Genomic DNA, 54,707 nt, shown 5'->3' with positions numbered 1-54,707 from the left:
GCGATGGAACAGCGATGAACACCTCTTTCACCACCCCCGTCACCGAGGCCCTGCTGCACGGCCACCTCGACGTCGAGCACACCGGACGCGGCCTGCTGCCGCACCGCCTGCCCGCCCGGGCCCGCCGGCAGATCCCCGACGAACAGCTCGCGATCGCCGAGTCCCAGCCCTCCGGCGTCCGGCTGGCCTTCCGCACCCGCGCCACCGCGATCGACCTGCACACCGTCCCGACCAAGCGGGCCTACGTGGGCGTGCCCACCCCGCCCGACGGGGTGTACGACCTCCTCGTCGACGGGCGGCTGACGGCGCAGACCACGGTGTCCGGCGGCAACCTGCGCACCGTCGATATGGTCACCGGCCGCGTCGAGCTGACCCAGGGCCCGCCCGGCACCGCCCGGTTCACCGGTCTGCCCGCCCGGGACAAGACCGTCGAGATCTGGCTCCCGCACACCGAGACCACCGAACTCCTCGCCCTCGACACCGACGCCCCCGTCACCCCGGTCCCGGACGGCACCCGCCGTCGCTGGCTGCACCACGGCAGCTCGATCAGCCACGGCTCCAACGCCACCCACCCGACCGGCACCTGGCCCGCCCTGGCGGCGGCCGCGGGCGGCGTCGACCTGGTCAACCTCGGCTTCGGCGGCAGCGCGCTGCTCGACCCGTTCACCGCACGCGCGATCCGCGACACCCCCGCCGACCTGATCAGCCTGAAGATCGGCATCAACCTCGTCAACGCCGACGTGATGCGCCTGCGTGCCTTCGTCCCGGCGGTGCACGGCTTCCTCGACACCGTCCGCGAAGGACACCCGGCCACGCCGCTGCTCGTCGTCTCCCCGATCCTCTGCCCGATCCAGGAGGACACCCCGGGGCCCCTCGCCGTCGACTTCAGCACCGGGGCACTGCGCTTCCGGGCCACCGGCGACCCGGCCGAGACCGCGGCGGGCCGCCTCACCCTCACCGTCATCCGGACCGAACTCGCCCGCATCGTCGCCGCCCGCGCCGCCGACGGCGACCTCAACCTGCACTACCTGGACGGCCGTTCGCTCTACGGCCGGACCGACCATGACGACCACCCGCTCCCCGACGACCTGCACCCGGACCAGGCCGGCCACCACCGCATCGCCGAGCACTTCACCCGCCTCGCCTTCGGAGACACCGGCCCGTTCGCGGACTGACCCGCCGGCCGTCGCCCCCGTACGCGACAATGATGCGATCAAGGGTCGATGTCCAAGGGGGAGAAGGTCGATGAAGCGCGCGAGGACCGCGATGGCCGCAGGCCTGGCCGTGGCCGTGACGGCCGTGGCACTGGCCGGTTGCGGATCGGTGAGCGTACCGGGCGGCGCGACCGGCGGCACGCCGGTCGGCGGCGCCCCCACCACCGCGACCACCCCGGCCCGAGAGCCCGGCCAGGCCGGAGCCGAGGCCCTGGCCCGCCACGACCGGCTCTTCCCCCAGGTCGCGGCGAAATGCGCGGGCGTCGCCGCCACACCGCCGTCCGCCCCGGCCGCCGCCCCCACGGGCGACGGCGGTACCTGGGCCGACAAGTACGCGGAGAACCACGCCTACAAACAGACCGTCAGGCTCCTCGCCGACGCCCAATGCCGCGGCGAGGCCCACGCGGCACGGATCGCGGACGCCCTGCGGCCCGCCGGCACGCCGGCCGTCCTCGACGAAGCCGGCCTCCGCGCGGCCCTCCAACGCCTCGGCTACCCCGCCGAGCTGGTCAACGTCCGCACCTCCACCGGCGCCCCCGGATTCGACCTCCAGATCCCCGAAGCCGTCTTGTGCGTCAGCGGCCTGCTGACCTCCCCGCCCGACGTCCACCCGCACGGCATGTACCTGGACGGCGGCTGCACCGAACCCAAGGGCGGCCACTGACCCGGCAGCAGAAGCCGGGCGGGGAGGCCCGGACGGGGAGCAGCGCTCGCGGGGGACGTTCCCCGGGCGTTCACCGTGCGGAGGCCGGCCGTCCGGTCGGCGGTCCGCGTCGTGCCCCTAACGTCGCGATCACCGTGCACGGCCCGAGGAGCTGCCCCGATGAACCACCATCAGAACGACCTTCCCCACGACGACCACGGGTCGAGCTGCCCGCGGACCGTCGGGTTCGACTCCGACGCGCCGGCGGCGGCCGGACGCCGCGCCTTCCTGCGCGCGACGGGGCTGGTCGGCGCCGGGCTGGCGGTCTTCGGGGCGGGCTCCACGGCGACGGCGGCGGCGGACGAGCCCGCTGACGCGACGGCCGACGCCTTCGGCGCGCCCGCCGCCGCGGACGACGGCCGGGGCGCCTGGGATCCGGACCCGGACGGCCCCCGGTTCTCCCTGGCGGTGATGCCCGACACCCAGTACCTCTTCGACGACGACCGGATCCACCCCGCCCCGCTGGAGGCCTCACTGCGCCACGTGCTGGACGGCAGCGACGAGAACTTCGTCTTCCTCGCGCACCTGGGCGACGTCACCCAGAACGGCAAGGCCGAGGAGTTCGCCGCCGCGGGCAAGGCGTTCGCCCTCCTCGACCGCCACGGCGCGGCCTACAGCGTCCTGGCCGGCAACCACGACGTCGGCTCGGGCAGCGACGACCAGCGGGGCCGGACGGCGTACCTGGACACCTTCAACCCGGCCCGGTTCGCCCGCTCGGCGACCTTCAAGGGCGCGAGCCCGGACGGCTACAACACCTACCACCTGTTCCGGGGAGCCGGTCGGGACTGGATGGTGCTCTCGCTGGACTGGCGGCTGTCCGACCGCGGCTTCGCCTGGGCGAACTCGGTGATCGCCCAGCACCCGACCGTGCCGGTCATCCTCACCACCCACGACCTCGCCTACGCCGACGACGGCGGCGCCGCCCAGCTGTCCGACCACGGGCACGCGCTCTGGGACAGGCTGATCAGCGGCAACGACCAGATCTTCCTCACCCTGAACGGCCACTACTGGCCGCCCGGCAGCACCACGCTGACCAACAAGGCCGGCCACGACGTCCACGTCCACATCACCAACTACCAGAACCGGTACTACGGCGGCGCGGCGATGATCCGCGCCTACCGCTTCGACCTGGACCGCAACACCATCGACGTGCGGACGTACTCGCCCTGGATCCAGCAGTTGGCCGCCGAGAAGGTCAACCGCCTAGCCAGCCAGGAGATCGAGCTGACCGGCCCGGTGGACAGCTTCTCGGTGCAGGTGGACTTCGCGCGGCGGTTCGCCGGCTTCGCCCCGGTCCCGGCCCGCCCGGCCCGCCCCGCGCGTCAGGTGACGATCCCGGGCACGGTCGCCTACTGGCGCTTCGACGGCGGCCGGCCGGCCGGCAGCGCCGTCGCAGACTCCCAGGTCGTCAAGGACCTGAGCGGTCACGGCAACGACCTCGTCAAGCAGACCGCCCCGGGCAGCCCGGCCGGGACGCTCACCTGGTCCACCGAGTCGCACCCCGACCAGCCCGGCCGCGGCAGCCTCTACTTCGAGGGCCGGGGCAAGCCGGTCCAGGGCGCGTACCTGCAGACCGTCGCCAAGGCCCCGATGAACGCCGACACCTTCCAGCAGGGCTACACCTTCGAGGCGTTCTTCAAGCTGCCGGCCGACTGGGACGCCGGCCGCAACGCCTGGACGGCGCTGCTCAGCCGCTGGGGCACGAGCGGGGAGGCGGGGAAGACCGGCCCCGACACCGACCCGCAGGAGCCGGTCGCCACGCTCAGCCTGTCCGGCGGGCGGGAACTGCAGTGGTGCGTCTACCCGACCAACCTGAGCGGCCCCGTCACCAACTGGGGCCACGAACTCCCGCTCGGCGCGTGGTGGCACGTCGCGGTCGTCAACAACAAGCGGCTCACCCGGATGTACGTGAACGGCTGCGAGGTCGTCCGCAACCCCTCGACACCGTCCGAGGGCCTCAGCACCCTCGGCCACCCCTGGCTGCTCGGCGGCTACGAGTACGGCGGCGCGCTCAGCCAGGTCTTCCACGGTTGGATCGGCGACGTCCGCGTGGTCAACCGCCCCCTGCCGGTCCGGGACTTCATGATCTCCTGACACCCCCGCGCCCTGGGGCGCCCGCCCCGCGGGCGCCCCGCCCGTCAGCCTCCCAGGGCCCGCAGCGACACCCACAGCGCCAGGACGGACAGCACCAGCGCCGACGGGACGGTGAGCAGGCCGAGGCGGGTGAACTCGCCCAGCCGGACGGTGCTCCCGTGCTGCTGGACGATCTTGCGCCACAGCAGGGTGGCCAGGGAGCCGGCGTAGGTGAGGTTGGGGCCGATGTTCACGCCGAGCAGCATCGCCAGCACCGCACCCGGGCCGGAGGCCGCCGTCAGCGGCAGGAGGACCAGAACGGCGGGCAGGTTGTTGATCACGTTCGCGAGGACGGCGGCCAGCACGGCGACCGCGAGCAGGGACGGCAGTCCGGTGCCGGCGGGGACCACGTGGCCGAGCGCGGCGGCGAGGCCGTTGTCGACGACGGCGCGGACGACGATCGCGAGGGCGACGACGAAGGCGAGGAACGGAACGTTCGCGGCCCGGACGACCGCCGTCGGCGTGATGCGGCGCCGGGCGAGCGCCCGGCCGGCCAGCACGAGGGCCCCCGCCGCGGCCGCCCACGCCGGATTGACGCCCAGTGCGGAGGTGAGGACGAACCCGCCGAGCGTGCAGGCCACCACGACGAGCGCGAACAGCGGCAGCTCGGGGGCCGCCTCGTCCGGTGGCGGCGGGGCCCCGCTGTCCAGGTCGGCGGCGAAGAACCGGCGGAAGACCGCGTACTCGGCGCCGATCGCCACCAGCCACGGCAGGGCCATCAGCGCGGCGAACCGGGTGAAGCTCAGGCCGCTGGCCGCGAACGCCAGCAGGTTGGTCAGGTTGGACACCGGAAGCAGCAGCGACGCGGTGTTCGACAGGTGTGCGCAGGCGTAGACGTGCGGCTTCGGCCGGGCGCCGAGCCGGGTGGCGGTCGCGAACACCACCGGGGTCAGCAGCACCACCGTCGCGTCCAGGCTCAGCACCGCGGTGATCACCGAGGACAGGGCGAACACCTGCACCAGCAGCCGTCCGGGCCGTGCGGCGGTCCGGGCCATCCACGCCCCGCAGGCGTGGAACAGCCCCTCCTCGTCGCACAGCTGTGCCAGTACCAGCACCGCCGCCAGGAACCCGACCACGGGCCCCAGCCGTTCGGCCTCCTCCAGCGCGTGCGCGGGCGATATCGCGCCGGTGGCGACCAGCAGGGCGGCGGCGGGCACCGCGACGGCGGCCTCGGGCCAGCCCCACGGCCGGACGACGGCGCAGGCCAGCACGGCCAGCAGCAGTACCAGGGCCAGGCCCTCCGCGAGCGGGGTGTTCAGTGCGGGCTCCCTTCGGGACCAGCCGAGTCCGGCTGACGGCCACCCGGACGGGTGCGCCGGCTTGCGTCCCTTCGAGCGACCTGCCCGGTTCTCTGGACCGGCGGCCGGGCTGAACTGCTGCTATGAATTTTTTGAGCTTATCTGTTCGGCTCCCGTTTTTTTGAGGAGGCATCCTCATGGGTGCGGTTGCAACAACTTCAGCCGACGCCGCCGTGGTGCACATTCTCTGGATCAATGCGGGTCTGAGCTGCGACGGGGACTCGGTCTCCCTGACCGCGGCGATGCAGCCCAGCATCGAGGAGATCGTCACCGGCGCACTCCCCGGCCTGCCGAAGGTCGCCGTCCACTGGCCGCTGATCGACTTCGAGTGCGGTCCGGTCCAGGGCGCGGACAACTTCGTGGAGTGGTTCTTCAAGGCGGACCGCGGCGAGCTCGACCCCTTCGTCCTGGTCGTCGAGGGTTCCATCCCGAACGAGACGATCAAGGAGGAGGGCTACTGGTGCGGTTTCGGCGACAACCCGGACACCGGCCAGCCGATCACCACCAGTGAGTGGCTGGACCGCCTCACCCCCAAGGCCACCGCGGTGGTCGCCATCGGGACCTGCGCCACCTACGGCGGCATCCACGCGATGGCCGGCAACCCGACCGGTGCCATGGGCGTGCCCGACTACCTGGGCTGGGACTGGAAGTCCAAGGCGGGCCTGCCGATCGTCTGCGTGCCGGGCTGCCCGATCCAGCCCGACAACTTCGCCGAGACGCTGACCTACCTGCTGTACCAGCTGGCCGGTTCCGCGCCGATGATCCCGTTGGACGACAAGCTGCGTCCGGCCTGGCTGTTCGGCGCGACCGTGCACGAGGGCTGCGACCGCGGCGGCTACTACGAACAGGGCCAGTTCGCCACCGACTACGGCACGCCCGAGTGCCTGGTGCGCCTCGGCTGCTGGGGCCCGGTCGTCAAGTGCAACGTCGCCAAACGCGGCTGGATCAACGGCATCGGCGGCTGCCCCAACGTCGGCGGCATCTGTATCGCCTGCACCATGCCGGGCTTCCCCGACAAGTTCATGCCGTTCATGGACCCGCCGCCCGGCTCCCGGGTCTCGACGGGCGCCAGCTCGGCGTACGGGGCGGTGATCCGCCGCCTGCGCACGATCACGGGCCGGACGGTCGACCAGGAGCCCAAGTGGCGGCACACCGGGCGCCGCCTGACCACCGGTTACCGCCCGCCGTGGTGACCCCTTTCCCCCTTCGGCCCGCCCGCCCCGCCCGGGGCGGGCGGGCCGTTGCAGAGCCTCCTCCCGCTGACAGAAGGGCATGACAGACGATGGCACCGACGACCAGGACGGCCGGCGACGGCAGCGGTCTGGTGGAGATGTCCTGGGACCCGATCACCCGGATCGTGGGCAGCCTGGGCATCCACACGAAGATCGACTTCAAGCAGAAGAAGGTCGCGGAGTGCTACAGCACCTCCTCGGTCTTCCGCGGCTACAGCGTCTTCATGCGCGGCAAGGACCCGCGCGACGCGCACTTCATCACCAGCCGGATCTGCGGCATCTGCGGCGACAACCACGCCACCTGTTCGGTCTACGCGCAGAACATGGCCTACGGGGTCAAGCCCCCGCACCTCGGCGAGTGGATCATCAACCTCGGCGAGGCCGCCGAGTACATGTTCGACCACAACATCTTCCAGGAGAACCTGGTCGGGGTCGACTACTGCGAGAAGATGGTCCGCGAGACCAACCCCGGCGTCCTGGAACTGGCCGAACGCACCGAGGCGCCGCACGCCGGCGACCACGGGTACCGCACCATCGCCGACATCATGCGCTCGCTGAACCCCATCGAGGGCGAGTTCTACCGCGAGGCGCTCCAGGTCAGCCGCTACACCCGGGAGATGTTCTGCCTGATGGAGGGCCGCCACGTGCACCCCTCCACCCTCTACCCCGGCGGCGTCGGCACGGTGGCCACCGTCCAGCTGTTCACCGACTACCTGACCCGGCTGATGCGCTACGTGGAGTTCATGAAGAAGGTCGTGCCGCTGCACGACGACCTCTTCGACTTCTTCTACGAGGCCCTGCCCGGCTACGAGGAGGTCGGCCGGCGCCGCGTCATGCTCGGCTGCTGGGGCAGCCTCAACGACCCGGACCACTGCGACTTCACCTACCGCAACATGACGGACTGGGGCCGGCGGATGTTCGTCACCCCGGGCATCGTGGTGGACGGCAAGCTCGTCACCAACGACCTCACCGAGATCAACCTCGGCATCCGCATCCTGCTCGGCAGCTCCTACTACCAGGACTGGGAGGGCAAGGAACTCTTCGTCACCCACGACCCGCTGGGCAACCCCGTCGACCCCCGCCACCCCTGGAACCAGCACACCATCCCGGCCCCGCAGAAACGCGACTTCGACGACAAGTACAGCTGGGTGATGTCCCCCCGCTGGTTCGACGGCAAGGACTACCTCGCCCTCGACACCGGCGGCGGTCCGATCGCCCGCCTGTGGTCTACCGCGCTGTCCGGACTGGTCGACATCGGCTACATCAAGGCCACCGGACACAGCGTGCAGATCAACCTGCCGCGCTCCATGACCAAGCCGGAGACCACCTTCGAGTGGAAGATCCCGCAGTGGAGCAACGCCATCGAACGCAACCGCGCCCGCACCTACTTCCAGGCCTACGCGGCCGCCGCGGCCCTGCACTTTGCCGAGAAGGCGCTCGACGAGGTCCGGGCCGGGCGCAGCCAGACCTGGGAGCGCTTCGAGGTGCCGGACGAGTCGATCGGCTGCGGCTTCACCGAGGCCGTACGCGGCGTGCTGTCCCACCACATGGTGATCCGGGACGGCAAGATCGCGAACTACCACCCCTACCCGCCGACCCCGTGGAACGCCAGCGTCCGCGACAGCTTCGGCACCCCCGGCCCCTACGAGGACGCCGTCCAGAACACCCCGATCTTCGAGGAGAACCCCCCGGAGACCTTCAAGGGCATCGACATCATGCGCGCCGTGCGCAGCTTCGACCCCTGCCTGCCCTGCGGCGTCCACATGTACCTGGGCGACGGGAAGACGGTGCAGACCATGCACGTGCCCACCGGGCTGAGCGGACTCACCGCATGACCCCGGAACAGGCGGGGGCCCGCATCCAGGAGGCCCTGGACCAACTGGCCGGCGCCGACGCGCAGGAGGCTGGCGAGCACCTCGTCCGCGAACTGATGGCCCTCTACGGCGACGCCCTGGCCCGCCTCGTCCAGGCCCTGCCGCCCGCCGCGCTCGCCCGGCTGCTGGACGAACCGTCGCTGGCCGGGCTGCTCGTCCTGCACGACCTGCACCCCGAGGACGTCACCGCCCGCATCACCCGCGCACTCGCCACCCTGCCCGAACCGGTCGACCTGGCCGCCTTCGACCCCGCCACCGGCACCGCCCGGCTGCGCCGCACCCGCAGCGGCTGCGGGTGCGGCGAACAGGACATCGAGAACGCCCTGGCCTGCCACGCCCCCGAGGTCACCGCGGTCGAGCTCGAACGCCCCGCGGAACTGCTGCAGATCGGCGCTCGGCCCCCGGCGGACGCGCGATGACCTTCCGCCAGCTCGACCGGCCCGGCACCGCGCTGCTGCGTCGGCTGCGGGAGCCCGCACCCCCGCAGCCGCAACGCTGCGAGTTCTGCGGCCGGCACCTGCCCGCCGAGCACCGCCACCTGGCGGACACCGACCAGCAGGCGCTCACCTGCGCCTGCACCGCCTGCGCCCTGCTGTTCCAGCAGCCCGGCGCGGCCGACGGCCGCTACCGCGCCGTCCCCGACCGCTACCTGACCGACCCGGCCCACCCCCTCGGCGAGGACGCCTGGGCCGCCCTCGGCATCCCGGTCGCCACCGCGTTCCTGCTGCGCACCACGCGTCTGCAGCGGTCCGTCCTGCTCTACCCCGGCCCGGGCGGCGCGACCGAGGCCGAACCCGACGAGGCCGCCTGGCAGGCCGCGCTCGGCGGCAGCCGCCTCCACGCCGCGCTGCGGCCGGACGTCGAGGCGCTACTGCTGCGGCGCGACACCGATGGCATCCAGTGCTACCTGGTGCCGGTCGACGTCTGCTACGAACTCGTCGGCCGACTGCGGCGCTGCTGGAAGGGCTTCGACGGCGGGGCCGAGGCACGCGCCGAACAGACCGCCTTCTTCGACCGCCTGGCCGCCCGGTCCCGCGCCCTCCCCGAAGGCGGCGCCCGGTGACCTCGATCTCCTTCGCCTGCACCGGAGTGCGGGCCGATCCCTACGCCGCCGGGCCCGCCCTGGTCTTCCGGCTGCGCATCACCGCCCCCGCCGACGTGCGGGTGCACGCGCTGGCGCTGCGCTGCCAACTGCGGATCGAACCGGCCCGCCGCCGCTACGGCGACGCCGAGGGCGGGCGGCTGACCGACCTGTTCGGCGAGCGCTCACGCTGGGCCGGCACCCTCCACCCGGTCCAGTTCGCCCAGGTCCCGCTGCTGGTCGGCGCGTTCACCGGCGAAACCGAGACCGACCTGGTGGTGCCCTGCACCTACGACATGGACGTCTCCGCCGCCCGCTACCTCGCCGCACTGGACGACGGGGACGTGCCGCTGCTGCTGCTCTTCTCGGGTACCGCCTTCGCCGGCCCCGGCGGCTTCCAGGTCACCCCGGTGGCCTGGGACCAGGAAGCCGCCGTGCGGATGCCGGTCAAGGTCTGGCGGGAGGCGATCGACGCGCACTTCCCGGGCTGCGGCTGGCTCCGGTTGCCCGCTGACCTGATGGCCGAACTGCTCGCCTACCGCTCCCGGCACGCCCTGCCGTCCTGGGAGGCCACCGTGCGCGAGCTGCTCGGCACGGCCCGGACCACAGCGCCGACCCGGACCACAGCGACGACCCAGACCACAGCGCCGACCCGGACCACAGCGACGACCCAGGCCGCGAAGCCACCCCAGGCCGTCAAGGCGGCCCAGACCGCGAAGGGGGAGCGGTGACCGCGCCCGCCCACGAGAGCGAGAACAGGTTCGCCCACGCCCGGCAGATCGCCGACGCCGTCCTGTTCGAGGGCTACGTGCTCTACCCCTACCGGGCGTCAGCGGCCAAGAACCGGCTGCGCTGGCAGTTCGGCGTCCTGACCCCGCCGCGCTACGGCGCCGACAGCGGCGAGCACTCCCACCAGCGCACCGAGTGCGTGATGGAAGCGCGCCGGGGCGACCAGCTGGCCGTCGAGCTGCGGTTCCTGCGCCTCCAACGGCGGACGGTCCAAGAGGCCGGCAGGCAGGGCGGATTCCGGACCGTCGATGAGCTGGAGCTCGCCGACCGGGTGCTCGCCCCCTGGGACGAAGGGGTCGAGGAGCGGATCGAACTCCTCATCCCGGTCGAGGAACTGGCGGCCGGTGAAGCCGTCCGCGGCTTCGAACTCGACGCGTCCGAGGACGAGGAGCCGCTCGTCGAGGACGGCGCGCTGGCCGGGCGGCTCCTGCGCCGCCGCGAACGGGTCCAGGGCCGACTGCGGATCACCGCCCAGGACGTACCCGGCCCCTACCGGGCGCAGCGGCTGACCGTCCTGGTGGAGAACACCTCCGACTGGGACCCGGTGCCCGGCACCCGACGCGAGGCCGCACTGGCGCACGCCCTCGTCTCGGCCCACCTGCTGCTCGGCCTCGACCGCGGCTCCTTCCTCTCGGTGACCGACCCGCCGGAGTGGGCGGGCGAGGCGGTGCGCGCCTGCCGCAACGAGCACACCTGGCCCGTGCTGGCAGGCCCGCCCGGCAGCGGCAAGGTGCTGCTCTCCTCGCCGATCATCCTGGAGGACCACCCGCACATCGCCCCCGAGAGCCCCGGCGCGCTCTACGACGCCACCGAGATCGACGAGATCCTCGCGCTGCGCACCGCGGCCCTGACCGAGCGGGAGAAGCGCGAGGCCCGGGGCACCGACGACCGGGCCGGCGCGGTGATCGACCTCGCCGACTCGATGCCCCCCGAGATCCTGGAACGGCTGCACGGCGCCGTCCGGGGGCTGCGCGAACTCACCCACCCCGAAGCCGGGGCGGACCGGCCCTGGTGGGACCCGGGCAACGACCCGCAGACCGACCCCGAACGGGACCAGGTGATGATCGACGGCCGCCCGGTCGCCGCCGGCAGCCGGGTGCGGCTCCGGCCCGGGCGCCGCCGCACCGACGCCCAGGACGTGTTCCTGCACGGGCGCACCGCGCTGGTGGAGGCGGTGCTGCACGACGTCGACGGTTCGGTGCACCTGGCCGTCACCGTGGACGACGACCCGGGTGCCGACCTGTGGCGGGCGCAGGGCCGCTTCCGGTACTTCCAGCCGGACGAGGTCACCCCGGTGGAAGGGCCGTGAGCGCCGACCGGACCGGGCGGGTCCTGGTCGCCGGGGTCGGCAACATCTTCCTCGGCGACGACGGCTTCGGGGTCGAGACCGTCCGGCGCCTCGCCGCCCGGGAGCTGCCCGCCGGCGTCGAGCTCCTCGACGTCGGCGTGCGCGGCGTGCACCTGGCCTACCAACTCCTCGACGGCTACCGGACGCTGGTGCTCGTCGACGCCACCGCGCGCGGCGGCGAGCCGGGGACGGTGTACCTGATCGAAGCGGACGCCGGACCGGTGGAATCGATGGTCCTGGACGGCCACCGGATGGGCCCGGACGCCGTGCTCGCCCTGCTCGCGACCCTGGCCGCCGGAACGGGCGGCACCGCGCCCGGGCGGGTCCTGGTGGTCGGCTGCGAACCCGCCTCACTGGAGGAGGGGATCGGACTGAGCACCCCAGTGGCCGCCGCCGTCGACGAGGCGGTCGCCGTGATCCTGCGCGTCCTCACCACGGACGCACACACCCACAGAGAGGCGGCACCATGCTGAAGAACCTCGCCGTCGCGGCCGCCGCGGCCGTCCTGGCCGCAGCCGCGGCGCTGATCTGGCAGAGCCTTCCCGACCTGAGGCGCTACCTGCGGATCCGGCGGATGTAGGAGCGGATGCGGTAGCGGAGCAGTACGCGCGGGGACCACCACCGGCGTGCTGCGAACAGGTAGTCACGGATACGGCGGCGGCGCGGCTTCGAGCCGTTCCCGCCGCCGCACCCTGTAATGGGGCCTGTTGCTCACGGGGCCCGGACACCGGGCCCGCGCCCCCACGGAGCCGGGCGCCTCCAACCGCGGGAAACGAGACAGATGCACGAGATGTCGATCGCGACGGCCGTCGTCGACCAGGTGGACCGGGCCGCCCGCGCACACGGGGAGAGCGCCGTGGCCAGAGTCCGGCTGCAGATCGGCGAACTGGCCGGAGTCGTCCCGTCGGCACTCGACTTCTGCTTCGAACTGGCCTGCGCTGGAACGCTGTTGGAAGGTGCGGTGCTGGAGACCGAGGCCGTCGCCGCACGGGCGAAGTGCACGCCCTGCGGGGTCGAGTGGAGCGTCGGCATGCCGCCCGACCTGGGCTGCCCGCGCTGCGCCGGCGCCAGGGTCGAACTGCTGGCCGGGCGTGAGCTGCAGATCCTCGGCGTCGAGTGGTCCGAGCCCCCGACGGGCGCCCGGACCGATCAAGGAGGCTGAAACCGATGTGTCGCACCGTCGATCTCCGGCAGGCGGTTCTCGCCCGCAACGACGACGACGCCCGGCGGCTGCGGGCGGAACTGGCCGCCCGGGGCACCGTCGTGGTGAACCTGCTGTCCAGCCCGGGCAGCGGCAAGACGGCGCTCCTGGAGGCCGAACTCGGCCTGGCCCGGGAGCGCGAGGTGCCCGTCGCGGCCCTCACCGCCGACCTCGCGACCGAGAACGACGCGCGCCGGCTGGCCCGTTCGGGCGCGCCGGTGAAGCAGGTCCTCACCGACGGCCTGTGCCACCTGGAGACGGCGATGCTGCGCGGGCACCTGGCCGGCTGGCTGCCGCCGGACACCCGGCTGCTGTTCGTCGAGAACGTCGGCAACCTGGTCTGCCCCGCCTCCTACGACCTCGGCGAATCGCTGCGGGTCGTCCTCGCCTCGGTCACCGAGGGAGAGGACAAGCCGCTCAAGTACCCGACCGCCTTCGGACTGGCCAACCTGGTGCTGGTCACCAAGGCGGACCTCGCGGTCGCGGCACAGTTCGACGAAGCGGCCTTCCTCGCGAGCGTCGCGCGGGTCAACCCGGGGGTGGAGGTGGTCTTCACCTCGGCCCGCACCGGGCAGGGCGCCGGTGCGCTGCTGGACCGGGCGCTCGCGGTGCTGGCCGGAGCGCAGGTCCACCGGCCGGTGATGGCCGGCGCGCACGACCACGACCACGACCACGACCACGGCAACCACAACCACCACGGCAACGACCACGACCACGCGGGGGTCCACGACCACCCGCACCCGGCCGTGGACCTGCCGTGACCACGGATCAGCAGCCGCCCCTGCTCCAGCGCCGCCGGGTCGCCGTGCGCGGACTCGTCCAGGGCGTCGGCTTCCGACCGTTCGTCTTCACCCTCGCCACCGAACTCGGGCTGTCCGGCAGCGTCACCAACACCGGCGAGGGCGTGCTCGCCGAGATCGAGGGCACCGGCGAGGCGGTGACCGCGTTCTGCCGGCGCATCGCCAGCGACGCGCCCCCGCTCGCCGACGTCGCCTCGGTGGACCACCAGCCGCTGGCCGTCACCGGCACACCGGGCTTCGTCATCACCCCCTCCCGCGCCGACGGACCGCACCGCACCCAGATCCCCCCGGACACCGCCACCTGCGCCGACTGCCTCGCCGAACTGGCCGACCCCGCCGACCGCCGCCACCGGCACCCGTTCATCAGCTGCACCAACTGCGGGCCCCGCCACACCATCGTCACCTCCCTGCCGTACGACCGGGCCAACACCACGATGGCGGCCTTCGCGATGTGCCCCGACTGCGCCCGCGAGTACGCCGACCCGGCCGACCGGCGTTTCCACGCCCAGCCCGTCGCCTGCCACACCTGCGGCCCGACCCTCACCCTGTCCGTCCCCGGGCTCCCCGTGCTCGACGGCGAGCAGGCGCTCACCGAGGCCCGGCGCCTGATCACCTGCGGAGCCGTCCTGGCCGTCAAGGGCATCGGCGGCTACCACCTGGCCTGCGACGCCACCGACGCGGACACCGTCGCCTTGCTGCGCCGGCGCAAGCGGCGCGGTGACAAGCCCTTCGCCCTGATGGCCCGCGACCTCGAACAGCTCAGGGCGCTGGCGGCATCCGGGGCGGTGGAACTGGGGCCCGTCGAGGAAGACCTGCTCACCGGCCCGGTGCGGCCGATCGTACTGCTGCGCCGGGGGCAACACCGGCTCGCGGAACTGGAAGCAGCCGCTCCGCGCAGCCCCGACCTCGGCGTGCTGCTGCCGTACACCCCGCTGCACCACCTCCTGCTCGCCCCTCCCGGCCCCGGACTGCTGGTCATGACCAGCGCCAACCTGTCCGGCGAGCCCATCGTGACGGACGACCGGGAGGCCCTCGCCCGCCTCGCCCCGCTGGTCGACGGCTGGCTCACCCACGACCGCCCCATCCACGTGCCCTGCGAGGACTCCGTGGTGCGGGTGGTGGACGGGCAGCCGCTGCCGGTACGGCGCTCGCGCGGCTACGTGCCGCTCCCGGTGCCCCTGCCGGTGCCGGTGCGGCCCGCGCTGGCCGCGGGCGGCGACCTCAAGAACACCTTCGCGCTGGCCCGGGACGGCTACGCCTGGCTGTCCGGCCACCTCGGCGACATGGACGACCTCGCCACCCTCCGGGCCTTCGACCGCGCGGTGGACCACCTCGGCGCCGTCACCGGCGTGCAGCCCGAAGTGCTCGTCGTCGACCGCCACCCCGGCTACCGCTCCGCCCGGCACGTGCGCAGGTCGGCCCGGGGCCGTGAGGTGCGGGACGTCCAGCACCATCACGCGCACATCGCCTCGGTGATGGCCGAGCACGGCCTCGACGGCAGCCGGCCCGTGATCGGGATCGCCTTCGACGGCACCGGCTACGGAGAGGACGGCGCGGTGTGGGGCGGAGAGGCGCTGCTGGCCGACTACCGGGGCTTTCGGCGTCTCGCCCGGCTCGACTACGTTCCGCTGCCGGGGGGCGACGCGGCCGTGGTGCGCCCGTACCGGATGGCGCTGGCCCATCTGCGGGCGGCAGGACTCCCGTGGGCGGCCGGCCTGCCGCCGGTGCGCTCCTGCCCTGCTGACGAACTCCGACTGCTGTCACAGCAGTTGGACCGATCGGTGAACTGCGTGCCGACCTCCAGTATGGGCCGGCTGTTCGATGCGGTGTCCTCGCTGGCCGGGGTCTGCCAGCAAGCCGGGTACGAGGCGCAGGCGGCGATCGAGCTGGAGGCGGCCGCCCTCGCGCACGGGCCGGTGGTCGGCCCGGGGGAGGCCTACGCATTCCAACTCGCCGACGAGGGCGGGGTGGTGACCGCCCGGCCGGGGCCGGTGCTGGCCGCGGTGGTGGCGGACCTGGCGGCAGGGGCGCCGCCCGGACTGATCGCCGCCCGGTTCCATGCGGCGGTGGCCGCGCTGGTACGGGCGGTCTGCGCCGAGATCGGGCGGCGGCACGGCACCCAGACGGTCGCGCTGAGCGGCGGCGTCTTCGCCAACGCGCTGCTGTCCTCGGCGTGCGCGCGGGGCCTGGCGGAGGACGGGTTCACCGTGCTGCGGCACCGCCGGGTGCCGCCCAACGACGCGGGGCTCGCGCTCGGCCAGTTGATGGTGGCGGCACGGGCCGACGGCTGAGTGGCCGCCCGCACGGAGTTCGGCAGGTTCGGAGGAACCGGAGAGAGGAGGGAGACCGCGATGTGCCTGGCGGTACCCGGAAGAGTGTTGGAGATCGCGGAACGCGACGGGACCAGGATGGCGGTCGTCGACTTCGGCGGGGTCGTCAAGGACGTGTGCCTGGAGTACCTGCCGGACCTGGAGGTGGGCGAGTACGCCATCGTCCACGTCGGGTTCGCCCTGCAGCGGCTGGATGAGGAATCGGCTCGCCGGACCTTGCAGCTGTTCGAGGAACTCGGCCTGCTCCAGGAGGAGTTCGGCGACCCCTGGGAGGCCGCGGAGACTGCGGAGACTGCCGCGGCCTCGGCGGCCTCGGCGAAGCGGGAGGAGGAACGGTGAGATACCTGGAGGAGTTCCAGAACCCCGAGCTGGCCGGCGGCCTGCTCGCCGACATCAGGGCGACGGTCACCCGGCCGTGGGCGCTGATGGAGGTGTGCGGCGGTCAGACGCACAGCATCATCCGACACGGGATCGACCAACTGCTTCCTCCCGAAGTCGAGTTGATCCACGGCCCGGGCTGCCCGGTGTGCGTCACCCCGCTGGAGGTGATCGACAAGGCGCTGGAGATCGCGGCCCGGCCCGAGGTGATCTTCTGCTCCTTCGGCGACATGCTGCGCGTGCCCGGCACCGGCCGTGACCTCTTCCGGGTACGCGGCGAGGGCGGCGACGTCCGGGTGGTGTACTCCCCGCTGGACGCGCTGCGGATCGCCGAGGAGAACCCGCACCGGGAGGTCGTCTTCTTCGGCATCGGCTTCGAGACCACCGCACCACCCAATGCCATGGCGGTGCACCAGGCCAGGAAGCGGGGCATCGGCAACTTCAGCATGCTGGTCTCGCACGTACGGGTGCCACCCGCCATCGAGGCCATCATGAACTCGCCGCAGTGCCGGGTCCAGGGCTTCCTCGCCGCCGGACACGTGTGCAGCGTGATGGGGACCGACGAATACCCCGCGCTCGCCGATCGCCACCGGGTGCCGATCGTCGTCACCGGCTTCGAACCGCTGGACATCCTGGAAGGAATCCGGCGCACCGTACGGCAGTTGGAGAACGGCGAGCACACCGTCGACAACGCCTACGCGCGGGCCGTACGCCCGGAGGGCAACCCGGCGGCCCGGGCCATGCTGGAGGACGTCTTCGAAGTGACGGACCGGGCCTGGCGCGGCATCGGCGTCATCCCGGACAGCGGGTGGCGGCTCTCCCCGGGCTACCGCGACCACGACGCCGAGCACCGCTTCGACGTCGCGCGGATCACCACCGTCGAACCCGCGCAGTGTCGCAGCGGGGAAGTCCTCCAGGGGCTGCTCAAGCCGCACCAGTGCGAGGCCTTCGGCACCGCCTGCACCCCGCGCACCCCGCTCGGCGCCACCATGGTCTCCAGCGAGGGCGCCTGCGCCGCCTACTACCTCTACCGGCGGCTCGACGCGCCGGGCATCGCCCGGGAGGCGAGCCCCGTTGGCTGAGACCCAGACCCAGACCCAGACCCAGACCCAGACCGGCGCCGGCGGCGCCCCGGACATCCTCGGATGGAGCTGCCCGCTGCCGCTGCGCGACCACCCCCGGGTGGTGATGGGGCACGGCGGAGGCGGGGTGCTGTCGGCCGAACTGGTGGCGAACCTGTTCGCCCCGGCCTTCGGCGGGCCGGTGCTCGCCGGGCTCGCGGACTCGGCGGTCGTCGAGCTCGGCGGTGCCCGGCTCGCCTTCTCCACCGATTCCTACGTCGTGCGGCCGCTCTTCTTCCCCGGCGGCAGCATCGGCGACCTCGCGGTCAACGGAACCGTCAACGACCTGGCCATGAGCGGGGCCCAGGCGGCCTATCTGTCCTGCGGCTTCATCCTGGAGGAGGGCGTGGAGACGGCCGTGGTCGCGCACGTCGCCCAGGCGCTGGGCGCCGCCGCCCGGGCCGCCGGGGTGGAGGTGGTCACCGGCGACACCAAGGTCGTCGAGGCCGGGCACGGCGACGGCGTGTACCTGAACACCGCCGGCATCGGGCTCGTCCCGGCCGGAGTCGACATCCGGCCGCAGCGCGCCGCCCCCGGTGACGTGGTGATCGTCAGCGGTGAGATCGGCCTGCACGGCGTGGCCATCATGAGCGTGCGCGAGGGCCTGGAATTCGGTGTCGAGATCGAGAGCGACTGCGCAGCCCTCGGCGGACTGGTGGCCGCGATGCTGGCCGTCACACCCGACCTGCACGTGCTGCGCGACCCCACCCGGGGCGGCCTCGCGGCGGCGCTCGGCGAGATCGCCGAGGCCGCCCGGGTGGGCGTCGTGGTGAACGAGCGGGCCGTCCCCGTGCCCGCGCAGGTCGCCAACGCCTGTGCGATCCTCGGTCTCGACCCGTTCTACGTCGCCAACGAGGGCAAGCTGGTCGCCTTCGTTCCGCGCGAGCACGCCGACGCCGTCCTCGCCGCGATGCGGGCGCACCCGCTGGGCGCGCGCTCGGCAGTGATCGGCGAGTGCGTGGTGGACCACCCCGGCATGGTCGTCTGCCGCACCCTCTTCGGCGGCACCCGCGTCATCGACCTGCCGATGGGGGAGCAACTCCCGCGGATCTGCTGAGGGTTCCCCCGCCTCGTGCGGGTGGGGGGAACGGGATCGGGGCTCGCGCCGGCTTCACCGGTACGAGCCCCGATCCTCGTCCAGGGCGTGCGATCAATCCGGGGGCACCAGTGCCGCACGGCCCGACGGAGCCGGAATCCTGCCGGTCCCGGGTGTGCCCGGGACCGGCAGGGCGGCGGTCAGCGGCGGGTCCGGCGGAGCGTCAGCAGCAGGCCGGCAGCGCGGCGCGGTTCGGGCCGAACGCCTGCTCCGGCGGGGGAGGTGCGGCGACCGCCGGCGCGGCAGCGTCGCTGCCCACGCCGGTGCAGCCCGCGAGCGGCGCGAGGGCCGGCGCGAGGGCCGGCGCGACGGCTGCGGTCAAGACAGGGCGGGTCGTGCGACGACGCATGCGAAGTCCCCCTCAAGGGGGCGAACCGGCCTGTCCGGGCTGAATACGCTCAGATAGCGACACGGGAACGGGATGATCCCCGGGACTGACCTCACCTGACCACCCGTCACCGAATCGGCGCCGGGATCCGGCGGACCGGCCCGCCCGGGCGACGGGCGAGCCGAACGGGCTGTCCTCGCCCGGATCCCCGTCAGGGGGCGAGTCGGAACTCCTCCAACTCCATGCCGTACCAGCGGGTGGTGCGGCCCAGCGCGGTCATGCCGAGCCGGTGGCAGACGGCCAGCGACGGCCGGTTGTCCGGCCGGACCACCGAGTGGATCTCGGCCAGGCCGTCCGCGAATCCCTTGGCCACGGCGCCCTGCGCGGCCTCGGTGGCGTAGCCCTGCCCCCAGCTGTCCGGATGGAGGTGCCAGCCGACCTCGACCTCTCCGTCGCCGTCCGGGATCGGGGCGAGCAGGACGGAGCCGGCGACCACGCCGGTGTCCTTCCGTTCCGCCGCCCAGATGCCGAAGCGCGGGTCGGCCGAGCGGGAGCGGAAGCGTTCGATCGTCGCCTCGGCGTCAGTGAGGTTTTCCAGGGTGCGGGGATCGCGGCCCAGCCACTGCGTCACCTCCCAGCGGGAGTAGATGTCGAGTGCCCGCTCGCGGTCCTCGGGCTGCCACTGGCGTATCGTCAGGCGATTGGTCGTGAACATGGACGTGATTCTGCTCCCACTGACCTGCGGGTGCCAGGCGCAGGCGCTTTCGGCATCGACCGCGCGGCCTCCCCCGCAGGGCTTCCACCTCGCAGCTTCCACCGCTCCGACCTGACGGGCTCCCGTGCGCAGGGCGACTTTGGGCCAAGATTGTCTGTGCATGCGATCAGCACATGTCGTGCACACCTCCTCCCCGTAGGGTGTGGCCGTTCCAGGAACCGGTCAAGGACGGGATCTGGACCTGTTCGGGCTCGCCGATCGTCCCCGGGTACGTCATCACCGACCACATCCGCAACGGCTGCAACGGCGTCGGGTCCTGGCGGCACCGCGCACTCGTCGTGCCGGTGCCTCCGGCACGCTCCCACCAGGGCAACTGGTCGAAGTTGTCGCCGTCGACCCGCACAGCGTCGAGATCCACGCCGCCCATCGTGTCCGCACAACGGATGGTTGTGCCTTCCCGGCAGATCGGTTGTTTGATCCCGCCATTCGCCATCCGCTTTGATGCCGGTGGTCATCGGGTGGTTGTTCGGATCGGCGAAAGGCGTACGGGCATGAACGGGCGGCGGGCACTGGGGCGACGGTTCGGATGGCTGTGGGCGGCGTTCGCGGTCAGCTCCTACGGCTCGGGGCTCGGATTCGGCGCGTTCCCCCTCCTCGCGATCCTCGTGCTGCACTCCGGACCGACCCAGGTGGCGCTGCTGTCCGCCGCGGGGCGGGCGGTGGGGGCCCTGGTCGCCGTGCCGCTCGGTCCGTGGATGGAGTTCCGGCGCAAACGGCCGGTCATGATGGCGATGGACCTGACCCGGTTCGCGGTGCTGCTGAGCGTCCCCGCCGCGTTCGCGCTCGGCCGGCTCAGCTTCGCCCAGCTCCTCGTCGTCTCCGTCGTCACCGCCGCGGCCGACATCGCCTTCAAGGCCGCCAGCGGCGCGTACCTCAAGACGCTCGTGCCAGCCCAGGACCTGCTCGTCGCGAACAGCCGGTTCGAATCGACGACGTGGACCGCCACCACCGTCGGGCCACCGCTCGGCGGGGCCGCCATCGGACTGTTCGGCCCGGTGGTGACCGTGGTCGCCGACGCCCTCAGCTACCTGCTCTCGGCCCTCGGCATCCGCGCCATCGGCGGCACCGAACCGCACCCCGCGCCGACCGGCGCACCGCGGCTGCGCGCCGGGGACCTGCTCGAAGGGTGGCGCCACATCCTCGCCCACCCCACACTGCGCCCGCTGTTCCTCAACACGATCGTGGTCAACGGCCTGATCATGGCCGCCGAACCGCTGATGGCCGTACTCCTCCTCGGCCGCCTCGGCTACGCACCCTGGCAGTACGGCCTCGTGTTCGCCTCCCCCTGCGTCGGCGGCCTGCTCGGGTCACGCCTCACCCGCCCGCTCGCGACGCGCTTCGGACAGCACCGGACGCTGCTCACCGCCGGAGTGCTGCGCGCGTGCTGGCCCATCGGGCTGGCGTTCGTCCAGCCCGGCGCCCCCGGGATCGTCCTCATTGTCACCGTCCAGCTCGGGCTGGTCACCTGCTGCGGCCTGTTCAATCCGCTGCTGGCCACCCACCGGCTCGAACAGATCGACCCCGACAAGCTCGCCCGCACCCTCGCCGCATGGTCGATCAGCAGCAGTGCCGCCATCGCGGCCCTCACCGCCCTCTGGGGCCTGCTGGCCGCCACCACCAGCCCCCGCACCGCGATCGCCGCCGCCGGAATCCTCCTCCTCGCCACCCCGCTGCTGCTCCCGCGTCGCGAGAGGACGCCCCGGAAAGCAGGGGAACAGGCCGCGAGCCTGACCTGAGACGCGGGAGGACCTGGCACGCGGGAACTCGGACAGCTGCCGGTCAGATATCTCGGATGTCGTGGATGTCTCGAATATCAGTGCGGCCCACGGCGGTCGTCGAACTGGACCTCCAACTGCGGCCAGGTCGCGGCCAGGTGTGTCAGGTCGTCAGGCGTCGGGCCGGTGAGTGTCGGGCCGGTGAGCGTTGGGGTGGTGAGCGGGCCCACTGGTGCGCTCGGCTTGAAGTGGACCAGTGTCCCGGTCGTGCCGTCCACCTCGATGGGCTCCAGGCCGGTGACGGGGATGCCGAGTTCGTAGCGCTGGGTCCAGGCTCCGTTGAGACGGCGGTTGGTGTGGACGAGCCAGTCGCTGAGCGCTGCGACGACGGACATGCCGCGCCGGGGATGACCGTCGGGCAGCACTTCGGCCTGTGGGGAGTCGAAGAACCGAAGGTCCTTCGTCGCCATGACCGGCTTCTTCACGCTCCGGCCCCGCTCGTCCACCCGGGTGTCGGTGCCCCGCCCGTCGTCCCTGACGGACAGCGAGCCGTCGGCGTGGAGAACGAGGACACAGCGCCCGCCGCCACTGCCTGACGCTTCGTCGGCCGCATAGCCGAGGACTTCCAGGACGAGGTGCCACGGTCCGTCCGGAGCGAACTTCGCCGGGTTCTGCCTGATGTGCGCCAGATGGTCCGTATCGACGGTGCTCGACCAGTCATGTGTCGTGTTGACCCACTGGGCCCTCGGTGCATTCATCGGGCCAGGATGCCGCAGGCCGACGACGGCTCCGGGACCGGCCCCGTGACTGAGGACGGTTCGCTGGCCGATGGTGCTACGGCCGTTGGGTGTCAGAGCAGGACTGCTCCCGCGACTGCCGCCGACGCCGTGACGAGAAGGCCCACGGTGCCGCTGGTGACTCCGCTCCTCCAGGACCGCTGTGCGGACGCGAGGTCCGGGGTGAAGTCGGCCGGGTCGGCGGGGGAGTAGTGGATCGTGACGTTCCGGCCGTACGAGTTGGTCGGGTCCGGCAGGCCTGAAAAGCAGTAGGCGGTGACGGCCGCGCCCTCGTGGGTGGTGAAGGCGACCACCGGCGTCTGGCTGGTGGACGTGTAGCCGTCCTCGTCGGTGCGGACGTTCCTGACGACGGCGACCACACGGCCCGGAACGGGAACCATCGCGGCCAGGGTGTCGAACCGGCTCCGCGCCTGGCGGACCTCCTGGGGCAGGGAGCACGCGAGGAACACGCTCCACGGCGCCCCGACACCGATCAGGGCCCACGGCCAGCCCCAGTCGATCGCGGCGACGACCACCAGCCCGACGTAGATCAGGAACACCGCGAAGTTCGGCCAGCCGAGCCCGTAGCGGCCGGCCCGGAGGTCGTTGGTGAACCGGAAGGCGTGCGGTCTCCCGGGCGGATAGCGGATCCCGATCTCCCGGCCCGTCCAGGCCGTGTTGATCCTGTCGCCGCATTCGCCGTCGTTCGTCACGGTGAACTCCTGCCCGGTGGAGGAGTCTTGGAAGGTGACGACGACCGCTATGCCGTCCCCCTCGGAACCTCCGTGCCGCGGCTCCTGCACCCGCTCGATCCGCCCCATCACCCGGACCGTCCGCTGGGCTCGGGTCACCCCCGCCAGCGACCGCCCGTACCCGAGCAGTGCCAATGTGCCGAACACCCCGCACCAGAGCGCCAGACAGTCGTGCCAGCCCATGCGTCCTCCTCCTGTCCCTCCGGGTACGGTCCGCCGGGGATTCTTCGCTGCCGTGGCAACCCGTCGCGTGCAAGATCTACCACGTCCGGGCCGACGGGGAGCCGTGGCGTCCGGCCCAAGTCGGGTGCTGGAAAGCAGTCTTGATGTCGAAGCGCGTCGAGCGCGGGTGAAACGCGGTGATCAGCGTGCCGGGGTGCGTCGCACCACCTGGCCCTCACCGTTCGCCTCCAGCGAGGCACTGCCCTCGGGCCCGGTCACGCCGACCCTGATCGTGAGGGAGCCGGCGAGATGGTCGGCGGTGATCTGCCAGGACGTCGGGGAGCGGACGCCGAGCGTCGTTTCGGCCTCCTTGACCAGGGCCGGGAACCGCCCGTAGGGCAGGGACAGCGGATCGAACTGGGGGGCCTTCGTGCCGCTCGGGGAGAACACGACCGACAGCACGCGTTCCTGCGCGAAGACGGTGATCGCCTGGCGCGGATCCTTCCCCTCGGTAAGGGAGTTGATGGCCTTGCGTAGTTCGCCGTCGTCGAGGAACGACTGGTCCGGCCCGAGGGAGACCGTCCCGGTCCCGGACGACACCACCGTGGTCGACCACGTCGAAGTGACCGTCGGTGCCGGAGAAGCGGAGTCCTGCTGTTCGAACAGGTCCACGCGGAACAGGAAGACCACGGCAGCCGCGGCGAGCAGCAGGCCGAAGAGCCCGACGAAGCCGGTCGAACGGCCCTCGGGAGGCTCGGTCACCATGGTCGACTCGGGAGCCGAATCCAGCTGAGCGCCGGCCGCCCGCTCCTCCCACTCCGGGGTCGGCCGCTTCACGATCCTCACCCGCCACGGCCTGTCCTGCGGATACTTCACCACCAGGACGCCGCGCGGCCGGTAGTCGGGGAGGTCGACCAGGTTGATGTCCTGAGTGATCCCGACGCGGTAGGCCGGCTCGTCATCCGGTGCGACGGTGAGATCGAACCGCACCGGCACGTCGCTCGTCTCACCCCCAATGGCGCGCAGGCTCTCGATCATCGCGAGCGCCGTCCGGGGCACGACGGCTGCCTCCCGGGCCCGCCGCGGCGCCCCGGCGAGGAGGAGCAACAGGCCGTAGGCGATGGGCAGTCCCAAACCCCCGATGAACAAGGGCACCTTCTCGATGACCACGCCGACGACGAGCGCGGCCAGCGAGCCCCCGATCACGGCCCCCGTCAGGAAGCTGCGGGCGAGGGCGACCGGAGTGCTGCGCGGAGGCGGCGCGCTCGTGGTGATCGTCATACGGGTGATTGTGTCGGGCCGGGGTGACAGCCGGTAGGCCTGGGGCGGGCGTTGTTCGCGCGGGGCCGGCAGGGTGCGGAGCGGGACGGCTGGCAGGAGCGGTCGGAGCGGTCGGAGCGACGGGCGGAGGGCTGCGTGCGCTCCTCGAAGGGCAGGTCTCGGGTCGTGCCCGTCGCGGGGGCGGTTTCGACGGGTGGCCCGGTTCGCCAGCTCCCGCGGTCGACTTCACGGGAGTTGGCGGTGAGCAGCTGCTCTGTGCGCGAGCCGCGAGCCGCGAGCCGCGGGTAGGGCGCGAGGGGCGGCGGGTGGCTATCGGATGTCTGTGTTTGTGTGTTGTGTGAGTTGGTGGTTGAGGTTGGTGAGGGCGTTGTGGGTGGCTTTGGTGTGTTGGTTGGGGATGGTGTGTTTGGGGAGGAGGGTGGGCCATCCATGGGGGGTGGTGGTGAAGGTGATGGTGAGTTTGGTGTGTTGGTTGTTGTGGGTGGGGGTGAGGGTGTAGGTGGTGGTGCCGGTGAAGTGGCCGGTGTGGGTGGTGGTGAGGGTGTGTGGGGGTGTGATGTGGGTGGTGGTGGCGGTGAAGTGGATTTTGGGTCCGGGTTTGGTGTGGCCGTTGGGGTGGACGGTGATGTGGGTGGTGCCGCCGGGGTGTTCGGGGGTGGGGTTGCCGGGTTGGTGGGTGTTGTGGGGGGTCCACCAGGTGGTGGTGCCGTTGAGTTCGGCGATGAGGTGGTTCCAGACCTGGTGGGTGGGGGCGTGGATGACGGCTTCGTTGACGAGGTCGTAGGTGTGGATGGCGGGCCCTCCTGTCTTTTCCTGGGTTCCTGAGGTTCTGATGCCTTGCGTTCCTGAGTTCTTTTTTCGGGCGTTCGAGCCTTAGGGTCTTCTGGTTTATTGGTATTTTGGTCTGTATTTCTTTTCTGTCTGTCGCCTGCCGTTCACCGCTTGCCGTTCACCGCTTGCCGTTCACCGCTTGCCGCTTGCCGTCTGCGGTCCGGCGTTTGTTGCTTGTGTCTGTGGTTTGCTTGTTGGTTTGTTTGTGTTTTTGTGTCTGCTTGTTTTATTGGTGCATGTCTGCTGTGTTCCTGTGCCTGCGCGTGTTCTTGTGTCTGGGCTGCCGTGTTTCTGGTGTCTTCTGCCTGCGTGCCTGCGTGCCTGCGTGCCTGCGTGCCTGCGTGCCTGCGTGCCGCGTGTCGGCGTTTTTGTGCCTGTGTCGGTGCTTGCGTGCCTGTGTGTTTATTTGTCGGTGCTCGTGGCCTGTGGGGCTATGCCGGTGCCTGTGTGCCTATGTCTATGCCTATGTTGGCGCCTGTGCCTGTGCTCGGTGCCCGTGGCTTGTGCTTGTGCTTGTGTGCCCGCGGCCGGTGGCTTGTGGCGCCTGTGCCTGTGCCTGTGTCTGCGTGCGTTACCTGTTTCTGTGTCTGTGTGTGTTTGTGTTGTTAGGGGAAGATGTTTTGGCCGGGGGTGAGGGTGTGGGTGGGGTCGTATTTGTGTTTGGTGTTGGTGAGGTTGTTCCATTGGGGGCCGTAGTGGTTTTTCCAGTCGGTGGGGGTCATGTGGGGGATGGCGCCGACGAGGTAGCGTTTGGCGCCGAGGGTGGTGGCGTGGTCGTAGAGGGTGCGGTTGTGGGTGAGTTGGGTGGTGGGGTTGGTGTTGGGGTGGGGGAAGGTGAGGAGGTCGAAGAGGTAGGTGGTGGGTTCGTTGGGGGTGATGGCGTAGGGGTGGGTGATTTTGTTGGTGGGGAAGGGGTAGAAGAGGAGGAGGCCTTGGCCGAGGGTTTCGGGGGTGAGGAGGGGGGTGGCGTAGGTGATGAAGTTGGCGGCTTGGGTGGCGGGGAGGAAGAGGCTGAGCCAGGGTTTGGGTTGGTTCCAGTAGCCGAGGTTTTTGAGGTTTTGGGTCCAGGTGTCGGCGCGGTAGGTGTATTCGCGGTAGGTCTGGTCGGTGATGGTGGTTTGGCTGGGGTCGGGGTTGAGTCCGGTGAGGAGGGGTGTGGGGTTGGGGGGTGTGGTGCCGTTGTAGTAGGTGGCGGTTTCGATTTTGTAGTGGGGGGTGGTGTTGGGTTGGGGGATGATTTCGCCGATTTGGGTGTGGAAGCGGCCGTCGTTGAGGATGGTTTGTTGGTCGGTGAGGTAGGTGGTGAGGTTGTTGTAGTAGAGGTTGAAGACGAGGGCGCGTTGGGGGGCGGGGATGAGTTTGACGGTGGCGCGGATGATGATGCCGAATTGTCCGGCGCCGGCGAGGGCGGCGTGGAAGAGGTCGCGGTTTTTGGTGGGGGTGGCGGTGAGGAGGCGGCCGGTGCCGGTGATGATGTCGATGGATTCGACGGTGTCGGCTTGGAGGCCGTGTTTTTGGACGGTGTTGCCGATGCCGCCGATGCTGATGGTGCCGCCGATGGAGAGGTGGAGGTAGTCGGTGAGGCAGGGTGGGGTGAGGCCTTGGTTGAGGGCGGCGTCGGTGAGTTGGGCCCAGGTGACGCCGGCGTCGACGGTGGCGTTGGTGGGGGTGATGGTGTGGATGCGGTTGAGGGTGCGGGCGTCGATGCTGATGCCGCCGGCGGGGGAGGCCTGGCCGTAGTTGGAGTGTGATTCGAGGTCGTTGTCGGTGCCGCTGCGGCCGTTCATGGCGACTTTGAGGCCGTTGCAGCGGGCGTAGTTGATGATTTTGATGATGTCTTGGTCGGAGCCGGGTTTGAGGACGGCGTGGGGGGTGTTGGTGGTGAGGCGGCCGAAGTCGTGGCTGAATTCGGTGAGGGTGGCGGTGTCGGTGGTGAGGGTGCCGTCGAGGGTGGGGACGGGGGAGAGGTGGCCGTGGGTGGTGGGGGTGTTGGTGGTGGCCCAGGTGCGGGTGGTGGTGTTGTAGGCGGTGATGAGGGCGGTGGTGGCGGTGGTGGTGAGGAGGGTTCGCCTGGTGAGGTTGGGGTTGGGCATGGGGGTCCTGTTCGGGTAGGGGTGGGTGTTGGGGTGGTGTGTGTCTGTTCGTGGTGTGGGTGTCTGATGGTGTGACGGCCGCGGGTTGGGCTGTGGGTGGTTTTGGGGGGCGGGTAGCCTGCCGGGGTGTGGTGGGTGGGCTCTGGGGGGGGGGGGCTTGCTGGGGTCGTGTGGGTGTTCGGTTGTGGGTTGTGTGTCCGGTTCTGGTTTCCGGTGGGGTGTTCCGGGGGTGTGGGCCGGCCGGGCGGCGGGGTCCGTGGGTGGGCGGGTGCCGCCCGGCCGTGTTGGGTGTGCCTGTGTGGTTGTGCCCGTGTGCCCGTGTGCCGTGTGCCCGTGTGCCTGTGTGTTCGGGGGGTCTGGCTTCTGTGTGGGTTGGCGGTCGGGGGTTAGGGGGTGGTGTGGGTGACGGTGGCGCGTTGGTAGTTGAGGAGGTCGAAGCGGCGGGTCTGGCGGCGGAAGCGGTAGGTGTAGGTGGGCCAGATGGAGGGGTTGTTGCCGTGTTGGTCGGTGTACCAGCTCTGGCAGCCGCCGGTGTTCCAGACGGTGTTCTTCAGGCGGTCGGTGAGGGTCTGGTTGTAGGTGTTCTGGGCTTCGGGGCGGACCTCGACGGAGGTGATGCCGTGGGTGTCGATGGTTTTGAGGGCGTCGATGATGTAGGCGATCTGGGCTTCGATCATGACGGTCTGGGAGGAGTGGCCCAGGGTGGTGTTGGGGCCCAGGAGCATGAAGAGGTTGGGGAAGCCGTGGATGGTGGTGCCGCGGTGGGCTTTCATGCCGTGGGTGTGCCAGGTGTCGCGCAGGGTGGTTCCGTCGCGGCCGTGGATGCGGCGGGCGATGGGGCGGTCGGTGGCGGTGAAGCCGGTGGCGAGGATGATGGTGTCGATGGTGCGGGTGGTGCCGTCGGCGGTGGTGATGTGGGTGGGGCCGATGTCGGTGATGGTGTCGGAGACGATGTCGACGTTGGGTTGCTGGATGGCGGGGTACCAGGTGTTGGAGAAGAGGAGGCGTTTGCAGCCGACGGTGTAGTCGGGGGTGAGGCGTTGGCGCAGGCCGGGGTCGGGGACGGATTTCTTGAGGTGGCCGGCGGCCATGTTCTTCATGCCGGTGGTGCGGCCTGGGCGGGACATGAAGAACGCGACGATCTCGCGGCCGTTCTTGTTGAAGGCGCGGCGGAAGCGCTGGTAGCCGGGTAGGTGGCGCAGCATCCAGGTGTGGCGTGGGGTGTTGGGCTTGTCGGGTTTGTGGGCGACCCAGGGCGGGGTGCGCTGGTAGAGGTCGAGGCGGGCGACCTGGTTCTGGATGGCGGGGACGAACTGGATGGCGGAGGCGCCGGTGCCGATGACGGCGACGTTGCGGCCGGTGAGGTCGTGGTCGTGGCGCCAGCGGGCGGAGTGGAAGAGGGTGCCGGTGAAGGTGGCCAGGCCCGGCAGGTCGGGGACGGCGGGTTCGGAGAGGTAGCCGGTGCCGGTGATGAGGATCTGTGCGGTGTAGCGGCCGTGGGTGGTGTGGATGCGCCAGTGGCGGTGGTCGGTGTCCCAGTGGGCGTCGAGGAGTTCGTGGCCGTAGCGCAGGTGGGGTTCGACGCCGAAGCGGTGGGCGGTGTCCTTGAGGTAGGCGTGGACTTCGGCCTGGGTGGCGAAGGTGGACTTCCATTCCGGGTTGCGGGCGAAGGAGAAGGAGTAGAGGTGGGCCTGGACGTCGCAGGCGCAGCCGGGGTAGGTGTTGTCGCGCCAGGTGCCGCCGAGGTCGGTGGCGCGTTCGAAGACGAGGAAGTCGTCGGTGCCGGTCTGCAGGAGGCGGATCGCGGTGCCCAGGCCGGAGATGCCGGCGCCGATGATGGCGACTTTGAGGTGGCGTACGGCGGTGGTGTCGGGGTGGGTGGTGGCGCCGGCGGGTTCGGGTTGGTCGGCGCCGGAGGGGGCGGGGTGTTCGGCGGTGGTGGTCATGGCCGGGGTGTCCCCTTTCAGGCGCGGCGGGTGAGGGTGACGCGGAAGTTGTTGAAGATGTGGTCTTCGAGGGTGTAGGCGAAGATGTCGAGGTAGCGCTCGAAGCGCTGGACGGTGGTCTCGTCGGCCATGGCGACGGCTTCGTCGCGGCGGGCGGCCAGGAGCTGGAGCCAGGCGCGGCAGGCGCGGGCGAAGGACTCGGGTTCGTTGCGGATCTCGGTGACTTCGAAGAGGCCGTCGAGGCCGGCGGCGAGTTCGGGCAGGCGCGGGATGTGGCAGCCCTCGAACTCCTCGCGCTGGAGGAACTTGAGGTCGTCCAGGAGCTGGCGGCGCAGCGGGGGGTTCTCGACGGTCATGGTGTGCAGGACGAAGCGGGCGCCGGGCTTGAGGAGGGAGTGGACCTGCTTGAAGAAGACGCGGTAGCGCTGGGTGCGCTCCTTGGGGGTGAGGGAGGAGAGTACGAAGTGTTCGAGGGCGTTGATGCAGAACGCGGCGTCGTAGGGCTCGCCTTCGGCCTTGTGGTCCTCCCAGCTCTCGACGCGGGCGTGGATGGCGGGGTTGTCGAGGGCGGCGACGAAGTCGGCCTGGGTGCGGGAGAGGGTGACGCCGACGGCCTGCTGGACGCCGTGGACGGTGGTGAGGCGGTTGAGCATGGTGCCCCAGCCGCAGCCGATGTCCAGGACCTTGGCCTTGCCGGCGGCCTGGGCGAGGTCGGTGAAGACGTCGAGCTTGCGTTCCTGGGCCTCGTCGAGGGTGGCGACGAGGTCCTCGCCGTCCTCCCAGTAGCCGCCGGAGTACATCATGGTGGGGCCGAGGATGAGCCGGTAGAGGTCGTTGCCGACCTCGTAGTGGTGGCGGATCGCGTCGACGTCGGGGTTGATGGAGCGGGTCTCGGCGGTGGTCATGCGGGTGTGCCCCTGTTCTGATGGCGGATCGGGTGGACTGGACTGGACTGGGCTCGGCCGTGTTCGGCCGGGCCGGGTGGTGCCGGGTGGTGCCCGGCCGGGCTCGGCCGGGCGGTGGGGCCGGGGGCGCCGTTGTCCGGGTGGTCGGCCGTGTCGGTGGCGGTGGTCGGTCCCGTGCGGTGCGGGCGTTCGTGCCGGTGAGGGCGGTTGGCGTGTGTCCGTGTGGTGGCCGGGCCGCCCTGACGCGGTGCGTGCCCGGTGTGGTGCGTCCCGGTGCGTGCGTCCCCGGCGCGGTAGGGCCCTGGTGCGGTAGGTCCTGGCAGGGTCGCCGGCGGTGCGGTGTCCACGCCGCGGTGCGTCGCGGTGTGGTGTGGTGCGTCCCCGGTGGGTGCGTGCCCGGTGTGGTGTGTGCCTGGTGTGGTGCGTCCCGGGCGCGGTAGGGCCCTGGTGCGGTGGGTCCCGGCACGGTCGCCGGCGGTGCGGTGCGGTGCGGCGTTGTGCGGGGTGGTGCGGTGTCCGCGCCGTGGTGCGTCGCGGTGCGGGGTGGTGCGGTATCCACGCCGTGGTGCGGCGTCGTGCGGTGTGGTGTCCGGGCCGTGGTGCGGCGCGGTGGGGGGTGGTGGGTGTCGTGCGTGTGGGTGCGGTGTCTCGGGTCAGGTAAGCGCGTGTCTCGCAAGCGGTGCGCAAGCGTGGGTGGGGGGCCGGGGTTGCGGGGCGTTTGCGTGGGGGTGGGTTTCATGCGGTTTCGACAAGACACGCGGCCCCCACGGCCTTCCCGGGTTTCCCCGGAGGGGTTTTCGGGTTCCGTCGCGGTGTGTCCCGTGGCCTGTGGGCGGCGGGGTGCGCGGTGGCGGTGTCCGTCACCCCCCGGGGGTGTGTGTTCTCCGGGTCTGTTCTGCCTCATCACGTGTTGGCGCCCGTTCCGGGGCGTCCAGGAAGGAACGATCACTCATGTCCGACATCCCCACCATCGAGGACCTGGCCGCGCAGTTGCAGGCGGTCTCCGGAGCGCAGGAGATCGACGCGGACGCGGCGCTGCAGCACATCGCGGACGTGGACTCGCTGGATCTGATGGAGTGGCTGTACGGGTTCCAGAACCAGTACCCGCACATTCCGGCGGACGAGTCGCTGTTCGCGGACATCGACGACACGACGACGCTGCGGGTGGTGCACGAGCGGATCCTGGCGCTCGTGGGCCAGGCCGGCGTCTGAGCGCGGGGCACTGCTCGATGAGCGGCTTCGACATCACCGGGTGGGGGATCTCGGTCCCCGAGCGCGTGGTGACCAGTGTGGAGCTGGCGGAGCGTTTCGGTGTGGACGAGCACTGGATCGTCTCCAGGTGCGGGATCCGGGAGCGGCGGGCGGTCGGGGCGGGGCAGAGCACCGCGTCGATGGCGGTTCAGGCCGGGCGCCGGGCGCTGGAGCGGGCGGGGCTGTCGGGTGCGGACATCGCGCACCTGATCGTGGCGACGGCGACGCCGGAGCAGCCCTCGCCGGCGACGTCGGCGTTCGTCCACGACGAGCTGGGTATCGCGGGCAGCGCGCACGACGTGAACTCCGAGTGCGCGGGGTTCGTGTACGCGCTGGTGACGGCGGTGGGTCTGTTGCGTATGGATCCGCGGCCGATCCTGGTGATCGGTTCGGACACCCACACGCTGACCGCGAACCCGGCGGACCGGGACCTGTCGATCCTGGTGGGTGACGGGGCCGGTGCGGTGGTCCTGCAGCCCGGCCCGGTGGAGCGGGTCCTGGCGTGGAACCTGGGCGCGGACGGCTCGTGCAAGGACAGTCTGAAGGTCCTGGCGGGGGGTTCGCGGATGCCCACGACCGAGGAGACGGTGCGCCGCGGTCTGCACTACGCGCAGATCAACGGCAACGAGATCTACCTGAACGCGGTGCGCTACACGGTGCGTACGATCCGCGAGACGCTGGAGCAGGCGAAGCTGACGCCGGCGGACGTGGACCATGTGGTGCCGCACCAGGCGAACATCCGGATCATCAACTCGGTGCTCGCCCATACCGGGATTCCCGCGGACCGTCTGGTGGCGAATCTGGACCGGTACGGCAACACCGCTTCGGCGTCGATCCCGATCGCGCTGGCGGAGGCGTTGGACGCCGGGCGTATCCAGGACGGGGACACGGTGCTGCTGGCCGGGTTCGGTGCCGGGATGACGTGGGGTTCGGTCCTGTTGACGTGGGGAGGGGCGCGGTGAGCGGCAAGGGTGCTTTCGGGCAGCGGCCCGTTTCCCCGGTGGCGCTGGTGACCGGTGCGTCGGGGGGGCTGGGCCGGGAGCTGGCGCTGGCGCTGGACGCGGCCGGGTGCCGGGTCGCGGTGCACTACAACAGTGCCCGCCAGGGCGCGGAGGAGGTGGCGGGCAAGCTGGCCGGCGACCATGTCCTGGTCAGTGGGGACGTGGCGGACTACGCGCAGGTCACCGCGATGTACGAGCGGATCACCGAGGCGCTGGGCCCGGTGGACGTGCTCGTCAACAACGGGGCGGTGCGCAGGGACGCGCTGATGGCCATGCAGGATCCGGCGCAGTGGCGGCAGGTGATCGACACGAACCTGGTCGGTTCCTTCCACACCGCGCGGGTGTGCGTGCCGGCGATGCTGCGGGCCCGCTGGGGCAGGGTGGTCAACATCGTCTCGCCGTCCGCGCTGATCGCCACCGCCGGGCAGACCGCCTACGCGGCGTCCAAGGCGGGGCTGATCGGGCTGACCCGCACGCTGGCGGCGGAGTGCGGGCGCCGGGGGGTGACGGTGAACGCGCTGTCGCCCGGGTTCATGATCACGGGGATGACGGACACCCTGCCCGAGCACGTGGTCGCCGGGATGCGGGAGAAGGTGCCGGTGCCGCGGTTCGTGACCCCGCAGGAGGTCGCCCGTTCCATGGGGCTCTTCCTCGACCAGGACTGCATGACCGGACAGGTCATCAGTATCGACTCGGGAGCCTCCATCACCTGACCCGCCCTCTGTTCCCGGCCCGCCCGGTCCCCTTCCCGGCCCGCCCCCCCTTGGTGAAGACCTGGGGGGCGGGCCGGGCGGCGTGCGCGGGCGGTGTGCGCGGGCCGGCCCGGGGCCGGGGGCGGGTGTGCCGCGGGGGGTTCTAGGCGCGATGCCGGTGACTTGGCAACGATCGTGAGCCGCTGACCTGCGGCAGTGCTTCGGCCGGAGGGCCGTGGAAGACCGCAAAGTCACCGGCGTTGGTTCTAGGCGAGGACGGCGAGCGCGGCCTCGTAGTTCGGCTCGTCGGCGATCTCCGCGACCAGCTCGGTGTGCAGGACGGTGTCGTTCTCGTCCAGGACGACGACGGCGCGGGCGGTCAGCCCCGCCAGCGGGCCGTCGGCCAGGGCCACGCCGTAGTTCTCGTGGAAGTCGCGTCCGCGCAGGGTGGACAGGGTCCGGACGCTGTCCAGGCCCTCGGCGCCGCAGAAGCGGGCCTGCGCGAACGGCAGGTCGGCGGAGATGCACAGCACCACGGTGTTGGCCAGCGAGCCGGCCTTGGCGTTGAAGGTGCGCACCGAGGTGGCGCAGGTGGGGGTGTCGATGCTGGGGAAGATGTTGAGGACCTTGCGCTTGCCGGCGAAGTCCTGCAGCGAGGTGTCGGCGAGTCCCGCGCCGACCAGCGTGAACGCCGGGGCCTGGCTGCCGGCCTGGGGCAGCGCGCCGCCGACCTGGACCGGGTTCCCCTTCAGCGTGACCTGAGCCATGAAAAGCCTCCTACCAGCGGTGGAATGTGGTGACAACGCCGCCGATCCTACTGCGCGCGCCCGGCGCCGGACGCCGGGCGGCCACCCCTCGGACGCGGGAGGGCGTGCGGGTGCCGCCGCCGTGCCTGCCGGTGCGTCTGCCGGTGCCTGCCGGTGTGCCTGCCGGCGGGGCTGGCGGTGCGCTCACCGGTGCGTCTGCCGGCGGGGCTGGCGGTGAGCCTGCCGGTGCCGCTCGCCGGCGGGGCTGCGGGTGTGCCCGCCAACGGGTCTGGCGTTCAGGCGGACCAGAACGGGTCGTCGTGGCGGGGCAGGACGTCCAGGGTGCCGTCGGGCAGGGTCGGTTCGGGCACGTAGGTGCCGAAGGGGTCGCGGTCGCGGATGACGGGGATGGGGCCGACGGTGGCCTGGAAGGTGATGTTCCCGGCGGCGCCGAACAGCACGGCGACGCCGTATCCGGCGGGTGTGGTGGCGAACATGGCGGGCTGGCGGGGGTTGACGGCGGTGATCCGGTAGCCGCGGTCCTGCCAGCCGCGTTCGGTGACGCCCAGCAGCGCCCCGTACTTGGCGGGGGCGACCCGGGTGGTGACGTGCCGCTCGCGGGTGGCGGTGGCGTAGCCCAGGGAGCGGTCCTGGAGTCCGCCGGTGGTCTGCTCGGTGGAGCGCGGCCAGCCGTCCCGGTGGCGCAGCGGGGGGCGGATGGCGGACATCACCTCGTCGAGGAGCGCGTCGAGGGTGTGGACGGCCTGTTCGGGGGTCATGGCGGGGGCCTTCGGCTGGTGCGGGGTCACGCGGCGGGGGAGGGGCGGGTCCTGGCGAGGGGGCGGCGGGTCCTGGGGAGGGGCGGGTCCTGGCGAGGGGGCGGGGCGGGCCCTGGGGAGGGGTGGTGGTCGGGTGGGGGCGGGTCAGGTGGACCAGTAGGGGTCGTCGTAGGCGGGGAGGATGTCGGGGTTGCCGCCGGGCAGGGTCGGTTCGGGGGTGGGGGTGCCGAAGGGGTCGGCGCCGTGGGGGAGCGGGATGGGTCCCACCGCCGCGCTGATGTCGATGTTGCCGGCGTAGGGGTGGATGGTGATGCCGAGGCTTGCGCCGTCGGGGGTGGTGGCGGCCACGCTGTCGGGTCCGGTGGTGAGGCGGTAGCCCTTGGTCTGCCAGGTGCCGCGTACCGCGTCCAGCAGGGCGCCGTACTTGGCGGGGGCGACCCGGGTGGTGACGTGCCGCTCGCGGGTGGCGGTGGCGTAGCCCAGGGAGTGCTCGTCCAGGCCCTTGGCGTACTGCTCGCGCCAGTCGGGCCAGGCGTCCCGGTAGCGCAGTGCGGGCTGGATGCCGGAGGTCGCCTCCTGGAGCAGGTCGTCGAGCCGGTGCAGGGCCTGTGCGGGCTGCATGAGCGGGCCGGGTGTCGCGCTGGTGTCCCCGCCCCCGCCGCCGGTGGCGGCGCAGCCGCCGGCGGTCAGGGCGAGGGCGAGGGCGGTGCAGGCCGCGGCCAGGGGCGCCGGCCGGGAAGCGGGCCGGGGGGCGGGCCGGGAAGCGGGCCGGGGGGTCTGGTGGGGGGTCTGGTTCATCGCTGGCCCTGGGTTTTCACGTTGTCGTACCGGCCGGCCACGATCTGGCCGATGTTGTTGACCGATTCCAGGGTCTTGGAGTCCTTCTCGCCGGGGTCGGTCATGTAGTCGGAGTGGGACTGGAAGGAGTTCTCCGCTCCGTCGGCGACTTTGAACCGGTTGGCGCCGAACTCCTCGCCGGCGGGGTCCTGGCCGAACCAGAGCTGGTTGTCGGGGCCGAACCAGTCGTACACCTTGTCGGCGATGTAGCCGCCGCCGAGCATGCCGAGCGGGCCGGCGGAGGCGCCGCCCAGGACGCCGCCGAGGTCGTTGGAGACGCGGCCCTTGGAGGGCAGGTGGCTGACCGGGTCGTTCTCGGCGTCGCCGACCCACACGTGGTGGGGGTCGATGTGCAGCTGGGAGGCGTTGGCGGCGCCGGTGCCGGGGGAGCCGACCAGGATGATGTCGTCGGCGCCGGTGCCGCCGGGGCGCTGTGCGCCCAGGCCCACGGTGGTGGAGCCGTAGCTGTGGGCGAGGGCGACCAGGTGCGCGGGGGTGCCCTCGTGGGTGGCGCGCAGTCCGGCCATGAACGTGTCGTAGGCGGCGCCGCCCTTGGCGGCGCGGTCGGTGTCCATCACGTCCAGGGGCCGGGTGTCGCCGTCGGCGAGTTTCTCCAGTCCGGGCGGCGGGTCGTAGCCGAGCCAGACCATGGAGGCGGTCGCGCTGGTGGGGTCGGCGTTGTGCGCGGCGGTCCACACGTTCAGGGCCCGGTCGGCGTCCTTGCCGCCGACGGCGGACAGCGTGGTGCCCAGGCCCGGCACGTAGGCGCTGACGTTCTTCGCGGTGTCGGGGTCGCCGAAGGACAGGATGCCGCGGCCCTGGCCCTGTTCGCCGACGCCCAGCAGGAACGCGGGCGGCTGCTTGCCGTTCTGCACGTTCAGCTTGTCCCGGATCGCGCGGAAGCCGTCCAGTTTCTGCTTGTCGTCGTCCGACGGGTTCGGCTTGTGCTCGTAGGTGTCGATCAGGTGTGCCAGGTTGAGGCGGTTGGCCTGGTCGCGGGCGGTGGCGGGGATGCCGTCGCGCAGGCCCAGCAGGTCGGGGTGGGTCTGGAGCAGGCGCTGCTGCCCGTCCGGGGTCAGGCCCTTCCACCAGGAGTTGACCTCGGTGGGGGCGGCGCCGGCGGGCGGCCAGCCGGCGGCCGTCAGGCCGGTGCCGAGCTCGTCGACGGCCTTGCGGTCGGCGCCGGCCTGCGTCAGGTCCAGTCCGGTGCCGGTGCGGGCCCGCGCGGTCAGGTCGTCCAGCAGCTTGGCGATCTTCTGGTCGGCGCCGTCGGCCTCGGTGACGGCGTGGGAGATGCGCTCCGCCAGGGCCCTGGCCCGCTGCGGCGTGTCGTAGCCGGGGTCGTGGCGTTCGGCCTGCGAGGGCGCCGGCCAGCTGACCGTGCCGTCCTCGGCGACCGTCAGCCCCGCGCCCTGCGCCTCCTGGAGGGCCTCCTTCAGCTTGGACTGCGCCAGCTGGAAGCTCTCCGAGGCCTCGCGCAGCAGTCCCGAGACGGCGGACATCTCGGTGTGCGCGGCGTCCAGGCGCCCGCTGGTGCGCTGCAGGGAGGCGTTGGCGGCGCCGGCCGCGGTGCCGACCCACTGGCTGTTGAAGACGTGCTTGGTGACCTCGGTGTCCATCGCCTGGACGTGCTTGCCGAACGCGCCGGCCAGGGTGTCGTAGGCGCCGGCGGCGCCGGCCAGGGAGGACAGGTCCGCGTCGCGCAGCTGGGCGAGGGTGACCATCAGTTCACCGCCGGCGCGTAGGGTCCGGCGCCGGGCGGCTTGAGGGCGCCGGCGTTGCCCGTGTCGGTGCCGCGGTAGTTGCCGGCGGTCTGGCCCAGTTTCAGGCTCACGCCGTCCACCTCCGAGGCCAGCTTGTTCAGGCACTCCTCCCACGCCGCCGTGCAGGCGTGCAGCGACGCCCCGGTGCGCCAGCCCGACAGCGCCGCGACCGCCGTGTCGGAGGGCTCGTGGATGTGCTTGAGCTCGCCCGGCATCGCCTCACCGGTGTCCTTGGCGACCTTCGCCGCCGCGTCCAGGTCCGCCGGGTTCACCCCGAACAGGGGCCCGCCCGCCGGCGGCCCGTAGGGCCCGTACGGGCCAGGCCCGTCGGAGCCCGCGTACGCGTTCATGGATCCCGTCCCCCCGCTGGTCGACCTACTGCCGTGCCCGCCTCGGGGCCGGGCTCGCGGCCGGGGTCCCGTGCGGGCATGCGAAACCGCACGCTTGTACGGTTCGCGTCGAAGCATGGCGAAAATAGCAGATCAGCCCACCGGCGCCGACCCGGCCGCGACCCGGCCGCGACCCGGTGACGGTCCGGCGGAGGCCCGGTGACGGCCCGGGGGAGGCTTTCGGTGCCCGTGTCCCGGGGGTGGCGCCCCGTCACCCGGGCGCGCACGGCGGATCCGGGGCAGGGACGGGCGGACGGTGGGGCGGCCGGTCGGTGGCGCGGGTCTACGGCTGCGGTGGCCGGGCGGCGATGAAGACGAGTTCGCGGCCCGGCCGGTCGGGGGCGTCGCGGACCTCGCGCAGGGTGAAGCCGTGGGCGGCCAAGTCCGCTTCCACCTCGGCGCGTTGGCGAAAGCGCAGGGTGGAGGTGGAGGTGAGCCGCGGCCCGTCGGCGGTGAACCCGTAGGTCCAGCGGAAGGTCACCAGTGGGCCGTCGACGGCGACCAGGTCGATCCAGGTCTCGACCGGGCCGGTGCCGGGGAGTTCGGTGACGGTGCGGGTGGCGTCGCGGTGCCAGTCCTCCCAGGCCCGCCGGGCCGGGTCGCGGGTCTCGAACACCAGGTGCCCGCCCGGGCGCAGCGCCGCGAAGGCCCGGGCGAGGGTGGCGTGCCACAGGCGCGGGTCGGTGATCTCCTGGGCGGTGTTCGCGGTCATGGTCACCAGGTCGGCCCGCAGCGGGGGCAGGGTCCTGGCGTCGCCGTGGATCCAGCGCACGCGCCCGGCGCCGGGTTTGGCCCGGGCCACCTCCAGGCACGCCCGGGCCGAGTCCACGGCGACGACCTCGGCCCCGCGTGCGGCCGGCAGCAGCGCGAACACCCCGGTCCCGCACCCGAGGTCCAGCACCGTGTGCGCGCCGAGGCCCGCGGCGAGGGCGAGGTAGACGTCCAGGTCGTCGCGGCCGGCCTGCAGCGCGTCGTAGAGCGCGGCGAGCCGGGGGTGGGTGAAGTTCTCGTCGGCCATGCGGGCGACGGTAGCGGCGAAGGGCGCCGCGGGGCCGCCGCCCCGTCCGGGTCCGCTGTCCGGCTGGGCCGAACCGGACCGGGCGCAGGGCCGGTTGGGCCCGGGTGCCTCAGGAGGCGGGGCCCGTCGGCCCGGCCGGGCGGTGCCAGGGGTGGTCGGGGTCCTCGGTGATCCGTACCTGCTGCGGGGCGTCGCGGGGGAAGGTCCAGATCCGTCCCAGGGTGCTGGTGGCGGTCACCGTGGTGTCATCGAGGGTGACGTCGGCGAACGGGTTGGAGGAGCAGGAGATCGCGAGCCACTCCAGGGTGTTCTCGTCGTCGTCGCGGGTCAGCGCGACCCAGCCGATGCTGCCGTGCTCGGACGCCTCGCCCGCGAGGGCGCGGTGGCCGGCGTGGGTGCTGGTGGCGAACACCGTGTCGACGTCCGTCCAGTCGGTGGCGGTCCACGCGCCGGCCCGCAGCAGCTCCCCCCAACTCCACTGCTGGGCCCGCGGGTCGTGGAGCCGGTCGGCGGGGGAGAACCGCATGAGGCGCATCACCGACAGCGACCCGTCGCCGAACACGATGAAGTCCCCGTGGGGCGCCTGGCGGGCGCGCCAGCGCTCATGGACCAGGCCGGCCCGGGGCCGTGCGTCGTCGAAAGCCATGCCCGCCATGATCGCACCCGGCGGCGCCCCGGCCGCGGCCGGGCCCGAACTCCCCCGTGCCGCAAGGCCGGTGCGGCACGGCTCCGCGGCGGGCGACCCGGGCCACCCCCTCCACATACTCGGATCCGAGTAGTACGATCCGAGTATCACCGGCCCGGGACCCCAGCCCCGGGCCCCCGCGTGCGACCACGGAGAGCCATGACCGCCAAACGACCCGCCAACCCCCTGGCCCTCGCCCTGCTCGGCCTGCTCCTCGAACAGCCCCTGCACCCCCACGCCATGGCCACCACCCTGCGCGAACGCCACCTCGACCAGGCCTTCAAACTGACCACCGGTTCGCTCTACGACACGGTGCGCGCCCTGGCCCGCGACGGCTGGATCGAGGCCACCGACACCGAACAGGTCGGCGCGCGCCCCACCCGCACCGTCTACCGCCACACCCCCCAGGGCCGCCAGTACTTCACCCAGTGGCTGGACGAACTCATCCGCGAACCCTCCCGCGAATACCCGAAATTCCTGTCCGCCGTCAGCTACCTCGGCGCCCTGGGACCACACCGCGCCGCCCAGGCACTGCGTGAACGGGCCGCCGCCCTGCAGACCCGCATCACCGAGAGCGAACACGCCCACCACCGCGCCACCCACGAACACCACGCCCCCCGACTGTTCGTCATCGAGGCCGAGTACGGCAACGCCATGCTGCACGCCGAACGCCAATGGGTGCTGCGCACCGCCGAGGAGATCGAACAGGGCACCCTGGCCTGGCCGGAGGCCGCCCCCGATGCCTGACACCCCCGCACCCGCACCCATCCCCGCACCCGCCGCCGCCACGTCCATGTCCGCGCCGGCCCGTACCGGACAGCGCTTACCCGCCGCCGCGCCCGCAGCCGCCGCGCCCGCAGCCGCCGCGCCCGGGGCCGGCGACGCGGACGTCCTGGTCGTCGGCGCCGGCCCCGCCGGCCTGATGCTGGCCTGCGAACTGGCCCTGGCCCGCGTGCGCACCGTGCTCCTGGAACGCGACCCCGCCCCGCCCGGCTTCTGCCGCGGCTTCAACCTCAACGCCCGCAGCCTGGAACTGCTGGAACGCCGCGCCCTGGCCGAACGCCTCCTCGCCGAAGGCCCCACCGCGGCGACCACCGCGTTCACCGCACAGGCCCGCCTCGACCTCGCCGCCATGCGCACCCGCCACCCCTACGTCCTGGGCATCGCCCAGACCAGGGTGGAGGAGATCCTCACCGAACACGCCCACCACCTGGGCGTACGCATCCTGCGCGGCCACCGCCTGGACGCCCTCGACCTCGACGACGACGGCGTCCACGCCCACACCGACACCCCCGACGGACCCGCGCTGCTGCGCGCCGGCTGGCTGGCCGGCTGCGACGGCGGCCGCAGCACCGTACGCAAACTCGCCGCCATCGCCTTCCCCGGCACCCCCGCCCGCCGCTTCACCCTGCTCGCGGACGTGGTCCTGACCCACCCCCGGCAGATCCCCTTCGGCGTGAGCACCGGCCCGGGCGGCACCGTGTTCGCCATCCCCAGGCCCGGCCACGTCCGCCTGATCACCGCAGACCCCCACCCGCCCCAGGACCGGCACGAACCCCTCACCCTGCCCCGCTTCCAGCAGGCACTGGACCACGCCCTGGGACACCGCGTCCCGATCGCCCGCGCCCACTGGCTGACCCGCTTCGGCGACGCCGCCCGCCTGGCCGAACGGCTGCGCCAGGGCCGGGTCCTGCTGGCGGGAGACGCCGCCCACATCCACCCGCCCGCCGGCGCCATCGGCGTCAACGCCGCCATCGACGACGCGATGAACCTCGGCTGGAAACTCGCCCTCGTCGCCCGCGGACAAGCCCCCGAAACCCTCCTGGACACCTACCACAGCGAACGCCACGCGGCCGGCGCCAGACTGCTGCGCAACACCCGCGCCCAGGCACTGCTCGCCGGCGACGACGAGGAACTCGCGCCCGTGCGCGACCTGCTCGCCGAACTCGCACAGGCCAAGGACACGGCCGGCCCCCTGGCCGAGGAGATCACCGGCATCGCCACCCGCTACCCGGCCCCCCACGGCAGCGGCCACCCCTGGGAGGGCGCGATGGTCCCGGACATCCCCCTGCAACACGACACCCTCCACGACGACACCCTCCAACACGGCGCCCTGATACCACTGCTGGCCCGCACCGGCACCGGCGCCCTGCTCCTGGAGGCCACCACCGCGGCCGAGGCGCTGCGCACGGCGGCCGCCCCCTGGGCGGACCGGGTGAGCGCGGCGACGGTGCGGCCCGGCGCCCTGCCCGGCACGCCCGCGGTCCTGGTGCGCCCGGACGGCCACGCCGCCTGGACCGCACCGCCCACCGCACCGCCCCAGGCCGCCGCCGAACAACTGCGCGCGGCCCTGCACCTGTGGTTCGGGCACCCGGCGGCGGCGGGGCCGGGGGCGCCCGGCCTCCCGTAACGCGGCGCCGGGTGCCGCGCGGGGTCCGGGCGCCCCGGCCATCCGGCCGTGTGCCGCCGGTGTGCCGCCGGGCGAACCGGCGGTGGTGCGCGAGGCGTTGGCGGCGCCCGCGGCTCAGGGGTCCGCTGTGCCGCGAGGCCCGTCCCGCCCGCCCGCCGTCCCGCCCGCCCGCCGCCCCGCCCGCCGGGCGGGGCAGCTCCCGCGGCCGCCCGGGGCGGCGGGTCGCCCGGGCCCGGGTACGGCCCGCGCGCGGTGCGGCCCCCGCTGCGGCCGCTACAGGTTGACGCCGCCGGTGACGTCGATCTTGGTGCCGGTGATCCAGCGGGCGTCGTCGGAGGCGAGGAAGGCGACCGCGTCGGCGATGTCCGGGATCTCGCCGATCCGGCCGAGGGCGGTCAGGGCGAGGTTGCGTTCCAGGTTCGCCGGGTCGGCCAGCACGTCGGCGGTCATGTCGGTGCGGGTGAACCCGACGACGACGGAGTTGACGGTGATGTTGCGGGGTCCGAGGTACTTGGCCAGGGTGTGGCCGAACACCTCCAGGGCGCCCTTGGTGAGCGGGTAGCCGATGCCGTGGGCGGAGGCGATACGGGTGGAGACGGAGGAGATGTTGATGATCCGGCCGCCGTCGTGCAGCCGTGGCAGCAGCCGCTGGGTGAGGAAGAACGGCGCCTTGACGTTGACCGCGACCATCTCGTCGAACTCCTCGGGAGTGAGGACCTCGATCGGGCGCCCCATGAGATTGAGCCCGGCGTTGTGGACCAGGATGTCGAGCGCCGCTTCCCCGTGCGCGCGCAGCCCGGCCTCCAGCCCGCCCACGAGGGTGTCCACGTCGCCGGGAACGCCCAGTTCGGCGCCCACGGTGAACGCCCGGCCACCGGCCCCGGCGATCGCCGCGACGCACTCCTTCGCCGCCGCCTCGTTGCTGCCGTAGTGCACGGCGACCAGGGCGCCGTCCCGGGCCAGGCGTTCGGCGATGCCCCGCCCGATGCCCCGGCTGGCGCCGGTGACCAGCGCGACCTTCCCGCTGAGGTTTCCCATGTCCACCCTTTCGACCGCGTTCCGCCGAGATCCCGCCGCCCGACCCCCAAAGGTCAGCCTCAGCCGGGTTTGACGTCCACTCAGGTACTGCGGGGTATGGTGCCCGGCCCCGGCCACGGCCACGGCCCCGGCCACGCCACGGCCGCGCACGCCCGGGCCCGGGCCGGTCCCGCCGCCGCCGGCCCCGCCGGCCCCGCCGGGCTCAGGCGGCCAGGCCCGGGAGGACCTCGGCGCCGGGCAGCCGGGCCACCGCCCATCCGGGCAGGATCAGCTTGCCCCGCCGCCGCCCGCTGCCGATGAGCACGTGATCGGCGGCGGCCACCGCCTCGTCGACCAGCAGCGGCCAGCCGCCCGGCAGGCCGACGGCGGTGATGCCGCCGTACTCCATGCCGGTGGCGGCGACGGCGACGTCCACCGGCGCGAAGGAGGCCTTGCGCGCGCCCAGGTGCCTGCGCACGGCGGTGTTGACGTCCAGACGGGTGTCGGCACGCACCAGGCAGGCGGCCAGGGTGACGTCGCCGCCGCGTTTGGCGGCGACCACCACGCAGTTCGCGGAGAGCTCCAGCGGCACGTCGTAGGCCTGGCAGAACACCGCGGTGTCCGCCTTGTCGGGGTCGGTGTCCACGTACAGCACGGATCCGGCCCACCGCTGCGCGTCCGCGTTCTTCAACGCGTCGGCGACGGGGGCGGCGAGGTCGCCGCAGACCTCGATCGCCGCGCGGACGAGGGGGAAGTCCCCGAACGGGGCGCGCACGTTCTCGTTCATGAATCGGACTGTACCGCGCACCCCGGCAGACCCGGCACGGTCCCGCCGCGGCCCCCGGGGCGGCGAAAACCGGTGCCGGCCCGAGTCGGTGGCGCCGGGCGCGGGAAAGGGGCCCGCCATGGAAGATCCTGCGCAGAACACCGACGAGGCGGCCGCCGGACACGACGGCCCGCCGCCGCACCTGCTCCCCGGCCCGCCGGCACACGCGGTACGCCTGGCCGGCGGCGCCGCGAACACCGTCTGGCTGGTCACCCTGGCCGGCGGCGGACGCGTGGTGGTGAAGTCCACCCCGGCACTGGCCCCCGACGCGTACGCGAAGGAGGCCCAGGGCCTGCAAGCCCTGCGCACCCACGGCGCCCTGGCGACCCCGCGGGTGCTGGCCCTTCACCCGGACGGCCTGGTCCTGGAAGCCCTCGAACAACCGCCCGCGCACGACACCGCCTTCTGGGAACGCGCCGCACACGCGCTGGCCGGCCTGCACGCCACCACCGGACAGCGCTTCGGCTGGGCCGAGGACGGCTGGCTCGGCCGCCTGTCACAGCGCAACCCCTGGACCGAGGACGGACACGAGTTCTTCGCCCGCCACCGCCTGCTGCGCTACCTCGACGAACCCCTGGCACGCCAGGCGCTCGGACCCCGGGGCCGCGCCGACCTGGAACGGATCTGCGACCGGCTGCCCCAACTCCTCCCCGCCGCACCACCCGTCCTCACCCACGGCGACCTGTGGCACGGCAACATCCTCGCCCGCCCGGACGCGACACCGGCGTTCATCGACCCGGCGGTGTGCTGGACGTGGGCGGAGACGGACCTGAGCATGATGTTCTGCACCGGCGGCGTCCCCGCCCGCTTCTTCGACGCCTACCGCGAACACCACCCCCTCACCGACGGCTGGCAGGACCGCATGCGGCTGCTCCACCTGCGCGAACAGCTCAGCTGCGCCGCCCACTTCGGCGCGCGCGACGGCCACACCGGCGACCTGCTCGACGTGCTGCGCACCTACCGCTGACGCGGGCCGCTCGGACGGTGGCCTCAGCGGCCGTCCGGCCTGTGGTGGTCCTGCGGTGTGTCGGGGACCAGTTCCTGGTCGTAGCGGGCCAGGAGGGTCTGCATCATCCGGCGGTTCGGGCGGCCGTCGGCGGCGAGGGCGGCGGCCTCGACGAAGAACTCCTCGAAGCCGGCCGGGGTCAGCGTCACCAGGATCGTGGCGGGGGTGTCGCCGATCGCGGTGAAGGAGTGCGGGTGGGTGCGCGGGACGTGCAGGAAGGCGCCGGGGCCCGCCTCGGTGGTGTGCTCGTCGCACCGCAGCCGGAACGCGCCGCTGACGACGTAGAACGTCTCGTCGTGGCCGCGGTGCAGGTGCAGGGGCGCGCCCTGGCCGGGTTCGAAGGTGGACTCCAGGACGGCGATCGATCCGCCGCTCTGGGCGCCCGCGAGTTTGACGACGTACGGGCTGCCCGGCACGTGGCGGCGCCCGCCGTGTTTGGGGGCCAGGGCGACGGGTTCGCGGTGGACGCCGCCACGGCCGGGCTCCCCGCGGGGCTCGCCGCCGGGCTCGCCGCCGGGTTCCGCGCCGGGCTGCTTGCGGTGGGTGTCAGCCACGGCCGGGCTCCGCGCCGGGTTCCCCGCCGGGCTCCCCGCCGGGCTCCGCGCCGGGCTCCTCGGTGAACTGTTCGCGGTGGCGTTCGGCCCAGGCCCGGAAGGGCGTCGCCGCGCGGCCGGTGAGCTGCTGGACCGCGGGCGTGACGGTCGCGGCGAACGGTTCCAGGGAGGCGGCGCGCAGCGCCATGACCGCGTCCGCGGTCTCCGGGCGCAGGCCGTGGTCCAGGAGTGCCCGGCGGGCGGCGTGGGGCGGGATCTCGGTGAAGGCCAGCGGGGTGCCCAGGACGTCGGCCAGGATCGTGGTCATCTCGCCGGGGGTGAGGGCCTGGGGGCCGGTCAGCAGGTGGGCCCGGCCGTCGTGTCCGGGCTCGGTCAGGGCGCGGGCCGCGACGGCGGCGATGTCGGCGGGGTCGATGACGGAGACCCGGCCGGCGGCGAACGGGGCCCGCACGGTGCGGGCCGCGCGGATCGTCCCGGCCCAGGCGAGGGTGTTGGACATGAAGCCCATCGGGCGCAGGAACGTCCATGCCAGGCCGCTGTCCTGGACGGCCTGTTCGCCCGCGCGGTGCCAGCGGGCGACGGGGTCGTCCGCGTCCGGGTCGGCGGCCCGGCCGGAGGACAGCTTGACGACGGCCTCGGCGCCGGCGCGGGCGGCCGCGGCGGCGAGGCCGGCGTCGTGGCGCGGGATGTCGGGGCCGTCGGAGAGCAGGAACACCTTGCGCACGCCCCGCAGGGCGGCGGCCAGGCTGTCCGGCTCGCCGAGGTCGGCGCCGACGACGTCCACGCCGCCCGGCAGGCGGGCCCGGTCGGGGCGGCGGGTGGCGGCGCGCACGGGGGCGCCCAGGGCGGCCAGGTGGCCGACGAGGGCGCGGCCGACGGTGCCGGTCGCGCCGGTCACGAGTATCACGGGGTCCTCCGGGTGTTCCTCGGCGGGGTGTTTTTTGTCGGGGTGTTCTTCGGCGGGGTGTTCTTCGTCAGGGTGTCGAGCAGGTCGTCGTGCCAGGCCAGGTCGGCCTTCAGGCGGGCGAGGCAGTGCTCGAAGATCCACGGTTCGAGGCCGGTCAGGTCCGGCCTGGCGGCCTCGAACTGCTCCTCGAACAGGGCCACCTGGTCGGCCACGGCCCGCCGGCGCGCGGCCACGGCCCCGGCCAGGTCCTCGTCCGTGAGGTCCGCGGTGTACTGCAGGGCCAGGTCGACCGGGTCGGGCAGCAGGCGCACCCTGCCCAGCGCCGCGTCGCGCAGGGCGGCGAGCTCCCGGCGGCCCCGGCCGGTGATCGCGTAGACGGTCCGCTCGGGCGGGTTGCCGACCTTCTCGCTGCGCACCACCTCGACCAGGCCGTCGTCGGCCATCCGGTGCAGGACGCTGTAGAGCGATCCGGGCTTGACGTCGGTCCACAGCTCGGTGCGGTCGAGCTGGGCCGCCTGGCGGATCTGGTAGCCGTGCATCGGCCCGCCCCGGGCCAGCGCGCTGAGTGCGAAGAGTCGCGAAGTGCTCACAGCACTAGTCGAACACGACTAAAGCCCATAGTCAAACGCGACTACGGGTGCGGGGCCGTGATGGTTCTGCGGGCCCGGACGCGGGGGGCGGGGGGCGGGTGCGGGAAGTCGGCCGGTCCGACTTCCCGCGCCGCCGCGTCCGCTGCCGGGGGCGGGTGCGACCCGGGGCGAAGCGTTCCCGCGGCCCCGCTGCTCCCCGCAAGGGGCCGCCGTTGCAACGGAGTTGGCCGTCCCTGGCGTCTCCGACACCTGTGCGGGGGAGGTCGTGGCCGCCGTGGTCTCGGCCGACGGGCCGCGTTCCCCGACAGGTGCGTGGTGTCAGCCGACCCGACTCGGATCGGGCTGCTGGTCGCCCAGTGCCGCGGTGGCCGGACGGGAGCGGGCAGTCGCCGGGCCGGCACTGGGTTTCCGGGCTGGCGGATATGACTGCTGCCGGTGGCCGGAGGCCCCATCTCGGCCTCCTTTCCGGGCAGGTGGATCCGCGGGACCGTCCCGTCGACGTGCCGGTGGCCCTCGCGCTCCTCGTCCGCGGTCTCCGGGCGGCGCTTGTCGATGTAGTCGCGCACCGTGTTGTCGGACGCGTCGCGGAAGTCGGACCGGCTCGCCAGCCGCCGGAAGGCCCGTTCGATGGTGTGCTTCTGCTTGCGCGGCGCGGTCGGGTCCAACCCGCGGCGATCCCGACGCCGGCCTCCCGACATGACCGCGACCGCAGAGCGGTCTCCGGCAGGACCGTGATCGTCGGACTCACCCCGACGTGCCGGGCGGAGGGCGTACCGCATTCACTCGGGCGCGGGCCTGTCGACCGGACGCGCGGCCTGGTCCGGGCCCGATCTCGGTTCGCGCCCGTCGGGCGGTCGCGGCCCCGGACCGGCGTCCCGGTCCGCTCAGCGGGCGGTCAGCGGGCGGTCAGCGAGTAGGCCGGCAGCGGCGTGTTGCCGTGGTCCTTCGCCAGGGACCGGAGCACATCCGCCTGGCTCAGCACCAGGTCCAGGACCGTCCGCGGCAGCTCGGCCATCCGGTCGACGTTGTCGAGCAGTGCCGTGCAGGCGTCCACCTCCCAGTCGCCGTCCTGTAGGGCGGTTGTGTCCACGGACTGCCCCGGGACGGGATCCCAGCCTGTCGCTGCGAGGACCCGGAGCAGGCTTGCGTGGGAGAACGGAGTGCGCACGTTGCCTTCGCCCCGCGACCCGCTCGCCATGACCTGCCCCTGGATCAGGACGGCCAACAGGTGGGGCAGTTGGTCGGCCGAGCAGGGTGCGAGGTCCCACTCGGCGAAGCAAAGGTTCCGTGCCCAGCGGCGGACCCGGGCGAGGGTCTCCCGCAGCTGGTCCAGGGAGGCGAAGTACCAGGAGCAGTGTGCCAGGACGGCGTAGTCGAATCCGCTGTCGGGGAAGGTGACCGCCTCGTCGAGGACGTCCAGGCCGAAGCGGAAGTCGATGCGAGAGCCCAGAGGCGTCGCCTTGAGGTGCTCCGCCGACTGCCCCAGGGTGACCGGGGCGCCGTACGACGGATCCGCGATGTCGACCGCGACCACCCGGCCCTGCGGGCCGACGGCCTCGGCGAGGACGGCCGTCATGTCACCCTGTCCGCAGCCGACCTCCAGGACCGACGCTCCGGCCGGGATGCCCCAGCTGGAGACGAGTGCGGCCCGGTAGCGGGTCTGGGTCAGCTGGATGTCGGGGCTCACGTCGGCGGCGGCCATGGCGGCCGCGATCGAGGGTGCCGTCGCGATCAGGTCGGTCTTGTTCACAGAATCCTTCGTCGTGCTGTTCGGGAGCGGTACGTGCCGAGACCGTTGTTGCGCAGGTTCCGGATCGGCGCCGCTCGTTGATCCCCAAGAACTACCAGACATGGCCGACCATCCAGCCGTGATGACGACCAGATCATCCGGGACGGGACAACTGGAGCCAGGTCAACTTGCTCCTCGGCGGAGCCACTTCGCGCTGCCGCGGTGGTACCAGCGGAACCTGCTGCAGACACTGCGGCTGTACGGACCTGTTCACGGCCTTCCGCCGGACGGCGGCGCGGCCTGTTCCGACGGCTTTCCGGGCCTTCTCGTGCTCGCCGTTCTGTTCGGCCTGGTGATCCTGCTGGTCGAGGCGGTGTGGCGGGTGCGGGGGACGCCCCGCTGCCAGCTGAGCGTCGAGGCCGGCGGGCCGCAGCCGCGCAGTCTCCTGCCCGGTGTCAAGCCCCGGGCGCAGACGGAGGACTGTCGCCGGAGCCTGACCGCCGCCATCGGCGAGCACGGCGGGGCAGCGGCGCCCCGCACCCCGCACCCGCAGGAGGCCGGAGCGCTGCCGGCTGCGGCCGGCCGCCGCCCCGAGTCCCCACGGACCGCAGGCCGGCGAAGGCGGCGAGGGCGGACCGAAGCGCGGGAAGTCGGCCGGTCCGACTTCCCGCGCGGAACCACTGGTTTGTCGGGGCCCCTCGTCCTACCGGGTCCTGTTCGGCACCCGCTCCGAGGCCCGGTGGATCCGCTGCTGCCGGACGGGTCCTTCGCTCTCACGGTTCGTCGCGGCCCCGGCTGCGCGGCCGGGGCCGCGACCGGGGTGGCTGGCGGGTCAGGCGGTGGGGAAGTCGCCGGCCTTGACCCCGGTGACGAAGGCGGACCAGGCGTCGGCCGGGAAGACCAGTGCGGGGCCGTCGGGGTCCTTGGAGTCGCGGACGGCCATGCCGCCGACGACGACGCGCCCCGCCTCCACGCACTCGCTCGCCTGTGCGCTGTAGCTGCTCTTGCGCCACTTTGTCTGGTCGTTCGCGTGCACGGCTGTCTCCCTTGGCCGCAGGGTGTTGTGAACGAGACGCTACGCCAAGGGGGTTGGCATTCGGTACAGCATCGCGATCAGTGGCGGCGCGTCCGGGTGGGGGCGGACCTCGTTGAGTCCTCGTAGCTCCACGCCGTGTCCAGCGCGTGCACTTTGCCGTCCCCGGCGGCGGGGTTGACCATGAGCGTGGCCCGCTCCTCGGGTCGGGCGGAGAGGAGCGCATCGTGGATGCGGCGGGCGGCGCCGGTGCCGCGCCATCGGGTGCGTACGCCCAGCTCCTTGAGGGCGAACACCAGTGCGGCGGTGAGGTGGTGGGGCATCGGGCGGGCCATGCGGGTCCACCAGCGGTCGGCCGCCTCGACGGTGTTGCCGTAGGCGTAGCCGACGGGCACGCTGCCGGCGTAGCCGATGACGGCCTCGAAGCCGGGCTCACCGCCGTGGCGTTGCAGGCGTTCGCCGAAGGCGGGCAGGGCGTAGTTGGGCAGGTGCAGCAGCGGGGCGCGCACCTCGGCGTACAGGGCGGCCAGTTCATGGCGGACCGCGTCGGTGAGTTCGCGGTGGTGGCGCAGTTCGATGCCGGTCGTGCTGTCGTCCTAGGGGAGTCCGTGAAAGGCCCGGGTCCCTGCCGCAGTGGCAGGGACCCGGGCCTGCCAAACCGTCAGATCTGGCCGAACTCGCCGCCGCGTACGGCCGTCACGAAGGACTGCCAGGCATCAGCGGAGAAGGCCAGCCGGGGGCCGTCGGGGTCCTTGGAGTCCCGGACGCGGCCCGGGTGTGCGTCGTCGACCTCGACGCAGACACCGCCGTCATTGTTGCTGTGGCTACTCTTTCGCCATTCTTCCTGCGTCTCTGCTCGCACGGCCGTACTCCTTCGGAATGCGTCTGATCATCGCCCGGGAGTCCCGGGGCGACAGGGCCTGGGCCCTCAGTAGATCGTAGGACTCACGCCGCTCGGCGACCTTGGGCATTTCGTCGATGACCTCACCGTTCTTTGCACCTTCCGCCCAAGCGATCACACCGCCCGCCGGGAGGGTGTACAGCATGAGGGAACCGCCCATCTCAGGGTGTTCGCCGGCGGCGAAGGGCAGGACCTGGATCGTGATGAAGGAGCGCTTTTCGTCTGCCAGGGCGGTGAGTTGCTCGCACATCACATGGAGTCCGCCGACTGGTCGCCGGAGCGTCGCCTCGTCCAGGATGAACCAACATCGCGGCGGCGTCGTGGAATCCAGCCGCTTCTGACGTTCGAGTCGTGCGGCGAGCAATGCGTCGATCTCTTGCTCGGTAGCGTGCTGTTGGCCTGCACGTAGCGAGTGTCGGGCGAAAGAAGGAATTTGCAACAGGCCGGGGATGGTCGCAGAGGCGAACTCCTCGATGACGGCGGCCTGACCCTCCAGATGGATCGCCTGCCGGTACTTGCCAGGGAACTTCTCGTTCTTGGCCAACTGGTAGATGCGGTCGAACCGGCCGTCGGTGCCGAACGCCGCGTCCAGCATGCCGGGCAGGTCCGGCGGTGGCATTGATTCGGCGCGTTCGACCCGCCCGAGATGCCCCTTCGAGATATTGACGATCTTGGCGAGTTGGTCGAGCGACATACCCGCTCGCTCACGATGGGCACGCATCTCCCAGCCGAACTGGTCTCGCGCCGACCGCCCAGGATCCAGCTCGTTTGGTTGGAACCCCATGCTCAGCCTCCATGTGCCCAATCGCAGCGTGACACAGGGTCACCCTTCCCAGGTTAGCCGCTCAGAGCGACGCTTAATGCACGCAAAGTGAGAATGGTGCGCAGCGATCAAGGCCACAGAGAGCCCATCATGACGAACGATCAACCAGCGGCCCGGCGGCACGGGCCGACGTGGCGAAACTCCCGCATCCGGGACAACTCCGAGGCGAGTGAGGCCATGCCCGAAGTATTGAAGGAACAGCCGGAAACAGTGGGGGAGTACTCCTGCTGGCTGTCGCGCCACCAGAAGTCCGTGCCCGCCGCACGCGGGCTGCTGCGCGGCTTCCTCTCCGACCACGCGGGGGGTGAACTGTTCGCCGACCACTCCGGGCTGGTGCTCGGCGAACTCGTCACCAACGCCGTCCAGCACGCCCGCACCCCGTCCGACCGGCTGCTGTTCGTGCGCTTCGCCCTCTCGGCCGACGACCTGCGGATCGAGGTCCACGACGCCGACCCCCGCCGGCCCGTGCTGCGCCGCGTGGGCGGGGACGAAGAATGCGGGCGGGGGCTGTGGCTGGTGTCCGAACTCGCCCTCCGGTGGGGCTGCCGCCCCCGCGCGGGCGGGGTCGGCAAAGCGGTGTGGGCGGTCCTCGGACCCCGGAGCGGGAACGCGTCGTGACCGCCATCCCTCCCCGCGACTACCCGCACCCGGTCACCGCCGAGATCGGCGGCGTCACCCAGGCCGCCACCTTCGCCCGGCTCGCCGACGCCCTGGCCGCCGTGCGCACCGCCCTGGCCCGCCTGCCCCTCGACGACGACCACGCCGCCTACCTCACCGACCTGTTCGCCCCCGAATCCACCGCCCGCGTCTCCCGCCGGCCGGCCGACTTCGGCGCGCTGCGCACGATCGCCTTCGTCGGCATCCACGCCCACCCCATCCACCTGCGCCCCGCCGAAAGCCCCGAAAGCCCTGAGGGCCCCGACGGCCCCGACGGCACCGCAGGCGCCGACGAGCTCCCGGAGCCGGTGTGAGGCGCAGCTGCGCCCGGGTCGTGAGGTGGTGGTGCCTGCGCGGCCGGTTCTCCCTGCCCGTGCGGGCGTTGAGCCCCGGGCGCCGCGCCGCCCGCGCCGAGGTGCGGCGCCGGGCGGCCGCCCCCGGCAGCACCGAGGCCCTGCTGCGGGCCGTCGCCGACCGCGCCCGCCGACCGCGCCCGCCGGGCGCCCTCGCGCTGGACGAGTGGTTCCGAAGCCGGTCAGCGGTCGATCGGTGACCGGGTGACGGCGGCCGGTCCTGTCGTCGTGCCAGAACTAGGGTGACCCCATGGAATATCGAACGCTCGGCAACAGCGGACTCCTCGTCTCCGTGGTCGGACTCGGCTGCAACAACTTCGGCGGACGTCTCGACGCGGCGCAGACACGCGCGGTGGTCGACGCGGCACTCGACGCCGGGGTGACGCTCTTCGACACCGCCGACATGTACGGGGCCGGAGGCGGCTCCGAGACGCTGCTGGGCCAGGCGTTGAAAGGGCGGCGCGACGAGGTCGTGCTGGCCACCAAGTTCGGCTATCAGCGGGCGGACCTGGGGTACGGGCCCGCGGCCGGGGCGAAGGGCGGCCGGGCCTACATCCGGCGCGCGGTCGAGGAGTCGCTGCGACGCCTGCAGACCGACCACATCGACCTCTACCAGCTGCACACCCCCGACCCGCGCACGCCGATCGCCGAGACGCTCGCCGCGCTCAGCGAGCTGGTACGCGAAGGCAAGGTGCGCTACATCGGGCACTCCAACTTCGCCGGCTGGCAGATCGCCGAGGCCGCGCACGTCGCCCGGGAGATCGGGGCCGTCCCGTTCGTCTCGGCCCAGAACGAATGGTCGCTGCTCGAACGCGGCGTGGAGCGGGAGGTGGTGCCCGCGGCGCTGCACTACGGCCTCGGTGTGCTGCCGTTCTACCCGCTCGCCAACGGCCTGCTGACCGGGAAGGTGCGCCGTGCCACGGGCGTGCCCGCGGGCTCGCGCCTGGCGTCGCGGCCCGAGCGGGTGACCGAGGCCGGCCTCGACGCGGTCGAACGCCTCGCCGCCTGGGGCGAGGCGCGCGGCCGGAGCGTCCTGGAGATCGGCGTGGGCGCGCTCGCCGCACGGCCCGGCTGCGGCTCGGTCATCGCCGGGGCGAGCAGTGCCGAGCAGGTGCGCGCCAACGCCGCCGCCGGGCAATGGGTGCCGACCTCCGAGGAACTGGCCGAGATCGACGCGGTCCTCGACGCGGAACACGCCGTGGCCTGATCGGAGCGGGAGAACACGGGCGTCGCGCAGGGCACGCCGAGGTGCGGCGCTGGGCGGCCGCCCCCGGCAGTGCCGAGGCCCTGCTGCGGGCCGTCGCCGACCGCGCCGCCCGCCAGGCGCCCTCGCGCTAGCGTCCGTACCGCGCTACTGCGGGGCCGAGGACGGGGTCGATCCCGGCCAGGCTGTCGCGCAGCCGAAGGGCCCCCAGGGCGACGCGGTCGTCGGCGGCCCGCGACATCTCCTCGCACAGCCACATCGCGTCGTCCCGGTCGTCGGCGAAGACGCCGAACACATCGACGACCGCGGTGTGGATCCAGTCGCCGTGGTTGTCGTCGGCCGCTGCCAGCGCGGACGCGACGATCGTCAGCCCGGCCAGGTCGTTTCGCCGCAGCAGGGCTTGCGCGCTCACCCGGGTGACGAAGGTGCCGCCCGGGTCCAGCACGAGCGCCAGCAGCGGCCCGAGGGCCTCCCGCAGCTCGGCGAACCCTGCCAGGGCGCGACCGGCGTCCGCCCGGTCGCGGTAGTCGCGGCTGCGCCCGAGTTCGGCGAGCGCCGCGACGGCTGCCCGCCGCATGTCCCCGTCCACCTGCCTGCCCGCCCCTTCCGCGAGGTCCGGTGAAAGTACCGCGGGGGTGCCCGGCGGGGGTGATCGTCACCGAATGTGATGAATCGTCAATCATGCGTCGACCGAAGAGAGTTACGGCAGTCGACTGGCCCGGGGGGTCTCAGTGCCGCGCGTGGCGGATCTTCAGCCGTCCGAATCCGGTGGTCCCGGAGATTCGGATCGTCGGGCCGCCGGGGGTGGGGCGCCGCGGGGGCTTGTAGCGGGCCTCCTTCCAGCCGGAGTGCATGCCCTCGATGTCGACGACCGCGTCGTGGGGCACCGTGATCCTGGCGCCGCCGGTGCCGAGTTGCAGTTCGATGTCGACGACCGGGTGCTCGATGACCGCCCGGGACAGGTCCAGGCGCACCCTGCCGAGCGCGGAGAAGACCTTGAGGGTCCGGGGCACCTTCCAGGCGCCGCTGCGCCGGATGCGTCCTGTGGCGGCGCCGATCGTCGTCTCGGTGCCCGCGCCCGGCTCGGGGAGCGAGGCCAGGGACCGCCCGAGTGCGTCCTGCGTCCTGGCGGTGAGCGCCTGGTGGAGGCGTTCGTCCATCTCCTCGTGGGAGATGCGTCCTTGGCTGTACGCCTCCTGCAGGCGTTGCACGGCCGTGTCGCGGTCGTCGTCGCCGGCCAGGGGCGAGAGGTCTTCCGGCAGCGAGGTCACCGCCCCACTCTAGTCCCGTACTTCGCGGGTCGTTGATTCGTATGGTGTGACCGGTCCGGGAGTGTCCCGGACCGGTCGTGTGGCGTTGATCCGGATGTGTCGA

At 72.5% G+C, this 54,707-nt stretch carries 57 protein-coding genes; 27 read left to right on the top strand and 30 right to left on the bottom strand.

Annotated elements, in window-relative coordinates:
* The first annotated feature begins 14 nt into the window (after positions 1-14).
* The 3 genes from AB0O19_RS35130 to AB0O19_RS35120 all read left to right on the top strand — a co-directional run bounded on the left by AB0O19_RS35130 (position 15) and on the right by AB0O19_RS35120 (position 4,011).
* Positions 15-1,175, top strand: a complete 1,161-nt coding sequence (locus AB0O19_RS35130) for a GDSL-type esterase/lipase family protein (RefSeq protein WP_363625435.1) — start codon at positions 15-17, stop codon at positions 1,173-1,175.
* Between the two features lie 70 nt (positions 1,176-1,245).
* On the top strand, positions 1,246-1,878 hold the full coding sequence (locus AB0O19_RS35125) for a hypothetical protein (protein ID WP_363625433.1): 633 nt from the start codon (positions 1,246-1,248) through the stop codon (positions 1,876-1,878).
* Positions 1,879-2,037: 159 nt separating this feature from the next.
* Positions 2,038-4,011: a LamG-like jellyroll fold domain-containing protein gene (locus tag AB0O19_RS35120; protein ID WP_363625431.1), complete on the top strand. Its 1,974-nt coding sequence runs from the start codon at positions 2,038-2,040 to the stop codon at positions 4,009-4,011.
* 44 nt (positions 4,012-4,055) lie between these two features.
* Here AB0O19_RS35120 and AB0O19_RS35115 read toward each other — a convergent pair whose 3' ends face one another.
* Complete coding sequence (locus AB0O19_RS35115) at positions 4,056-5,309, bottom strand: SLC13 family permease (RefSeq protein WP_363625443.1); 1,254 nt, start codon at positions 5,307-5,309, stop codon at positions 4,056-4,058.
* Between the two features lie 176 nt (positions 5,310-5,485).
* Here AB0O19_RS35115 and AB0O19_RS35110 point away from each other — a divergent pair, with 176 nt between their 5' ends.
* The 13 genes from AB0O19_RS35110 (at position 5,486) to hypE (ending at position 18,559) form a co-directional block, all read left to right on the top strand.
* Positions 5,486-6,541, top strand: coding sequence for a hydrogenase expression protein HypE (locus AB0O19_RS35110; protein ID WP_350886892.1), 1,056 nt, complete (start codon positions 5,486-5,488; stop codon positions 6,539-6,541).
* A gap of 89 nt (positions 6,542-6,630) precedes the next feature.
* Positions 6,631-8,415: a nickel-dependent hydrogenase large subunit gene (locus tag AB0O19_RS35105; protein ID WP_363588701.1), complete on the top strand. Its 1,785-nt coding sequence runs from the start codon at positions 6,631-6,633 to the stop codon at positions 8,413-8,415.
* Entirely contained in the window at positions 8,412-8,873 is a 462-nt protein-coding gene (locus AB0O19_RS35100) for a thioredoxin (protein WP_363625429.1), read from the top strand. Before AB0O19_RS35105 ends, AB0O19_RS35100 begins: the two co-directional genes overlap by 4 nt.
* Complete coding sequence (locus AB0O19_RS35095; RefSeq protein ID WP_363625427.1) at positions 8,870-9,517, top strand: DUF5947 family protein; 648 nt, start codon at positions 8,870-8,872, stop codon at positions 9,515-9,517. The genes AB0O19_RS35100 and AB0O19_RS35095 overlap by 4 nt, the downstream gene beginning before the upstream one ends.
* Complete coding sequence (locus AB0O19_RS35090) at positions 9,514-10,266, top strand: DUF6084 family protein (protein ID WP_363625425.1); 753 nt, start codon at positions 9,514-9,516, stop codon at positions 10,264-10,266. The genes AB0O19_RS35095 and AB0O19_RS35090 overlap by 4 nt, the downstream gene beginning before the upstream one ends.
* Complete coding sequence (locus tag AB0O19_RS35085; protein ID WP_363625423.1) at positions 10,263-11,633, top strand: hypothetical protein; 1,371 nt, start codon at positions 10,263-10,265, stop codon at positions 11,631-11,633. Before AB0O19_RS35090 ends, AB0O19_RS35085 begins: the two co-directional genes overlap by 4 nt.
* Entirely contained in the window at positions 11,630-12,145 is a 516-nt protein-coding gene (locus AB0O19_RS35080; RefSeq protein ID WP_363588691.1) for a hydrogenase maturation protease, read from the top strand. The genes AB0O19_RS35085 and AB0O19_RS35080 overlap by 4 nt, the downstream gene beginning before the upstream one ends.
* Positions 12,146-12,453: 308 nt before the next feature.
* Positions 12,454-12,834 carry a hydrogenase maturation nickel metallochaperone HypA gene (hypA, locus tag AB0O19_RS35075; protein WP_363588689.1) on the top strand — a complete coding sequence of 127 codons (381 nt, stop codon included), beginning with the start codon at positions 12,454-12,456 and terminating at the stop codon, positions 12,832-12,834.
* A 5-nt stretch (positions 12,835-12,839) separates the two neighbouring features.
* The gene (hypB, locus tag AB0O19_RS35070) at positions 12,840-13,634 is read left to right on the top strand and encodes a hydrogenase nickel incorporation protein HypB (protein ID WP_363625421.1); all 795 of its coding nucleotides are present in this window, start codon (positions 12,840-12,842) and stop codon (positions 13,632-13,634) included.
* Positions 13,631-15,964, top strand: a complete 2,334-nt coding sequence (gene hypF / locus AB0O19_RS35065) for a carbamoyltransferase HypF (RefSeq protein WP_363625419.1) — start codon at positions 13,631-13,633, stop codon at positions 15,962-15,964. The genes hypB and hypF overlap by 4 nt, the downstream gene beginning before the upstream one ends.
* Positions 15,965-16,024: 60 nt before the next feature.
* Positions 16,025-16,342, top strand: coding sequence for a HypC/HybG/HupF family hydrogenase formation chaperone (locus AB0O19_RS35060; protein WP_363625417.1), 318 nt, complete (start codon positions 16,025-16,027; stop codon positions 16,340-16,342).
* Positions 16,339-17,463, top strand: a complete 1,125-nt coding sequence (hypD, locus tag AB0O19_RS35055; protein WP_363625415.1) for a hydrogenase formation protein HypD — start codon at positions 16,339-16,341, stop codon at positions 17,461-17,463. The genes AB0O19_RS35060 and hypD overlap by 4 nt, the downstream gene beginning before the upstream one ends.
* Positions 17,456-18,559, top strand: coding sequence for a hydrogenase expression/formation protein HypE (gene hypE, locus AB0O19_RS35050; RefSeq protein ID WP_363625413.1), 1,104 nt, complete (start codon positions 17,456-17,458; stop codon positions 18,557-18,559). Before hypD ends, hypE begins: the two co-directional genes overlap by 8 nt.
* A 202-nt stretch (positions 18,560-18,761) precedes the next feature.
* Here hypE and AB0O19_RS35045 read toward each other — a convergent pair whose 3' ends face one another.
* From AB0O19_RS35045 to AB0O19_RS35035, 3 genes are all read right to left on the bottom strand, one after another.
* A complete protein-coding gene (locus AB0O19_RS35045) occupies positions 18,762-18,920 on the bottom strand; it encodes a hypothetical protein (RefSeq protein WP_363625411.1) in 159 nt (52 codons plus the stop codon).
* A gap of 217 nt (positions 18,921-19,137) precedes the next feature.
* A complete protein-coding gene (locus AB0O19_RS35040) occupies positions 19,138-19,641 on the bottom strand; it encodes a GNAT family N-acetyltransferase (RefSeq protein ID WP_363625409.1) in 504 nt (167 codons plus the stop codon).
* Positions 19,642-19,807: 166 nt separating this feature from the next.
* Positions 19,808-20,059: a hypothetical protein gene (locus AB0O19_RS35035; protein WP_363625407.1), complete on the bottom strand. Its 252-nt coding sequence runs from the start codon at positions 20,057-20,059 to the stop codon at positions 19,808-19,810.
* A gap of 133 nt (positions 20,060-20,192) precedes the next feature.
* On the opposite strand from AB0O19_RS35035, the gene AB0O19_RS35030 reads away from it, so the two are divergent.
* Complete coding sequence (locus tag AB0O19_RS35030; protein ID WP_363625404.1) at positions 20,193-21,437, top strand: MFS transporter; 1,245 nt, start codon at positions 20,193-20,195, stop codon at positions 21,435-21,437.
* A 77-nt stretch (positions 21,438-21,514) separates the two neighbouring features.
* Here the strand turns inward: AB0O19_RS35030 and AB0O19_RS35025 are convergent, their stop codons facing one another.
* The 7 genes from AB0O19_RS35025 to AB0O19_RS34995 all read right to left on the bottom strand — a co-directional run bounded on the left by AB0O19_RS35025 (position 21,515) and on the right by AB0O19_RS34995 (position 30,162).
* Positions 21,515-22,174 (bottom strand): ATP-binding protein, encoded by a 660-nt coding sequence (locus AB0O19_RS35025; protein ID WP_363625402.1) that lies wholly within the window; start codon positions 22,172-22,174, stop codon positions 21,515-21,517.
* Between the two features lie 92 nt (positions 22,175-22,266).
* A complete protein-coding gene (locus tag AB0O19_RS35020) occupies positions 22,267-23,127 on the bottom strand; it encodes a DUF3592 domain-containing protein (protein ID WP_363625400.1) in 861 nt (286 codons plus the stop codon).
* 180 nt (positions 23,128-23,307) lie between these two features.
* Positions 23,308-24,387, bottom strand: coding sequence for a hypothetical protein (locus tag AB0O19_RS35015; protein ID WP_363625398.1), 1,080 nt, complete (start codon positions 24,385-24,387; stop codon positions 23,308-23,310).
* A gap of 309 nt (positions 24,388-24,696) precedes the next feature.
* Positions 24,697-25,146 carry an SRPBCC family protein gene (locus AB0O19_RS35010; protein ID WP_363625441.1) on the bottom strand — a complete coding sequence of 150 codons (450 nt, stop codon included), beginning with the start codon at positions 25,144-25,146 and terminating at the stop codon, positions 24,697-24,699.
* A 677-nt stretch (positions 25,147-25,823) separates the two neighbouring features.
* On the bottom strand, positions 25,824-27,311 hold the full coding sequence (locus tag AB0O19_RS35005; RefSeq protein ID WP_363625396.1) for an FAD-binding protein: 1,488 nt from the start codon (positions 27,309-27,311) through the stop codon (positions 25,824-25,826).
* Between the two features lie 386 nt (positions 27,312-27,697).
* Positions 27,698-29,257, bottom strand: a complete 1,560-nt coding sequence (locus AB0O19_RS35000; RefSeq protein ID WP_363625394.1) for an NAD(P)/FAD-dependent oxidoreductase — start codon at positions 29,255-29,257, stop codon at positions 27,698-27,700.
* Between the two features lie 17 nt (positions 29,258-29,274).
* Positions 29,275-30,162 carry a class I SAM-dependent methyltransferase gene (locus AB0O19_RS34995; RefSeq protein ID WP_363589033.1) on the bottom strand — a complete coding sequence of 296 codons (888 nt, stop codon included), beginning with the start codon at positions 30,160-30,162 and terminating at the stop codon, positions 29,275-29,277.
* A 951-nt stretch (positions 30,163-31,113) separates the two neighbouring features.
* On the opposite strand from AB0O19_RS34995, the gene AB0O19_RS34990 reads away from it, so the two are divergent.
* The 3 genes from AB0O19_RS34990 to AB0O19_RS34980 are packed head-to-tail and all read left to right on the top strand — an operon-like array spanning position 31,114 to position 33,127.
* On the top strand, positions 31,114-31,374 hold the full coding sequence (locus AB0O19_RS34990; RefSeq protein ID WP_063350787.1) for a hypothetical protein: 261 nt from the start codon (positions 31,114-31,116) through the stop codon (positions 31,372-31,374).
* Positions 31,375-31,391: 17 nt separating this feature from the next.
* Positions 31,392-32,375, top strand: a complete 984-nt coding sequence (locus AB0O19_RS34985) for a beta-ketoacyl-ACP synthase 3 (RefSeq protein WP_363589035.1) — start codon at positions 31,392-31,394, stop codon at positions 32,373-32,375.
* A complete protein-coding gene (locus AB0O19_RS34980; RefSeq protein WP_363625392.1) occupies positions 32,372-33,127 on the top strand; it encodes an SDR family NAD(P)-dependent oxidoreductase in 756 nt (251 codons plus the stop codon). The genes AB0O19_RS34985 and AB0O19_RS34980 overlap by 4 nt, the downstream gene beginning before the upstream one ends.
* A 245-nt stretch (positions 33,128-33,372) precedes the next feature.
* Here AB0O19_RS34980 and tpx read toward each other — a convergent pair whose 3' ends face one another.
* From tpx to AB0O19_RS34945, 7 genes are all read right to left on the bottom strand, one after another.
* Positions 33,373-33,873: a thiol peroxidase gene (tpx, locus tag AB0O19_RS34975; RefSeq protein WP_363625390.1), complete on the bottom strand. Its 501-nt coding sequence runs from the start codon at positions 33,871-33,873 to the stop codon at positions 33,373-33,375.
* Positions 33,874-34,148: 275 nt separating this feature from the next.
* Positions 34,149-34,631 carry a hypothetical protein gene (locus tag AB0O19_RS34970; protein WP_363625389.1) on the bottom strand — a complete coding sequence of 161 codons (483 nt, stop codon included), beginning with the start codon at positions 34,629-34,631 and terminating at the stop codon, positions 34,149-34,151.
* A 144-nt stretch (positions 34,632-34,775) separates the two neighbouring features.
* Entirely contained in the window at positions 34,776-35,429 is a 654-nt protein-coding gene (locus tag AB0O19_RS34965; protein ID WP_363625387.1) for a hypothetical protein, read from the bottom strand.
* Positions 35,426-37,192 (bottom strand): alpha/beta hydrolase, encoded by a 1,767-nt coding sequence (locus tag AB0O19_RS34960; protein ID WP_363625385.1) that lies wholly within the window; start codon positions 37,190-37,192, stop codon positions 35,426-35,428. Before AB0O19_RS34960 ends, AB0O19_RS34965 begins: the two co-directional genes overlap by 4 nt.
* Complete coding sequence (locus AB0O19_RS34955) at positions 37,192-37,581, bottom strand: type VII secretion target (protein WP_363625383.1); 390 nt, start codon at positions 37,579-37,581, stop codon at positions 37,192-37,194. Before AB0O19_RS34955 ends, AB0O19_RS34960 begins: the two co-directional genes overlap by 1 nt.
* A gap of 322 nt (positions 37,582-37,903) precedes the next feature.
* Positions 37,904-38,638, bottom strand: a complete 735-nt coding sequence (locus AB0O19_RS34950) for a class I SAM-dependent methyltransferase (protein WP_363625382.1) — start codon at positions 38,636-38,638, stop codon at positions 37,904-37,906.
* A 109-nt stretch (positions 38,639-38,747) separates the two neighbouring features.
* On the bottom strand, positions 38,748-39,284 hold the full coding sequence (locus AB0O19_RS34945; protein WP_363625381.1) for a hypothetical protein: 537 nt from the start codon (positions 39,282-39,284) through the stop codon (positions 38,748-38,750).
* Between the two features lie 198 nt (positions 39,285-39,482).
* On the opposite strand from AB0O19_RS34945, the gene AB0O19_RS34940 reads away from it, so the two are divergent.
* Together AB0O19_RS34940 and AB0O19_RS34935 are read left to right on the top strand one after the other, a co-directional pair.
* Entirely contained in the window at positions 39,483-40,070 is a 588-nt protein-coding gene (locus AB0O19_RS34940) for a PadR family transcriptional regulator (protein ID WP_363625379.1), read from the top strand.
* A complete protein-coding gene (locus AB0O19_RS34935) occupies positions 40,063-41,733 on the top strand; it encodes an FAD-dependent monooxygenase (protein WP_363625377.1) in 1,671 nt (556 codons plus the stop codon). Before AB0O19_RS34940 ends, AB0O19_RS34935 begins: the two co-directional genes overlap by 8 nt.
* A 273-nt stretch (positions 41,734-42,006) precedes the next feature.
* Here the strand turns inward: AB0O19_RS34935 and AB0O19_RS34930 are convergent, their stop codons facing one another.
* Positions 42,007-42,771, bottom strand: a complete 765-nt coding sequence (locus AB0O19_RS34930; RefSeq protein ID WP_363589053.1) for an SDR family oxidoreductase — start codon at positions 42,769-42,771, stop codon at positions 42,007-42,009.
* Positions 42,772-42,973: 202 nt separating this feature from the next.
* Positions 42,974-43,537 (bottom strand): YbaK/EbsC family protein, encoded by a 564-nt coding sequence (locus AB0O19_RS34925; protein ID WP_363625375.1) that lies wholly within the window; start codon positions 43,535-43,537, stop codon positions 42,974-42,976.
* A gap of 118 nt (positions 43,538-43,655) precedes the next feature.
* Here AB0O19_RS34925 and AB0O19_RS34920 point away from each other — a divergent pair, with 118 nt between their 5' ends.
* Positions 43,656-44,543: a fructosamine kinase family protein gene (locus AB0O19_RS34920; protein WP_363625373.1), complete on the top strand. Its 888-nt coding sequence runs from the start codon at positions 43,656-43,658 to the stop codon at positions 44,541-44,543.
* A 23-nt stretch (positions 44,544-44,566) separates the two neighbouring features.
* On the opposite strand, the gene AB0O19_RS34915 is transcribed toward AB0O19_RS34920, so the two are convergent.
* The 8 genes from AB0O19_RS34915 to AB0O19_RS34880 all read right to left on the bottom strand — a co-directional run bounded on the left by AB0O19_RS34915 (position 44,567) and on the right by AB0O19_RS34880 (position 51,080).
* Positions 44,567-45,136: a cupin domain-containing protein gene (locus tag AB0O19_RS34915; protein ID WP_363625371.1), complete on the bottom strand. Its 570-nt coding sequence runs from the start codon at positions 45,134-45,136 to the stop codon at positions 44,567-44,569.
* Positions 45,129-46,043 carry an NAD(P)H-binding protein gene (locus AB0O19_RS34910; RefSeq protein WP_363625368.1) on the bottom strand — a complete coding sequence of 305 codons (915 nt, stop codon included), beginning with the start codon at positions 46,041-46,043 and terminating at the stop codon, positions 45,129-45,131. The genes AB0O19_RS34915 and AB0O19_RS34910 overlap by 8 nt, the downstream gene beginning before the upstream one ends.
* Positions 46,040-46,633: a PadR family transcriptional regulator gene (locus tag AB0O19_RS34905; RefSeq protein WP_363625366.1), complete on the bottom strand. Its 594-nt coding sequence runs from the start codon at positions 46,631-46,633 to the stop codon at positions 46,040-46,042. Before AB0O19_RS34905 ends, AB0O19_RS34910 begins: the two co-directional genes overlap by 4 nt.
* Positions 46,634-47,528: 895 nt before the next feature.
* The gene (locus AB0O19_RS34900; protein WP_363625364.1) at positions 47,529-48,383 is read right to left on the bottom strand and encodes a class I SAM-dependent methyltransferase; all 855 of its coding nucleotides are present in this window, start codon (positions 48,381-48,383) and stop codon (positions 47,529-47,531) included.
* Positions 48,384-49,194: 811 nt separating this feature from the next.
* Positions 49,195-49,398 (bottom strand): DUF397 domain-containing protein, encoded by a 204-nt coding sequence (locus AB0O19_RS34895; RefSeq protein ID WP_363589764.1) that lies wholly within the window; start codon positions 49,396-49,398, stop codon positions 49,195-49,197.
* A gap of 77 nt (positions 49,399-49,475) precedes the next feature.
* Positions 49,476-49,904: a GNAT family N-acetyltransferase gene (locus AB0O19_RS34890; protein ID WP_363625362.1), complete on the bottom strand. Its 429-nt coding sequence runs from the start codon at positions 49,902-49,904 to the stop codon at positions 49,476-49,478.
* Positions 49,905-50,056: 152 nt separating this feature from the next.
* Complete coding sequence (locus AB0O19_RS34885; RefSeq protein WP_363588088.1) at positions 50,057-50,257, bottom strand: DUF397 domain-containing protein; 201 nt, start codon at positions 50,255-50,257, stop codon at positions 50,057-50,059.
* Entirely contained in the window at positions 50,220-51,080 is an 861-nt protein-coding gene (locus AB0O19_RS34880; RefSeq protein WP_363625360.1) for a helix-turn-helix transcriptional regulator, read from the bottom strand. Before AB0O19_RS34880 ends, AB0O19_RS34885 begins: the two co-directional genes overlap by 38 nt.
* Positions 51,081-51,296: 216 nt before the next feature.
* Between AB0O19_RS34880 and AB0O19_RS34875 the strand changes: the two genes are divergently transcribed.
* Genes AB0O19_RS34875 through AB0O19_RS34860 form a run of 4 tightly spaced genes read left to right on the top strand, consistent with a single transcriptional unit; the run spans position 51,297 to position 53,336 of the window.
* Positions 51,297-51,737 (top strand): ATP-binding protein, encoded by a 441-nt coding sequence (locus tag AB0O19_RS34875; RefSeq protein ID WP_363625358.1) that lies wholly within the window; start codon positions 51,297-51,299, stop codon positions 51,735-51,737.
* Positions 51,734-52,090: a hypothetical protein gene (locus AB0O19_RS34870; protein ID WP_363625356.1), complete on the top strand. Its 357-nt coding sequence runs from the start codon at positions 51,734-51,736 to the stop codon at positions 52,088-52,090. The genes AB0O19_RS34875 and AB0O19_RS34870 overlap by 4 nt, the downstream gene beginning before the upstream one ends.
* Positions 52,087-52,329: a hypothetical protein gene (locus AB0O19_RS34865; RefSeq protein WP_363625354.1), complete on the top strand. Its 243-nt coding sequence runs from the start codon at positions 52,087-52,089 to the stop codon at positions 52,327-52,329. Before AB0O19_RS34870 ends, AB0O19_RS34865 begins: the two co-directional genes overlap by 4 nt.
* A gap of 50 nt (positions 52,330-52,379) precedes the next feature.
* Positions 52,380-53,336 (top strand): aldo/keto reductase, encoded by a 957-nt coding sequence (locus AB0O19_RS34860; protein ID WP_363625352.1) that lies wholly within the window; start codon positions 52,380-52,382, stop codon positions 53,334-53,336.
* Between the two features lie 127 nt (positions 53,337-53,463).
* Here the strand turns inward: AB0O19_RS34860 and AB0O19_RS34855 are convergent, their stop codons facing one another.
* Positions 53,464-53,910: a hypothetical protein gene (locus tag AB0O19_RS34855; protein WP_363625350.1), complete on the bottom strand. Its 447-nt coding sequence runs from the start codon at positions 53,908-53,910 to the stop codon at positions 53,464-53,466.
* A 151-nt stretch (positions 53,911-54,061) separates the two neighbouring features.
* Positions 54,062-54,604, bottom strand: coding sequence for a DUF1707 domain-containing protein (locus AB0O19_RS34850; RefSeq protein WP_363588098.1), 543 nt, complete (start codon positions 54,602-54,604; stop codon positions 54,062-54,064).
* Between the last annotated feature and the right edge of the window lie 103 nt (positions 54,605-54,707).

Origin of the sequence: Kitasatospora sp. NPDC091276 (assembly GCF_040684355.1) — a bacterium.
Taxonomy (GTDB): domain Bacteria; phylum Actinomycetota; class Actinomycetes; order Streptomycetales; family Streptomycetaceae; genus Kitasatospora.
This window is presented reverse-complemented; position numbering and strand designations above follow the sequence as displayed.

Excerpts from the sequence above, each read along its gene's own strand:
- AB0O19_RS35130 (WP_363625435.1), top strand. The coding sequence starts at position 15 with ATGAACACCTCTTTCACCACCCCCGTCACCGAGGCCCTGCTGCACGGC.
- AB0O19_RS35125 (WP_363625433.1), top strand. The coding sequence starts at position 1,246 with ATGAAGCGCGCGAGGACCGCGATGGCCGCAGGCCTGGCCGTGGCCGTG.
- AB0O19_RS35120 (WP_363625431.1), top strand. The coding sequence starts at position 2,038 with ATGAACCACCATCAGAACGACCTTCCCCACGACGACCACGGGTCGAGC.
- AB0O19_RS35110 (WP_350886892.1), top strand. The coding sequence starts at position 5,486 with ATGGGTGCGGTTGCAACAACTTCAGCCGACGCCGCCGTGGTGCACATT.
- AB0O19_RS35105 (WP_363588701.1), top strand. The coding sequence starts at position 6,631 with ATGGCACCGACGACCAGGACGGCCGGCGACGGCAGCGGTCTGGTGGAG.
- AB0O19_RS35100 (WP_363625429.1), top strand. The coding sequence starts at position 8,412 with ATGACCCCGGAACAGGCGGGGGCCCGCATCCAGGAGGCCCTGGACCAA.
- AB0O19_RS35095 (WP_363625427.1), top strand. The coding sequence starts at position 8,870 with ATGACCTTCCGCCAGCTCGACCGGCCCGGCACCGCGCTGCTGCGTCGG.
- hypA (WP_363588689.1), top strand. The coding sequence starts at position 12,454 with ATGCACGAGATGTCGATCGCGACGGCCGTCGTCGACCAGGTGGACCGG.
- hypB (WP_363625421.1), top strand. The coding sequence starts at position 12,840 with ATGTGTCGCACCGTCGATCTCCGGCAGGCGGTTCTCGCCCGCAACGAC.
- AB0O19_RS35060 (WP_363625417.1), top strand. The coding sequence starts at position 16,025 with ATGTGCCTGGCGGTACCCGGAAGAGTGTTGGAGATCGCGGAACGCGAC.
- AB0O19_RS35040 (WP_363625409.1), bottom strand. The coding sequence starts at position 19,641 with ATGTTCACGACCAATCGCCTGACGATACGCCAGTGGCAGCCCGAGGAC.
- AB0O19_RS35030 (WP_363625404.1), top strand. The coding sequence starts at position 20,193 with ATGAACGGGCGGCGGGCACTGGGGCGACGGTTCGGATGGCTGTGGGCG.
- AB0O19_RS35025 (WP_363625402.1), bottom strand. The coding sequence starts at position 22,174 with ATGAATGCACCGAGGGCCCAGTGGGTCAACACGACACATGACTGGTCG.
- AB0O19_RS35020 (WP_363625400.1), bottom strand. The coding sequence starts at position 23,127 with ATGGGCTGGCACGACTGTCTGGCGCTCTGGTGCGGGGTGTTCGGCACA.
- AB0O19_RS35015 (WP_363625398.1), bottom strand. The coding sequence starts at position 24,387 with ATGACGATCACCACGAGCGCGCCGCCTCCGCGCAGCACTCCGGTCGCC.
- AB0O19_RS35005 (WP_363625396.1), bottom strand. The coding sequence starts at position 27,311 with ATGCCCAACCCCAACCTCACCAGGCGAACCCTCCTCACCACCACCGCC.
- AB0O19_RS35000 (WP_363625394.1), bottom strand. The coding sequence starts at position 29,257 with ATGACCACCACCGCCGAACACCCCGCCCCCTCCGGCGCCGACCAACCC.
- AB0O19_RS34995 (WP_363589033.1), bottom strand. The coding sequence starts at position 30,162 with ATGACCACCGCCGAGACCCGCTCCATCAACCCCGACGTCGACGCGATC.
- AB0O19_RS34990 (WP_063350787.1), top strand. The coding sequence starts at position 31,114 with ATGTCCGACATCCCCACCATCGAGGACCTGGCCGCGCAGTTGCAGGCG.
- AB0O19_RS34985 (WP_363589035.1), top strand. The coding sequence starts at position 31,392 with ATGAGCGGCTTCGACATCACCGGGTGGGGGATCTCGGTCCCCGAGCGC.
- tpx (WP_363625390.1), bottom strand. The coding sequence starts at position 33,873 with ATGGCTCAGGTCACGCTGAAGGGGAACCCGGTCCAGGTCGGCGGCGCG.
- AB0O19_RS34970 (WP_363625389.1), bottom strand. The coding sequence starts at position 34,631 with ATGACCCCCGAACAGGCCGTCCACACCCTCGACGCGCTCCTCGACGAG.
- AB0O19_RS34965 (WP_363625387.1), bottom strand. The coding sequence starts at position 35,429 with ATGAACCAGACCCCCCACCAGACCCCCCGGCCCGCTTCCCGGCCCGCC.
- AB0O19_RS34960 (WP_363625385.1), bottom strand. The coding sequence starts at position 37,192 with ATGGTCACCCTCGCCCAGCTGCGCGACGCGGACCTGTCCTCCCTGGCC.
- AB0O19_RS34955 (WP_363625383.1), bottom strand. The coding sequence starts at position 37,581 with ATGAACGCGTACGCGGGCTCCGACGGGCCTGGCCCGTACGGGCCCTAC.
- AB0O19_RS34950 (WP_363625382.1), bottom strand. The coding sequence starts at position 38,638 with ATGGCCGACGAGAACTTCACCCACCCCCGGCTCGCCGCGCTCTACGAC.
- AB0O19_RS34945 (WP_363625381.1), bottom strand. The coding sequence starts at position 39,284 with ATGGCTTTCGACGACGCACGGCCCCGGGCCGGCCTGGTCCATGAGCGC.
- AB0O19_RS34940 (WP_363625379.1), top strand. The coding sequence starts at position 39,483 with ATGACCGCCAAACGACCCGCCAACCCCCTGGCCCTCGCCCTGCTCGGC.
- AB0O19_RS34935 (WP_363625377.1), top strand. The coding sequence starts at position 40,063 with ATGCCTGACACCCCCGCACCCGCACCCATCCCCGCACCCGCCGCCGCC.
- AB0O19_RS34930 (WP_363589053.1), bottom strand. The coding sequence starts at position 42,771 with ATGGGAAACCTCAGCGGGAAGGTCGCGCTGGTCACCGGCGCCAGCCGG.
- AB0O19_RS34925 (WP_363625375.1), bottom strand. The coding sequence starts at position 43,537 with ATGAACGAGAACGTGCGCGCCCCGTTCGGGGACTTCCCCCTCGTCCGC.
- AB0O19_RS34920 (WP_363625373.1), top strand. The coding sequence starts at position 43,656 with ATGGAAGATCCTGCGCAGAACACCGACGAGGCGGCCGCCGGACACGAC.
- AB0O19_RS34880 (WP_363625360.1), bottom strand. The coding sequence starts at position 51,080 with ATGGGGTTCCAACCAAACGAGCTGGATCCTGGGCGGTCGGCGCGAGAC.
- AB0O19_RS34875 (WP_363625358.1), top strand. The coding sequence starts at position 51,297 with ATGCCCGAAGTATTGAAGGAACAGCCGGAAACAGTGGGGGAGTACTCC.
- AB0O19_RS34860 (WP_363625352.1), top strand. The coding sequence starts at position 52,380 with ATGGAATATCGAACGCTCGGCAACAGCGGACTCCTCGTCTCCGTGGTC.
- AB0O19_RS34855 (WP_363625350.1), bottom strand. The coding sequence starts at position 53,910 with ATGCGGCGGGCAGCCGTCGCGGCGCTCGCCGAACTCGGGCGCAGCCGC.